The following is a 45,321-nucleotide window of genomic DNA, read 5'->3' on the forward strand; positions in this document are numbered from 1 at the left end:
TGTTTTCCTCCATGAGATAGGCGATGCACGGGTCGGAGTTGATCACGATCTCATAGGCCAGCCCCATCTGGCCGCGTGTGTAGGACTTTTCGGTACTGAGAAAGTGTTTGCCGTAGGACCAGTGGTGATAGCCCAGCGGCATGCCGACGGAGGCGTAGGCGTCCATCATCTGTTCAGCGGTGATCACTTCGATCTGGTTAGGGTACGTATCGAGCGCGTAGCGAGCTGCAATACGACTGATTTCACGGTCGTACGCCTGGATCAGCTCGAACGTCCACTCCGATCCGGTGGATATGGGTTGGCGCTTCAGCTCTTTGGCGGTCATGTCACTAACCTGCGCTGGAAGAGTTCACGGAAGACCGGATAGATATCCCCGGCCGAGACCAGTTGTTGCTGGGCAAAAGTGTCGGAAAAGGCTTCGGCGATACGCTCGTACTCGAACCACAGGGCCTGATGTTCCCGTGGAGTGATCTCAACGTAAGTGTAGTACTGCACGAATGGCATGATCTGGTTGATCAGGATGTCGCGGCAAATCGGCGAGTCGTCGTTCCAGTTGTCGCCGTCGGAGGCCTGGGCAGCGTAGATGTTCCATTCGTTGGCTGGATAGCGCTCGGCCATGATCTCTTGCATCAGTTTCAATGCGCTGGACACGATGGTCCCGCCGGTTTCCCGGGAGTAGAAGAACTCTTCCTCGTCCACTTCGCGGGCGCTGGTGTGGTGGCGGATGAACACCACGTCGATCTTGTCGTAGTTACGCTTGAGAAACAGGTACAGCAGGATGAAGAAGCGCTTGGCAATGTCCTTGGTCGCCTGGGTCATGGAGCCGGAAACGTCCATGAGGCAGAACATCACCGCCTTCGAGCTGGGGTTGGGTTGCTTGATCAGCAAGTTGTACTTGAGGTCGAAGGTGTCGAGAAACGGTACACGATGAATGCGTGCGCTGAGTTTTTCGATTTCTGCCTCAAGTTCCTGGATATCGCCGAAGTTGTCCGGTTCTTCCTGCTTGAGTCGCAGAAGTTCTTCCTTGGCTTCGCGCAGTTTCGCCCGGCTGCTGCCCGAGAGGGCGATTCGCCGTGCATGGGCCGAGCGCAAGGTGCGGATGATGTTGATCCGCGACGGGTTGCCCTCGTTGCTGATCCCGGCGCGCACAGTCTTGAAGGTGTCGGTGCCGGTCAGGTTGCGCTTGACCAGGTTCGGCAGCTCAAGGTCTTCGAACATGAATTCGAGGAATTCTTCCTGGGTGATCTGGAAGACGAATTCGTCCATCCCTTCGCCCGAGTTACCGGCCTTGCCAGGCCCTCTGCCGCCGCCACCCCCCGGTGGGCGGGCAATGTGTTCGCCGCTGGTGAATTCCTTGTTGCCCGGGTGCACGACGGTCTGTTTGCCACCGCGACCGTGGTGAAGCACCGGTTCGTCGATATCGCGCCCCGGGATGCTGATTTGCTCGCCGTGTTCCATATCGGTAATGGAACGCCGGCTGACCGCCTCTTCGACAGCCTTTTTGATGTGATCACGGTAACGCCGCAGAAACCGTTGGCGGTTTACCGTGCTCTTGTTCTTGCCATTGAGACGTCGGTCGATCACATAGCTCATGACTGCTCCTTAGAAGCTGTCCTGAAAGGGGCGAGCGGTGATGCAGCATCGGGCCGAGAGCCAAGGGATATTCAACGCTCCCCCAAGCGCTTTGGATGCTGCCTGAACTCGCTACCGACTTTCGAACACCTTCCAGAGGCCTGTGTATCAGAAAAAGCACGCACAGGTCTCTGGCTGACGACAACCGGTCTGACCGGCAGCGGGTTATTGTGATTTTCTGACCCGCAGGTACCACTCGGACAGCAGCCGTACCTGTTTGTCGGTGTAACCCCGCTCGACCATCCGTGTGACGAAGTCGTTGTGTTTCTGCTGGTCCTCTTTGCTGGCCTTGGCGTTGAAGCTGATGACTGGCAGCAGGTCTTCGGTGTTGGAGAACATTTTCTTCTCGATGACCACCCGCAGTTTTTCGTAGCTGAGCCAGGTCGGGTTCTTGCCGTTGTTGTTGGCACGGGCGCGCAGCACGAAGTTGACGATTTCGTTGCGGAAATCCTTCGGATTGCTGATGCCGGCCGGTTTTTCGATTTTCTCCAGTTCTTCGTTCAGTGCTACGCGGTTGAGGATCTCGCCGGTTTCCGGGTCGCGGTATTCCTGGTCCTGAATCCAGAAATCGGCGTACAGCACGTAACGATCGAAGATGTTCTGGCCGTACTCGCTGTAGGACTCGAGGTAGGCGGTCTGGATCTCCTTGCCGATGAATTCGATGTACCGCGGTGCCAGGTACTCCTTGAGGAAGCGCAGGTAGCGTTCTCGGGTTTCGGCCTGGAACTGTTCCTGCTCGATCTGTTGTTCCAGCACGTAGAGCAGGTGTACCGGGTTGGCGGCGATTTCGTGAGGATCGAAGTTGAAGACCTTGGACAGGATCTTGAACGCGAAGCGGGTCGACAAACCGTTCATGCCTTCGTCGACACCGGCGTTGTCGCGATACTCCTGGATCGACTTCGCCTTCGGATCGGTGTCCTTGAGGTTTTCGCCGTCATACACGCGCATCTTGGAGTAGATGTTGGAGTTTTCGGGTTCCTTCAGGCGTGACAACACAGTGAACTGGGCGAGCATTTTCAAGGTGTCGGGGGCGCAATGGGCTTTGGCCAGCGAGCTGTTGAACAGCAACTTGTCGTAGATCTTCACTTCGTCGCTGACCCGCAGGCAGTACGGCACCTTGACGATGTAGATCCGGTCGATGAACGCTTCGTTGTTCTTGTTGTTGCGGAAGGTATGCCATTCCGATTCGTTGGAGTGGGCCAGCAGGATCCCGGTAAACGGAATCGCCCCGAGGCCTTCGGTACTGTTGTAGTTGCCTTCCTGGGTGGCCGTCAGCAAGGGGTGCAGTACCTTGATCGGCGCCTTGAACATTTCAACGAATTCCATCAGGCCCTGGTTGGCCCGGCACAGTGCACCCGAATAGCTGTAGGCGTCGGCGTCGTTCTGTGGGAATTCTTCCAGTTTGCGAATATCGACCTTGCCCACCAGTGCCGAGATGTCCTGGTTGTTTTCATCTCCCGGCTCGGTCTTGGCCACTGCGATCTGGTTGAGGATCGACGGATAGAGCTTGACCACGCGGAACTGGCTGATGTCGCCGCCGAATTCGGCCAGGCGCTTGGTGGCCCATGGCGACATGATGGTGTTGAGGTAGCGCCGCGGGATGCCGAAATCTTCCTCGAGGATCGCGCCATCTTCAGTGGCGTTGAACAGACCCAGTGGTGATTCGAATACCGGCGAGCCCTTGATCGCGTAGAAGGGCACTCTTTCCATCAGTTGTTTGAGTTTTTCGGCCAGGGACGACTTACCGCCGCCGACGGGGCCAAGCAGATAAAGGATCTGTTTCTTCTCTTCCAGGCCTTGGGCGGCATGGCGGAAATACGACACGATCTGGTCGATGCATTCTTCCATCCCGTGGAAGTCTTCAAAGGCCGGATAGCGACGGATTACCTTGTTGGAGAAGATTCGCGACAGCCTCGAGTTGGTCGAGGTGTCGAGCAGCTCCGGTTCACCGATGGCCAGCAACAGACGCTCGGCGGCGGAAACGTAGGCGCTACGGTCCTTTTTGCACAACTCCAGATACTCTTGCAGAGAGAGTTCTTCCTGGCGTGTGGACTCGAAACGTTGTTGGAAGTGGCTAAAGATACTCATGACGTCACCTCGCTCGATACGTGGAGCCGACGCCGGATCACTCAGTCGATGCTGGCAGCAACCGAACAGGCGGTCGCTGTTTACCCCCCAGAACTCTTTCGGAGCTGACTACCCCGAAAGCTACTCCCGATGACCCGTGCGCCGGTGTACCGGCTCTCCCCTGTTTTGGATGGCCTGCGCTTAAGGATAGTTGGGAATTCGGGAGGTAAAGGCGAGATACGTAATTAGTTGTGGCTGACCGTTCGTCTGCCAGCGCGCAAGCCCGCGGTGGCCGGGGCTTGCGCATGACAAAAAAATTATTCGCTGGTGCCTTGCGCGGTTTCCGCAGGATACGTCGTACGCCACAGCTCAAAACCGCCATCCATGCTGTAGACGTCGGAGAAGCCCTGGCTGATCAGGTAGGCAGCGGCACCCTGGCTGGAGTTGCCGTGATAGCAGACCACCACGGTTGGCGCGTCCAGGTCGGCACCCTGGATGAAGGCGTGCAGGGAGTGGTTGTCCAGATGCTTCGAGCCGCTGATGTGCAGGGCGGCAAAGGTCGCAGGATCGCGGACGTCGACCACCACTGCGCCTTGTTCGCGCAGGGCCTGGGCCTGTTCCGGGGGGATACGTTTGAATTCGCTCATGGCGGGCTCCTGTGGCTCGGCAGAAAGTGCAGTCTAGCGCGGGGCGCTGGCTGGCGATGGTTCGGAAATCTGTGGGGCGACTGGCGGCTCGGCGACATGGCCATTTTCGTCGCATTTGCAGGCCAGGCGCTCACCTGTGTCGACATTCATCAGGGTCAGGGCGCCGCCCCAGACGCAACCGGTGTCGAGGGCCGAGATGCCCGGCTCCTGGATCTTGCCTTCGAGCGCCGCCCAGTGGCCGAAGATGATCTTCAGGCCCCTGGTCTTGCGTTCCTTGTGCTGGAACCAGGGCTTGTAGCCTGCAGGGGCCGTGCCCAGGCCTTCCTTGCTCTTGAGGTCGAGCTTGCCCTCGGCGGTGCAGAAGCGCATGCGCGTGAAATAGTTGGTAATCACCCGCAGGCGCGTCACGCCCTTGAGGTCGCTGTCCCATTTCGCCGGATCGTTACCGTACATGCCATCGAGGTAGGGCGGCAGCAGGTTGTCATCGCGCAGGGCTGTCTCGACTTCGGCCGCGCATTTCAGCGCTTTGCGCAGTGACCATTGTGGCGGAATGCCGGCATGCACCATCGCCACGTTGCGCTGTTCGTCGTAGTGCATGAGTTTTTGCTGACGCAACCATTCCAGCAGCTCGGCGCTATCGGGGGCTTCGATGATCTCGCGCAGGGTGTCGGCTTTCTTCAGGCGCTCGATGTTCTTCCCGGCCGCCAGCAAGTGCAAGTCGTGGTTGCCCAGTACGCACACCAGCGAGTGACGGATGCTATAGAGGAAGCGCAGGGTTTCCAGCGACTGCGGGCCGCGGTTGACCAGGTCGCCTACCAGCCACAGGCGATCTTTGGCCGGGTCGAAGGCGACCTTCTTGAGCAGGCATTGCAATGCCTCGAGGCAGCCTTGCAGGTCGCCGACGGCATAGGTTGTCATCAGTGCAAGGCTCCGGGCACCGCCAGGCGGAATGGGGCGATGATGGCGTCGAAATGTTTGCCGTCGTCGGCGCGCATCTCGTAGGTGCCCTGCATGGTGCCGACCTTGGATGTCATGACAGTGCCGCTGCTGTAGGTATGGCTTTTACCGGGCTCGATCAGCGGTTGCTGGCCGACCACACCCGCACCGCGAACTTCCTCGACATGCCCATCGCCATCGGTGATGACCCAGTGCCGTGACAACAGTTGGGCCGGTAGCAGGCCATTGTTTTTCACGGTGATGGTGTACGCGAAGGCAAAGCGCTCTTGCTCGGGTTGCGATTGTTCTGCCAGATAGCGGGTGACGACGCTGACGTCGACCTGATAGCGAGGATCGGACATGCAAAGGGCCTTAAAAACGAAGCGGAACGCGGGGCGTAACTGACAGGTCAGTTTAGGCCAGGTATCGGATAGTAAACCAGACATGGGCGCTGGTGTCCTACCCGATAACGCTTCAGGTCTGTCAGGCGTCCGCGGCTTTCTGTAGGACTTGTTCGCTAAGCTTGTCGGCAAGGCGCACGAACGCCGCCAGATCGAGCTGCTCGGGACGCAAGCTGCCATCGACGCCGGCGGCTTCGATTTCGGCGTTGCTCAGCAACAGCTTGAGGGTGTTGCGCAGGGTTTTGCGGCGCTGGTTGAAGGCTTCGCGCACAACGCGCTCCAGCAAGCGGTGGTCCTTGGCCGGGTGCGGCAGCACCGCGTGGGGCACCAGGCGAACGATGGCCGAGTCGACCTTCGGTGGCGGATTGAATGCGCCGGGGCCTACGTTGAACAGGTGTTCGACCCGGCAGTGGTACTGGACCATGATCGACAGACGGCCCCAGTCACCGCCGCCAGGCCCTGCCGCCAAGCGCTCGACCACTTCCTTCTGCAGCATGAAGTGCATGTCGCGAATCAGGTGGGCGTTGTGCAGCAGGTGGAATATCAGCGGTGTAGAGATGTTGTACGGCAGGTTGCCGACTACGCGCAGGCTGCCAGGCGCAGCATTCAGGCTGGTGAAGTCGAACTTCAACGCATCACCCTGATGCAGGTTGAAGTTGCTCTTGCTGGCGAACTGCTGGTTGAGGATCGGGATCAGGTCCTTGTCCAGTTCTACAACGTCGAGCTGGGCACCGCTGCTGAGCAGGCCCTGGGTCAGTGCGCCCTGGCCAGGGCCGATTTCCAGGAGACGGTCTTCGGCCTTGGCATGGATGGAGCGCAGGATGCGGTCGATAACGCCGGCATCGTGCAGAAAGTTCTGGCCAAAACGCTTGCGCGCCTTGTGTTGATATTGCTCGGTCATAAACGGGTCTCGGCCATCTGGTAGGCGGTTTCCAGGGCGACTTGCAGGCTGCCGGTGTCGATCTTGCCACTGCCGGCCAGGTCCAGGGCGGTGCCGTGGTCGACCGATGTGCGGATGATCGGCAAGCCGAGGGTCACATTGACTGCTGCGCCGAAGCCTTTGTATTTCAGCACAGGCAGGCCCTGGTCGTGGTACATCGCCAGCACTGCATCGCAGTGCTCCAGATATTTGGGGGTAAACAGAGTGTCGGCGGGCAACGGGCCACGTAGGTCCATGCCTTCGCCGCGCAGGCGCTCTAGCGTGGGTTCGATGATATCGATTTCTTCATGGCCCAGGTGTCCGCCTTCACCGGCATGGGGGTTGAGCCCGCACACCAGGATGCGTGGCTGGGCGATGCCGAACTTTTCTTTCAGGTCGGTGTGCAGGATTCGCGTGACACGCTCCAGGCGCTCAGGCGTGATCGCATCGGCAATCTCGCGCAGGGGCAGGTGAGTGGTGACCAGCGCCACGCGCAGACCGCGGGTGGCGAGCATCATGACCACTTGCGCGGTATGGGTCAGGTCGGCGAGGAACTCCGTGTGCCCGGAAAACGCGATACCGGATTCATTGATCACGCCCTTGTGCACCGGGGCGGTGATCATGCCGGCAAAATGCCTATCCAGGCAGCCCTGGCCAGCGCGGGTCAGGGTCTCCAGGACGAACGCGGCGTTGGCCTTGTCCAGCTGCCCGGCGACCACCTTGGCGTTGAGCGGTGTATCCCAGACATACAGGCTGTTGGCGGGAGCGGGAGCATCCGGCCAGTTGTCCGGCGTGACGGGCAGCACATTAACGACCACGCCCAGCTGCGCGGCCCGCTCAAGGAGCAGGTCGCGGCTGGTAATGGCAATCAAGGGGTGTGGCTGGGCGTGCGCGGCGAGCAGCAGGCACAGGTCGGGACCTATGCCGGCCGGTTCGCCGGGTGTCAGCGCAAAACGCTTGGGTTTCACTGTGCTGCCTGGTCGGCGCCAGGGAGTTTGATTTCCACGTACGCTTCGTCACGGATCTGACGCAGCCAGGTTTGCAGCTCTTCATCGTACTTGCGGTTACGCAGTACGGTCATCGCTTGCTGCTCGCGAGCCTGGGTCGTGCTGTCGGTGGCGCGACGACCGAGGACTTCCAGGACGTGCCAGCCGTATTGAGTCTGGAATGGCTTGGACAGCTGACCTTGTGGGGTCTTGGCCATCACTTCGCGGAACTCTGGAACCAATACATTCGGGTCGATCCAGTTCAGGTCGCCGCCATTGAGGGCGGAACCCGGATCTTCCGAGTAGCTTTTTGCCAGTTCGCCGAAATCTTCGCCTGCTTCGATGCGGGTGTAGAGCGACTCGGCCAGAGCCTTGGTTTTTGCTTCGTCACGGATCGGACTTGGTTTGACCAGGATGTGACGGACGTGCACTTCGTCACGCACCTGCGCCCCACCGCCACGCTTGTCGGTGATCTTCAGGATGATGAAGCCCCCCGGCGTGCGCATGGGTTGGGTGATGTCGCCAACAGCCATGGTGCTCAACAGGCGATCGAAGGGTGGTGGCAATTGAGCGGCTTTACGCCAGCCCATGTCGCCACCTTCCAGTGCGGTTTCGCTGGCGGACTTGGCGATTGCCAACTGACCGAAGTCAGCGCCTTGCTTGAGCTGCTGGTAAACCGCGTCGGCCTGCTTGGCGGCATTCTGGATGGCGTCGGAGTTGGCGCTTTCCGGCGTAGGAATCAGGATGTTGGCCAGGCGAAACTCTTCGGACAGCTGCATTTTGCCAAGGTCCGACGCCAGGAAGTTCTTCACTTCCTGCTCGGAGACCTGGATGCGTTCGGCGACGCGGCGCTGACGCACGCGGCTGATGACCATTTCGCGACGAATCTGATCACGTGCGTCGTCGTAGGACAGACCATCACGCGTCAGGGCGGCGCGGAATTGATCGACCGACATGTTATTGCGCTGGGCAATAGTGCCGACAGCCTGGTTCAGTTCTTCATCGGTGATACGGATGCCGGAGCGTTCGCCGATCTGCAGTTGCAGGTTCTCGACGATCAGGCGCTCAAGCACCTGTTGCTCCAGTACGCTGGCCGGTGGCACGGCGGAGCCGCGCTTGGCGATGGTTTGCTGGACTTCATGGACCCGTTGATCCAGTTGGCTCTGCATGACCACGTCGTTGTCGACAATGGCCACCACTTTATCGATGGACTGTACCGCGGCGTTGGCCGCGGTACCCAGGAACAGCGCGCCCAGCAACAGCGGGCGCAGACAATCAGAAAGCTTGGTCTTCACGTTCACGATAACCTTGGATGCCTTTGTCGAGGAAACTCTCTACTTTGGAGCCAGTGAGGCCGCCGAGTCCCTTCAGAACAATTTGGAGGAAGACGCCATGGTCGCCTTTTTCGTTTTCCGGGGCGTCTTGACTGGTTTCGTCATAATCGACCCAGTAACGGTTGATCAGGCGCAGTTTCCAGCAGCAGTTGTCGTACTCGAAACCACCGAAGGCTTCCAGGGTACGGTTGCGGTTGTAGTCGTACTGCCAGCGGCTGATGACGTTCCATTGCGGCACGACCGGCCAGATCACCGAGAAGTCGTGCTGTTCGATCTTGTAGTAGTCCTTCACGTAGCCAGGCTGGCCCGGGGTGCCGTAATCGCCACCGCCCACCGACCATGTACCGCTGTTCTGGTCGTAACGAACCTGGTCATTACGATAGCGATAGCCGGCGTTGATGACCTTGTTCGGGTTGTCTTCAGGCTGGTAGTGGAACATTGCGCTGCCCGAACGGGGGCTGCGGCTGTCCGGATCCCAGTTGTAATCGGCAGTGGTGCGCCAATCGCGGTTCCAGCGATATTCGTATTCCAGCGCATAAGGTGAAACGCTCGATTGCGAGTCCTCGCGAGTCCGCGCATCGATGCCTGGCAGCTGGACCTTGCGGTCCTTGAAGTAAAAGGCCTGGCCGACGGCGATGCGTTGACGCTCGAAACCGTTCTCTTCGATCCAGCGACTGGTCACGCCCAGGGACAGTTTGTTCTCGTCGCCGACACGGTCGGAGCCAGAGAAACGGTTGTCGCGGAACAGCGATGCATAGTTGAAGGTGTATTCGCTGGTATCGAATACCGGAATGTCTTCCTGGTCCTTCTCGGGTACATAGAGGTAGAACAGGCGTGGCTCAAGGGTCTGGTTATAGTCTTTGCCAAACCAGTTGGTCTTGCGATCGAAATACAAGCCGCTGTCGATGCTTGCGATCGGCACGCCGCGGTTCTGGTTGCTGTCGAACGTACCGTTCAGGCGGTCCTGTTCAGCAGTTTGCGCGGCAACCTGGCTTTTCCCGATGCTGTCCAGATCCAGTTGGTACTGCGTGTACTGGTATTTGAGTTTTGGCGTCAGGAAGCCGTAGCTCGCCTCCATCGGGTAGCTGACGGCTGGCGCAAGGTTGAGGCGATCACCATTGGCGCGGGCCAGACCCTGGACGTTGGTGTCGAGGCGCGGCTCTACATTGCCGTCTTCATCGGTGAAGTTGCCGTTCTTCAAGTCCCGGTCGAACCGCACGAGCTCAGTGTCATAGGTGAAATTCAGGCCGCCTGGACGCTCCGGCAGCGCACCGTTGAAGGTGATCTGCGGTAAACGGTCGTACGGCGTGATGTTCGACACGGTCGCCAGTTGATAAGCCTGGGCATTCACGCGGGCAGTGTAGCTGTCGCCACGGTAGGTCACGGCGCCCTGCTGGTTGACGTAGTCGGCACTCTTCACGCCAATCTGGTCGGTCTGCAGATCCTGGAAGTAATAGGGGTCGCTGATCTTGGTGTAGTCGACCTGGGTCAGAACGCGGGAGTCGAGACCACCCTTGTGCTGCCAGTTGTACATGTAGCGAGTTTTTTCGTAGTCGGTCTGCAGCTTGCGATCGTCGTTCTCGTCGTTGAGGTACGCGGCGCCGAACTGACCTTCGCTGGACTTGGTCAGGTAGCGGAATTCGCCTTCCATCAACAGGCCGCGATCGCTCATGTAGCGTGGGTACAACGTGGCATCGTAGTTCGGTGCCAGGTTGAAGTAGTACGGCGTGACCAGCAGGAAGCCGGTATCGCTGCCGGTGCCGATGGTCGGCGGCAGGAAGCCGGATTGGCGACGGTCGTCGATCGGGAAGTAGATATACGGCGTATAAAGGACCGGAATGTCCTTCACCCGCAGTGTCACGTTGGTCGCCGTACCGAAGCCGGTCGCCGGGTTCAGGGTGATGTTGTTGCCCTTGAGCTGCCAGGCGTTGCTGTTCGGCTCACACGTGGTGTACGTACCGTCCTTGAGGCGGATGATCGCGTTCTCGGCTCGCTTGGCGTACAACGCGTTACCGCGGATGCGCGATTTGTGCATCACGTATTCGGCGTTGTCGACCTTGGCTTCACCGGTATCGAGCTGCACGTCGGCGTGGTCACCCACGATCAGTGCGCCGTTGTCGCGAATGCGCACGTTGCCGCTCAGCTCACCACGGCTCTCGGCCTGGTACAGGTTGGCTTCGTCGGCTTCGACCTGCATGCTGCCCTGGCGCATGACCACGTCGCCGGCCAGGGAGGCAACTTGTTCATCCTGCTTGTAGCGGGAAGCTTTGGCGCCGATAAAGGTTGGGGCGTCACTTTTATTCGTCTTGTCATTCATGCCAGGACGAATCGGTTCGATATAGGAACCAGAGCAATAAGGACCGGTTTCGGCCAATTGTGCTGCAGTGAGCTGCTCGCGCGGAACCCAGTCGAGGTGGCTGTAGTCTGCGCTACGCGACTTCAGGCCACGGCCTTTGGATTCGGTGACCAGTACAGGTTTGGCCCCCGTGTCTTCGCTGGTGCCCGTTTCGGCGGGTGCCTGGCCGGTGGCGGTGACTGCGCTGCCCTCATGGACTGGGCGCGGTGGCAATGCAGCCGCCTGCGATTTTGGCGCACAATTCCAGGCTCCCGAAGCGGAGACCGAGCAGTCATACTGTTCTGCGGCGACCACGAAAGGGGTGGCCAAGGGTTGCAGAGCCAGCAAACTGCCGGTCATCAACAACGGAAATTTTTTACGAAACGCGGGGGATTTCAATGCCATCTTAATAGTCCGGGCTTCCTGCGTGCCATCTGCCCGCGGTGTGGGCCGCACGCCTCTCGATGGTCTGAAAAAGATGCTGGATAATAAAGCATGCCCCGCTTGACGGCTAGCGCCGTCGGAGACCCTTGCAATGCCTGACCAAGATCTACGTTTGCAACACCTGAAAGTTTGGCTCGATGAACAATTGGCAATCCTTTTTGCACAACAGGGATGGGGTGCCGTACCCCCGTCCACGTTGACTGCGGCCAGCAGCGACGCGAGTTTTCGGCGCTATTTCCGTTGGGAAGGCGCCGGCAAAAGCTTGATCGTGATGGACGCGCCCCCGCCCCAGGAAAACTGCAAACCCTTCGTGGATATTGCTTTTCTGCTGGCGAAATCCGGAATAAATGTGCCGAAAATCTACGCCGAAGACCTTGAACGCGGATTTCTTTTGCTCAACGACCTGGGCAACAAGACGTATCTGGACGTGATCGACAGCGCAAACGCCGACGATTTATTCAAGGATGCCCTGCAAGCGCTACTGGCGTTCCAGCAGTTGCCGATGGTTGCGCCACTGCCAAGTTATGACGTGGCGTTGTTGCGACGCGAGCTGGAATTGTTCCCCGAGTGGTACGTCAAGCATGAGTTGGGCATCGAATTCGATGCGGCGCAGCAAGTCCTCTGGCAGCAGGTCAGCGATCTGCTTATCGACAGTGCCCTGGCCCAACCGAAGGTCCTGGTGCACCGCGACTACATGCCGCGCAACCTGATGCTCAGTGAACCCAATCCCGGCGTGCTGGATTTCCAGGACGCCGTTTATGGTCCAGTCACCTACGACGTGACCTGCCTGTTCAAGGATGCCTTCCTCAGTTGGCCCGAGGAGCGCGTGCGTGGCTGGCTGGAAAATTACTGGCAGCAAGCGGCTGCGCTGGACATACCGGTGCAGCCCGACTTCGAAGACTTCCTGCGCGCCAGCGACCTGATGGGTGTGCAGCGTCACCTGAAAGTGATCGGGATCTTCGCGCGTATTTGCCACCGTGACGGCAAGCCGCGCTACCTGGGTGATGTGCCACGCTTCTTTGCGTATATAGATGCAGTGATTGCGCGTCGTCCTGAACTGGCTGAACTGGATGTATTGCTGGCCAGCCTGCGTGCCGGAGTGCCGGCATGAAGGCGATGATCCTGGCGGCAGGCAAGGGCGAACGCATGCGCCCCTTGACCCTGACCACGCCCAAGCCGCTGGTTCGCGCCGGTGGCGTGCCGTTGATCGAGTATCACCTGCGAGCCCTGGCGGTGGCAGGGTTTACCGAGATCGTGATCAACCATGCCTGGCTGGGTCAGCAGATAGAAGACTATCTGGGCGATGGCTCGCGCTACGGTGTGAGCATTCGCTACTCGGCCGAAGGTGAACCCCTGGAGACAGGTGGCGGAATCTTCCGCGCGTTGCCATTACTGGGTGACGAGGCTTTCCTGGTCGTCAATGGTGATATCTGGACCGACTACGACTTCAGCGTGCTGCATCAACCCATCACCGGGCTGGCGCATCTGGTACTGGCCGATAACCCACCCCATCATCTCGCCGGAGACTTCAGCCTGAGCGGCGACCAGGTCCGGGACGGTCAGCCGGACACCGCAACCCTGACCTACAGCGGTATCGCCGTGCTCCACCCACAGTTGTTCGATGGCTGCTCGGCAGGGGCGTTCAAGCTCGCGCCGCTGTTGCGCAAGGCCATGGCAGACGGGCAGGTGACCGGCGAACGCTTGAAGGGACTTTGGGTCGATGTTGGCACCCACGAGCGCCTGGCCGAAGCTGAAACCCTGATCGAAGCGAGCCGCTGACATGCTGTGGCCAGGGACTCTGATCGGAGCCGGAGCGGGCTTTGCCATCGCCAGCATTCCCGGGGCCATGCTCGGGGCCTTGCTGGGGCAGGTGCTGGATCGGCACCTGCACCTGCAAAGCTGGGCGCATCTGCGCGAAAAGCTCGGGGGTCGACCTGTCCTGCGCAACGACGAGTTGTTGTTTGTGTTGCTGGGGCGCCTGGCCAAGTGTGATGGACGGGTAGTGGAGGGGCATATCCAGCAGGCCCGCGCGGAGATGCGTGCCTTGGAAATGTCCGAATCGGCACAGCGCCGGGCGATTGCCGCGTTCAATCGTGGCAAGTCAGGCAGTGACCGGTTAGGTGGCCATTTGCGCCGGCTGAGGGCTCAGCCTTTTGCCGCTGAAGGGGTATTGCGCGCTTGTTGGCGGATGGTTTGGGCTGATGGTCATGCGGGCATCCGCGAGCGTGAGCTGCTGCTTCAGTGGGGCGGTTGGCTGGGTTGGAGCGAGCGGCAGGTCAGGGCGTTGGCGGCCGATTACGAGCCACCGCAGCGTCCGTTGGCCAACAGTGTTACAACCTATCAGGACGCTTTGCGGTTGCTGGGTGTGTCTGCCACCAGTGAGCCCGCCCAGATCAAGCGCGCCTATCGACGCCTGCTCAGTCGTCATCACCCGGACAAGATTGCCGGCAGTGGTGCAACGGCGTCGCAGGTTCGCGAGGCGACCGACAAGACGCGCGAGCTGCACAACGCTTATACGTTGATTCGTCAGCGGCGGGATTTTCGCTAGCAGCAGAGTGTTGTGTCGTCAGTGATGCCGCCGAATGGGGCGACTCGGTCAATCAGTCCGCCGCATTCTGCGGATTCAGCCAGCCCCGCACCCGGCGCACCAGTTGTTCCTGTTGTGCCTTGTTATTGCCTGGCAAAGCCTTGAGCGAGACCTGGCTGAAGGCCGAAGCCTTCAACCGCTTGCTGGCCTGCAAGCGGGCCAGCGCCGCGTTGCGATCCAGCGGCTTGTCCATATAGAAGAGGTCGGCGGTGGGCAGCTTGAGGGTCGGCGCGAGTGCTTTCAGTTCAGGTGCCGCTTTGGCCGGCGTCTGCGCAGCGACCATGACAAAGCGCTCGACTTGCGCCGTCTGCTTCTCGCTCAGATACCGCGCGGCCCAGTAGGCGCCCGTGCCATGCCCCAGCACCACGATGCTGCGAGCGCTTTGCTCTTCGGCATAAGCGATGGCCGCGTCGATGCGGGCGAAGATTCGCTCGGCGTCGGCCTTGCTTTGCTCTTCGGCGGTTTCGGCGACGGCCTTGTCCGCCACCTCGGCTTCGCCGCCCGCCGCCTGTTCGATGGGGGCCGCCGTGGTTGAGTCTTTGCTGCCGACATCTGGCGCCTTGGCTGCTGGAGCGGCTTCCACCACGCGCGGCGCCATGGCATCACTTTGCAGATCAGGCAGGGTGATACTCAGGCTGCTCCATTGGGCATCCGGCAATTGGCGGCGCAGCGGGCCGATTGCTTGCGGCCAGTCAACGGTTTCGCCAGCGCCAGGGATGATAATGACAGCGCCTTTGGGGTCGGCGGAGTTGGCCGGCTTCCACAGGGCCAGGAACGTATCGCTGCCCGCTTGCAGTTGTTGCTGTTCCTGGCGCGCAATTGTTCGCTCCAGTGCAATCGCTTCTTCCTGACTACGCTCAGGCAACGGCTGGCGTTCGAGTGGTTTTTCTTCGACGGGTTTTTCTGCTGCGGCAGGCGTCGGGTCAGCCGCCTCAACGGAAAAAGCCCATGGCAGGATCAGCGACAGGCACAATGCTGGCAGTGCCAGGCGGTAGACAGGGAGCATTGGATATTCCAGGCCAGAAGTAATTCCGGCAGCCTAATGGGTTGGTCAGTTTTTGTCAGTGTGTGAGAGTTCGATGATGCGTTTTCGCTGCCTGTGGGTTATCGGCTGTTTGTGGTTGCCCTTGATGGGCTGGGCGGCGGTCGCGCCACCAGCGCATGTCGCTCCATTGTCGTCAGGCCAGCAACAATGGCTGGCGCAGCAGGGCGATCTGCGGGTGGGGCTGGTGTTGCAAGCGCCTTACGCCCAGTACGACCGCCGCTTGCAGCGCTTGTCGGGGGTCAATGTCGAGCTGATGAAGTGGCTGGCCAAGTCGCTCAAGGTCGAACTGAGCTGGCGCAACTTTCCCGATCTCGAGCAACTGGAAGCGGCCGCGCGCGCCGGCGAAATCGACCTCGCCCCGGGGCTGACCCAGACCCCTGGCGGCCTGCGCCTCTGGCAGTTTTCCGATCCGTACATGCGGGTGCCGCAACTGGTGGTCAGCGACCAGAAAAGCACCGGTGCGGTGGAGCTGGAAAAACTCGACAGCCAAACCCGCGTCGCCGTGCGCATGCCCAGTACCACCGCCGACTACCTGCGCGGCAACTATCCGCATTTGAACTTGCAGGGTGTACCGGTCGAACGCCAGGCGTTGCAACTGTTGCTGAGCCAGCAGGCCGCCTTTGCTGTGGTCGACGAGGCGCAATTGGGGCGCCTGTCCGTAGAACCTGAGTTCTCCGGGCTGGTGGTGGTCGGTGATATCGGCTTGCCACAGCTGCTGCGGGTGGCTACACGGCGCGACCTGCCGGAGTTGGCCGGTATTGTCGAAAGTGCGCTGCGGGCGATCCCGGCCAAGGACCTGGAGGCGCTGCACAACCAGTGGCTGCAACCCAAGTACCCACGGCTCAGCGAATCCCCGGGATTCTGGCAAAACCTCTGCCTGCTGTTGTTGGTGTTGGCGCTCAGCGCCATGGCCATCGTGTTCTGGCAACGGCGCCAGCAGCATAGCCTGGAGCAACGACTGGCGGCGGCGCAGGCAGACATTGCCTTGCGCGCCGCCAGCGAAGAGGCCCTGCGGCTCACGCAGTTTTCCATCGACCAGAGCACCGTCGGCATTCTCTGGGTGAACTGGGACAGTCATGTGCGCTATGCCAACCGCGCCGCCGAAACCATGCTGGGCTATCCGCCCGGTGGGATTATCGACCGGCCATTGATCGAGTTCGAGCCCGAGCTGCACATGGATCGCTGGTTGAACCTGTGGAAGCGCGCCAGGGCCAGTGACGACGCGCCGCAAAGTTTCGAAACCAATTGCCGGCGGGCCGATGGCAGCATCCTGCCGGCGGATGTCTCCCTGAGCTTTCTGCGCTTTCGCGAGGGCGAGTACCTGGTGGTCTACCTGACCGATGTCACCGAACGGCGCCGCGCCCTGGCGGCGTTGCAGGAGAGTGAAGCACGTTTGCAAGGGATCGCGGCGAATGTGCCGGGCCTGGTCTTTCGCCTGGAGCGGGCGCCGGTGACAGGCCAGATCGATTTTGCCTACATCAGTGAAGGCAGCGAGAGTCTGGTGGGTTACTCACCGGCAACCCTGGCCCATCGTGACAAAGGCCTGCGCAGCCTGGTACATCCCGACGACAAGGCCAGTTATCACCAGACCCAGGACCATGCGCTGGACACTGACAGCGACTGGTCCTGGCAAGGGAGGATTCTCACGCGCCAGGGGGAACAACGCTGGGCGGAAATCAAGGCGATTACCCGGCGACTCGAGGGCGGTGCCTACGTCTGGGATGGCATTGTCTGGGACATCAGCGAGAGCAAGCGCATCGAACTGGAACTGGCCAGCTCCCGTGAGCAATTGCGCGAATTGTCCGCGCACCTGGAGAGCGTGCGCGAAGAGGAAAAGGCGCGCATTGCCCGGGAAGTTCACGACGAACTGGGCCAGATGTTGACGGTGCTCAAGCTGGAAACGTCCATGTGCGAGCTGGCGTACGCGCAACTGGACCCTGGATTGAACGAACGCCTGAACAGCATGAAGCGTTTGATCGCCCAGTTGTTCCAGCTGGTGCGCGATGTGGCGACGGCGTTGCGACCACCGATTCTTGATGCCGGGATAGCTTCGGCCATCGAATGGCAGGCGCGCCGCTTCGAGGCGCGCACGCAGATTCCGTGCCTGGTGCAGGTGCCGGAAAATTTACCGGTGCTCAGTGATGCCAAGGCCATCGGCCTGTTTCGTATCCTTCAGGAAGCGCTGACCAATGTCATGCGCCACGCCCAGGCGCATACTGTCGAACTGACACTGGCCCTTGAAGGTGACGACCTGTGTCTGACCGTCAGCGATGATGGCGTAGGATTTGTCGCCGCGAGTGGCAGGCCAACATCTTTTGGGGTGGTCGGCATGCGCGAGCGGGTGTTGATCATGGGCGGGCAACTGTCCCTTGAGAGTGAACCGGGTGAGGGCACGACCCTGACTGTGCGAGTACCCCTGGATAAGGAGGCGTAAGTGATCCGTGTACTGGTTGCCGAAGACCACACCATCGTCCGCGAGGGCATCAAGCAATTGATCGGCCTGGCCAAGGACCTGCTGGTGGTGGGGGAGGCGAGCAATGGCGAACAGTTGCTCGAGACCTTGCGGCATGTGCCCTGCGAAGTCGTGCTGCTGGATATCTCCATGCCGGGCGTCAACGGCCTTGAGGCGATCCCGCGGATTCGTGCCTTGAACAACCCCCCTGTGATCCTGGTGTTGTCGATGCACGACGAGGCGCAGATGGCGGCACGGGCCTTGAAGGTCGGTGCGGCAGGTTATGCCACCAAGGACAGTGATCCGGCGCTGTTGTTGACGGCCATCCGCCGGGTAGCGGCGGGAGGGCGTTACATCGATCCGGACCTGGCCGACCGCATGGTCTTCGAAGTCGGCCTGACCGATTCGCGGCCGTTACACTCACTGCTCTCGGAACGTGAATTTTCCGTGTTCGAACGCCTGGCCCAGGGCGCCAACGTCAACGAGATCGCCCAGCAACTGGCATTGAGCAGCAAAACCATCAGCACCCACAAGGCGCGGTTGATGCAGAAACTCAACATCACCTCGCTGGCCGAGCTGGTGAAATACGCGATGGAGCACAAGCTCCTCTGAAAACACCGAACCCTTGTAGGAGCCCGGCTTGCCGGCGAAGGCGTCCTCGAAATCGCCTTCGCCGGCAAGCCGGGCTCCTACAAGGGATCATCCCATATCCATTTGCGACATCTCGACGACGCGCTTTTGACGATTCTTGCCGCTTGCAGCTGACCGCTCACCCCTGCGGTTGCCAAAACGCGCCATCCTTGTAGGGCAATCCCTACCCCCAGCCTTCCATATGACTGAGGCGATTCTCTCTTGCCCCCCGATTTGCGCAGGTCCCAGCGTCCACTAGGCTTAGTCCACAGCAGTCATCAACAACAAAGGTGTGGGTATGAGCCAGGTCGATTCAAGCGCAGGGGCCAATGATGTTCTGGTCAGCTTTCGTGGAGTGCAGAAGAGCTACGATGGCGAGAACCTGATCGTCAAGGACCTCAACCTGGACATTCGCAAAGGCGAATTCCTCACCTTGCTCGGGCCGTCCGGCTCCGGCAAGACCACCAGCCTGATGATGCTCGCCGGTTTCGAAACACCGACAGCGGGCGAAATCCTGCTGGCCGGACGCGCCATCAACAACGTGCCGCCGCACAAGCGTGACATCGGCATGGTGTTCCAGAACTACGCGTTGTTCCCGCATATGACGGTTGCCGAGAACCTGGCGTTCCCGCTGACCGTGCGCGGTTTGAACAAGAGCGACGTCAGCGACAAAGTCAAAAAAGTCCTGAGCATGGTGCAGCTCGATGCGTTCGCCCAGCGTTATCCGGCACAGCTGTCCGGTGGCCAGCAGCAGCGTGTGGCACTGGCCCGCGCACTGGTGTTCGAGCCGCAACTGGTGCTGATGGACGAACCCCTCGGCGCACTGGATAAGCAGCTGCGTGAACACATGCAGATGGAAATCAAGCACCTGCACCAGCGTCTGGGCGTGACCGTGGTCTACGTAACCCACGACCAGGGCGAAGCCCTGACCATGTCCGACCGCGTGGCCGTTTTCCATCAGGGCGAAATCCAGCAGATCGCACCGCCGCGCACCCTTTATGAAGAGCCGAAAAATACCTTCGTCGCCAACTTCATCGGCGAAAACAACCGTCTCAACGGACGTCTGCACAGCCAGACCGGCGACCGCTGCGTGGTCGAGTTGGGCCGTGGTGAAAAAGTTGAAGCCCTGGCGGTGAACGTCGGCAAGACCGGCGAACCCGTCACCCTGTCGATTCGTCCGGAACGCGTGAGCCTCAATGGCTCCAGCGAGTCCTGCATCAACCGCTTCTCGGGACGGGTAGCGGAATTCATCTATCTGGGCGACCACGTCCGGGTTCGCCTGGAAGTCTGTGGCAAGACCGACTTCTTCGTGAAACAACCGATTGCCGAGCTCGATCCTGCGCTCGCTGTCGGCGACGTGGTTCCGCTTGGCTGGCAGGTCGAACACGTTCGCGCGCTCGATCCAATTCTAGAGGCGAACTGATCGCCCCGGCTTCAACAACACAAACCCTGCACGTGGAGAGAACAATAAATGTTGAGATCCCTGAAATTCACCGCTCTGGCACTGGGCATGATGGGGGCGGCAAGCGCAATGGCGGCTGGCCCGGACCTGACCGTGGTGTCCTTTGGCGGGGCGAACAAGGCGGCGCAGGTCAAGGCCTTCTACGCACCGTGGGAAGCGGCAGGCAACGGCAAGATCGTCGCAGGCGAATACAACGGTGAGATGGCCAAGGTCAAGGCCATGGTCGACACCAAGAGCGTGTCCTGGGATCTGGTAGAAGTGGAATCGCCAGAACTGTCCCGTGGTTGCGACGAAGACATGTTCGAGCAACTCGACCCAGCCCTGTTCGGCAAGACCGAAGACTACGTCAAGGGCGCTATCCAGCCATGTGGCGTGGGTTTCTTCGTGTGGTCGACCGTGTTGGCCTACAACGCCGACAAGCTGAAAACCGCACCGACCAGTTGGGCGGATTTCTGGGACACCAAGCAATTCCCGGGCAAGCGCGGCCTGCGTAAAGGCGCCAAGTACACCCTGGAATTCGCACTGATGGCTGACGGCGTAGCGCCAAAAGACGTCTACAAAGTGCTGGCCGGCAAGGACGGTCAGGACCGCGCATTCAAGAAACTCGACGAACTCAAGCCGAACATCCAGTGGTGGGAAGCTGGCGCACAACCGCCGCAATATCTCGCTTCCGGTGACGTGGTCATGAGCTCGGCCTACAACGGCCGCATCGCAGCCGTGCAGAAAGAAAGCAACCTGAAAGTGGTGTGGAACGGCGGCATCTACGACTTCGACGCATGGGCCATTCCAAAAGGCCTGGATAAAGCACGCGCTGACGCGGCGAAGAAATTCATCGCCTTCTCGGTGCAGCCGCAACAGCAGAAGACCTACTCGGAAAACATCGCCTACGGCCCGGCCAACACCCAAGCCGTACCGCTGCTGGCCAAGGATGTCCTGAAAGACATGCCGACCACCCCGGAAAACATCGCCAACCAGGTGCAGATCGACGTCAGCTTCTGGGCTGACAACGGCGAACAACTGGAACAGCGCTTCAATTCCTGGGCTGCCAAATAAACGCACGACCCTGTGGGAGCGAGCCTGCTCGCGAAAGCGGTAGATCTGACGGCAATGATTTCGGATGTGCCGACGCCTTCGCGAGCAGGCTCGCTCCCACACTAAAAGTTCGAGGTGATATGTCACCTCTGTAACGATCAAAAGATTTCCGGAGTACGCCATGGCTATCGCCGTTCCCGTGAACGCGGGCACTGACCCCACCTTGAAGCAACGGCTCAAGCATGCCGAGCGGGTCAACCGCTGGAAGGCCCAGGCGTTGATCGCGCCGCTGGTGCTGTTCCTGTTGCTGGTGTTCCTGGTGCCAATCGTGGCGCTGCTCTATAAAAGCGTGGGTAACCCGGAAGTGGTCGGCGGCATGCCGCGCACCGTGGCGGCCATTGCCAGCTGGGACGGCCGAGGCCTGCCTGCGGAACCTGTCTACAAGGCGGCCAGCGAAGACCTCGCCGAAGCGCGCAAGAATCAGACCCTGGGCGATTTGTCCAAACGCCTGAACATGGAGTTGGCCGGCTATCGCAGCCTGCTGACCAAAACCGCCCGCGCCTTGCCGTTTGCCACTGAACCGGCCTCCTATAAAGAAGCGCTGGAAGGACTCGACGAGCGCTGGGGCGACCCGGCCTACTGGCAAGCCGTACGCCGCAACACCAGCAGCATTACGCCGTACTATTTGCTGGCCGCGGTTGATCACCGTATCGACGACCTCGGTGAAATCGCCCCGGCCACCCCGGATCAGGCGATCTACCTCGACATCTTTGCCCGCACCTTCTGGATGGGCCTGATCATCACCGTGATCTGCCTGGTGCTCGCGTATCCCCTGGCTTACCTGCTGGCGAACCTGCCGTCGCGCCAGAGCAACCTGCTGATGATTCTCGTGCTGCTGCCGTTCTGGACTTCGATCCTGGTACGTGTCGCCGCGTGGATCGTGTTGCTGCAATCGGGTGGCCTGATCAACAGCGGCCTGATGGCCATGGGCATCATCGATAAGCCGATAGAACTGGTGTTCAATCGCATCGGTGTCTACATCTCCATGGTGCACATCCTGCTGCCGTTCATGATCCTGCCGATCTACAGCGTGATGAAAGGCATCTCGCCGACCTACATGCGTGCGGCGATTTCCCTGGGCTGCCACCCATTCGCCAGCTTCTGGCGGGTGTACTTCCCGCAAACCTATGCCGGTGTCGGCGCCGGTTGCCTGTTGGTGTTCATCCTCGCCATCGGCTACTACATCACCCCGGCGTTGCTGGGCAGCCCGAACGATCAGATGGTCAGCTACTTCGTCGCCTTCTACACCAACACCAGCATCAACTGGGGCATGGCGACCGCACTCGGCGGCCTGTTGCTCCTGGCGACCGTGGTGCTTTATCTGATTTACAGCTGGCTGGTGGGCGCGAGCCGCCTGCGCCTGAGCTAAGGGGAGAATGAAATGCTGAGTCCTTATATGTCGCCCATCGAGCGGGTGTGGTTCTACAGCTTGCGGATTCTCTGCGGCTTGATCCTGTTGTTCCTGATCCTGCCGGTGCTGGTGATCATCCCGTTGTCGTTCAACTCCGGCAGTTTCCTGGTGTACCCGCTGCAAGGTTTCTCGCTGCAGTGGTACCACGACTTTTTCGCCTCGGCGGAATGGATGCGCGCCCTGAAGAACAGCATCATCGTCGCCCCTGCCGCTACGGTGCTGGCCATGGTGTTCGGCACGCTGGCGGCCATCGGCCTGACCCGTGGCGACTTCCCCGGCAAGCCCCTGGTGATGGCGCTGGTCATTTCGCCGATGGTGGTGCCCGTGGTGATCATCGGTGTGGCCAGCTATCTGTTCTTTGCGCCGTTGGGACTGGGCAACAGCTTCTTCTCGCTGATCGTGGTGCATGCGGTACTGGGCGTGCCATTCGTGATCATCACCGTGTCGGCGACATTGCAGGGGTTCAACCAGAACCTGGTGCGCGCCGCGGCCAGCCTCGGTGCTTCGCCGCTGACAGCGTTCCGTCGGGTGACCTTGCCGTTGATTGCGCCAGGCGTAATTTCCGGTGCCTTGTTCGCCTTCGCCACGTCGTTCGATGAGGTGGTGGTGACGCTGTTCCTCGCCGGCCCCGAGCAAGCGACTTTGCCACGCCAGATGTTCAGCGGCATCCGCGAAAACCTCAGCCCGACCATCGCCGCCGCCGCGACGCTGCTGATCGCCTTCTCGGTGATCCTGCTGCTGACCCTGGAATGGCTGCGTGGGCGTAGCGAGAAACTGCGTACCGCGCAGGTCTGACGGATCACACCAAAACTACGATCGTTCCCACGCTCCGCGTGGGAATGCCTCATCGGACGCTCCGCGTCCGCTCTTGGGACGCAGAGCGTCCCTGGCTGCATTCCCACGCAGAGCGTGGGAACGATCGGCGCAGAGCACGCGGGTCATTCACCACCTGAATGCCAGCCAACCCCCAATCCCCAGCTACTCTTGTGCCCAGCTCCCACATCCATAAGAGGCTGCGCACATGGGTCTTTCCTCCTTCAAAATCGCTCACAAACTGATCACCGGTGCTGAGGCCATCGAGCAGCTATCGGCGGAATTGACGCGCCTGGACATCGACAATCCGCTGATCGTCACCGACGCCGCACTGGTCAAGTCCGGCACGGTAGAGCTGGCGCTGGCCCAGCTTGGCGGGCGCACCTACGAGATCTTCGACCGGGTGCTGCCAGACCCGGAAATCGCCATCGTCGAAGACTGCATGCGGGTTTATCGCGACGGTGGGCATGACGGCTTGATCGGGCTGGGCGGCGGCAGTGCCATCGACATCGCCAAAAGCGTGGCGGCCTACGCCGGATACCACGGCGCACTCGAAGATTTGTTCGGGGTCGACCAGGTGCCGCGCAAAGGCCCTCCGCTGATCGCGATTCCAACCACCGCTGGCACCGGCTCGGAAGTCACCAACGTGGCGATCCTTTCCGACAAGGTCGCGCAGTTGAAGAAAGGCATCGTCAGTGACTACTTGTTGCCGGACGTGGCATTGGTAAGCCCGCAGATGACCCTGACCTGTCCTCGCGGTGTCACGGCCGCCAGTGGTGTCGATGCGCTAGTGCATGCCATCGAATCCTATCTTTCTGTCAATGCCTCGCCGATTACTGACGCCCTGGCCATCGGCGCCATCAAAATGATAGCAAAGGCGCTGCCCAAAGCCTACGCCAACCCGTCCAACCTGCAGGCCCGTGAAGACATGGCCACCGCCAGCCTGATGGCCGGTATGGCGTTCGGCAATGCCGGGGTAGGTGCAGTGCATGCACTGGCGTATCCGCTGGGCGGGCGCTTCAACATTGCCCATGGCGTGAGCAATGCCTTGCTGTTGCCCCATGTCATGACCTGGAACAAGATGGCCTGCGTTGAACGCATGCAGGATATCGCTGAAGCCATGGGGGTGAGGACGGCTCATCTGAGCGCCAATGAAGCGGCCGACAAAGCCGTGGAGGCCATGACCGCGTTGTGCGCGGCGGTGGAAATCCCCCAAGGGCTGCGCAGTTTCGAGATTCCGGAGGATGCCATTGCGGCGATGGCCGTGGAGGCGGCGGGGATCGAGCGCCTGATGCGCAACAATCCGCGCCGACTGAGTGCTGTCGATATCGAGAAAATCTACCGGGCGGCCTACTGATCATCGCGCTTTCGGTGCGCCGGCCAAAGCAGGCGGTATACAATGCGCGCCATCGTGATTCTGCTCAGAAAAGGTGCGTCATGCAGCCCTTCGTAATTGCTCCGTCGATTCTTTCCGCCGACTTCGCCCGCCTGGGCGAAGAAGTGGACAACGTCCTGGCCGCTGGCGCCGACTTCGTGCACTTCGATGTCATGGACAACCACTACGTACCGAACCTGACCATCGGCCCGATGGTCTGCTCGGCGCTGCGCAAGTACGGCGTGACCGCGCCGATCGACGCGCACCTGATGGTCAGCCCGGTGGATCGCATCGTCGGTGACTTCATCGAAGCCGGCGCGACCTACATCACCTTCCACCCGGAAGCCACCCAGCACGTCGACCGCTCCCTGCAACTGATCCGTGAAGGCGGCTGCAAGTCGGGCCTGGTGTTCAACCCGGCGACGCCGCTGGACGTGCTCAAGTACGTGATGGACAAGGTCGACATGATCCTGCTGATGAGCGTCAACCCGGGCTTCGGCGGGCAGAAGTTCATCCCTGGCACCCTCGACAAGCTGCGTGAGGCGCGGGCGCTGATCGACGCGTCGGGTCGTGACATTCGCCTGGAAATCGACGGCGGCGTCAACGTGAACAACATTCGTGAAATCGCTGCGGCGGGCGCCGACACCTTCGTTGCTGGTTCGGCGATCTTCAATGCACCGAACTATCAGGAAGTGATTGAAAAAATGCGTTCCGAACTGGCGTTGGCTCGCCCATGAGTGGCTTTGAGCAGCTGTTCCCGGGGCGCTTGCCACGGCTGGTGATGTTCGATCTGGATGGCACCTTGGTCGACTCGGTCCCGGACCTGGCGGTGGCTGTGGACAAGATGCTGCTCAAGCTCGGTCGCGCACCGGCAGGTATCGAGGCGGTGCGTGAATGGGTGGGTAATGGCGCGCCGGTGCTGGTGCGCCGAGCCCTGGCCGGCGGTATCGACCATTCGACGGTCGATGACGCCGAGGCCGACAGTGCGCTGGAGATTTTCATGCAGGCCTATGCCGATAGCCATGGCTTGACCGTGGTCTACCCCGGTGTGCGCGATACCCTGAAATGGCTGCAAAAGCAGGGTGTCGAGATGGCGCTGATCACCAACAAGCCGGAGCGCTTCGTCGCGCCGCTGCTGGATCAGATGAAGATCGGCCGATATTTCAAGTGGATCATCGGTGGCGACACCCTGCCACAGAAAAAGCCCGACCCGGCTGCGCTGTTTTTCGTGATGAAGATGGCCAATATCCCGGCCTCGCAATCCTTGTTCGTCGGCGACTCGCGCAGCGATGTGCAGGCGGCGAAAGCGGCGGGGGTCAAGTGTGTGGCCTTGAGCTACGGCTATAACCACGGGCGTCCGATCGCCGAAGAATTGCCGGCCCTGGTGATCGACGACCTGCGTAAGCTAATTCCCGGTTGCCTGGACCCGGCCGCTGAGATAACGTTGGCCGACGCTGTTCAACCCCCTTCTGGAAACGCCATCGTGGTGGTCACTCGCAAACTCTGGATGAAAGTCATCAAGGCCCTGGCCCGCTGGCGTTGGCGCGCCTGACTGATCCTGGCCGGTTGTCCGGCGCGTTTGCATACCTGACTGTTTGACCCTCAAGCCACGAGGCACCTCATGATCCGCGAAGAATTCCTGCGTTTGGCCGCTGCCGGCTATAACCGCATCCCGCTTGCCTGCGAAACCCTGGCCGACTTCGACACGCCGCTGTCGATCTACCTGAAACTGGCCGACGAGCCCAATTCCTATTTGCTGGAGTCGGTGCAGGGCGGTGAGAAGTGGGGCCGATACTCGATCATCGGCCTGCCGTGCCGCACCGTGCTGCGGGTGCATGACCATCACGTCAGCGTGACCATCGACGGTGTCGAGACTGAAAGCCACGATGTAGAAGACCCACTGGCCTTCGTCGAAGCCTTCAAGGCGCGTTACAACGTGCCGACCATCGCCGGCCTTCCGCGCTTCAACGGCGGCTTGGTGGGCTATTTCGGTTATGACTGCGTACGTTATGTGGAAAAGCGTTTGGGCAAATGCCCGAACCCGGACCCGCTGGGCGTACCGGACATCCTGCTGATGGTGTCCGACGCCGTGGTGGTGTTCGACAACCTCGCCGGCAAGATGCACGCCATCGTCCTGGCCGACCCGGCGCAGGCAGACGCCTTCGAACAAGGTCGCGCGCGCCTGGAAGCGTTGCTGGAAAAACTCCGTCAGCCAATCACCCCGCGCCGCGGCCTGGATTTCAGCAAGCAGCAGGCGGCTGACCCGGTGTTCCGCTCCAGCTTCACCCAGAACGATTACGAAAAAGCCGTCGACACCATCAAGGAGTACATCCTGGCCGGTGACTGCATGCAGGTCGTGCCGTCCCAGCGCATGTCGATCGATTTCAAGGCAGCACCCATCGATCTGTACCGGGCGTTGCGTTGCTTCAACCCGACGCCTTACATGTACTTCTTCAACTTCGGCGACTTCCACGTTGTCGGCAGTTCGCCGGAAGTGCTGGTGCGGGTCGAAGACAACCTGATCACCGTACGCCCGATCGCCGGCACCCGCCCACGCGGGGCCAACGAAGAGGCCGATGTGGCACTGGAAAAAGACCTGCTGTCGGACGACAAGGAAATCGCCGAGCACCTGATGCTGATCGACCTGGGCCGCAACGACACCGGTCGGGTCTCGGAGATCGGTTCGGTGAAACTCACCGAGAAAATGGTCATCGAGCGTTACTCCAACGTGATGCACATCGTGTCCAACGTCACCGGTCAACTGAAGGCCGGCCTGACGGCGATGGACGCACTGCGTGCGATCCTGCCGGCGGGCACCCTGTCCGGCGCACCGAAGATCCGCGCGATGGAAATCATCGACGAACTGGAACCGGTCAAGCGCGGTGTCTACGGCGGCGCCGTCGGCTACTTCGCCTGGAACGGCAACATGGACACCGCCATCGCGATCCGTACGGCGGTGATCAAGAACGGCGAACTGCATGTGCAGGCCGGTGGTGGCATCGTCGCCGACTCGGTGCCGGCGCTGGAATGGGAAGAAACCCTGAACAAACGCCGCGCGATGTTCCGCGCCGTTGCCCTGGCGGAACAAACCCCAGACCTGTAGGAGCGAGCTTGCTCGCGAAGAGGCCGGCACAGCCAACATTGATTTAGCCTGATCCACCGCTATCGCGAGCAGGCTCGCTCCCACAATGGCTTCACCCGCATAAAAAAATCGCGGCGCCCGTAAAGGCGCCGCGTTTTTATATATTTGCTGTTTGCTTGATCAGAAGTCCAGTGCGACCCCAACGGAAATCCCTTGCTGGGTAAAGTCATCATCCTTGCGAAAGGTGTACCCGCCACGTAACGCAAGATCGGTCGTCAGCTTGTGGCTGACCCCCAGGCTAACCCGATTCAAATGGCTCTGTGGTGTATAGCCAGCAAGTGTGAAGTCGAGGGACGGCAAGCTATTGAGGGCGATGTTCACCTTCTGCACGTCATCTTCATACTCTCGCTCGTAGGCGTATTCGCCAAACACCTGGGTCTGCGAGGTGATCTGGTACTTACCCTGCAGCCCGGCACCGAGACGTTTCGAATCGCGCTTCTGATCATCAAAGGTCAGCGCCGTGGAGCGACTGGTATTTTCCGAGTAACCGTCGACTTCCACTTTGGCGTAATCGGCGCTGATGAACGGCGACAGGTGCCACTCACTGCCCGGCTGCGCAATGTCATAGCCCAGGCGTGTGCTGAAGGCCCAGAGATAGCCGTCGGTGTCACCTTTCTCCGCACCTTCACCGGCGCCTAGATCGAATTTGCGTTTGAGATCGTCGTAATCCAGCTTGCCGCCGGTCAATGCGGCATCGGCCCACCACCGGTTCTGCTGGAACTGGGCGAATGCCGTGGCCAGGTAGCTGTTGAGCTTGTAGTCCGAATCGTTGTTGCCTGCCTCCAGATTCTGGCGGTAGAAGCCTGCCGCCACACCCACGCGCCAGGCTTCGTTGAGGCGATAGCTGCCGCCGATGTTCAAGCTGTAGCCGTTGCCATCGGCATCGGCACCGCTGCTTTGGTGGTCCACATCGAGATGCTGGCCACCCCCGGCCACGATGGCCCGCCATTGGCCGACCGCCTGCCAGCTCTCCCAGTCGGATTGCCATTGGCTGCGCAGTTCATCCTGATGCGCGCGTAGCGTGGCGTGGGCCATTTCTGGCAGCAGCGTCAGCTCCCAGGGCGCAGCGAGCAAGGAATAGGCGTAGTCGGACACCAGCTTTTGCCCGGCTTCGGTCGGATGAACCCCATCGTTATAGACCAGCTGGCTGGGGTCCGGGGTGGCGCTGTTGATGCCAAAGGTGGCGTTTTCGGTGCAGCCGTCACCGCTGAAGCAAGTCGCCGTCAGGTTCTGGACGGTAGCAAAACCGAATCTTGCTGGGTCGGCGAAGGTTTCCTGCAGCAACAGCGGAATGTTCAACGGAATGATTTGGGCATCGATGCCCGCCAGCCGAGTGACCAGTTGCCGATTGAAGGCCGCGCTCAATTGCGAGGTAGGTCCCTGTAGAGGAGTGCCATTGATGGCAGGTGTCAGGCCCAGGTCAGGCAACAGCCAGACCATGATGTACCGGGCGCCGGCCGATTGCAGAACCTGAACGCTGTTGGCCAGTCGGTCCGCCGCGGCATTCGCCTGGGCGCCACTTTGCACACGTCCCTGAAGAAAGTCGTTACCGCCGCCGGAGAGGTAATACAGCGCGTTCGGATCGGCGCGGAAATTGTTGGTTGGCAAATAGCCCGCTCGTGCACGTTCGCCCGTGGCGGATAACGTAGTGATTGAATCGAGGATCTGATCGGTGCGGTAGCCGCCGACGGCCCAGTTGTTACCATCGGGCAGGCCCTGGGCGGCGCGTGCGGCTGAAGTCGAAGCGGCGGTCTGGTCATCCGAGAAGCCAAGCCTGCCCCCAAGCAGCTGGGTTGAGTTGGCGGAATAGACTTCGCCGCTGCCGTCCTGATAGGTCGGTCCGGTCCGATTGGTGAAGCGCAGGGTCGAGCCGGGAGGGCCGCCCGCGTCGGTAAACTGCCCCGCATCGTTGAGGCTGTCACCGAAGACGATGAAGCTCGAATAAGGATTGGGCGCCGCGATCGCCTGTGCGCAGGCCATGGCGAGCAAGCAACCGGCAAGCGGTGCAAACAGCGTCTGTCTGATCATTAGCAAGTCCGTTTGTTTATTGTTTTAGTGGGTGAAACGACAGTGCCAAAAAACTATAGAGCCTGATGCCATTCGGCGCGAACCTGGCGAATGTTTCACTCGCTTCGATCGCCCCATATTGCACGCTCTGCCCAGCTAAGTTACTGTGCCAAGACGTATAAATGAGACCTTCCCCGTGTTGATCGTCAGCAAACTCCTGGATCAAGTCATCAAGGCACACGCCCGCTGGCGTTGGCGCGCCTGAATCCTTCTGCCGGCCCGGCCGGATCTTTACCGCTTCGCCTTCTTTACTCGCAAGACATTGCCCTTTGCTTCGCGATTCCAGCGATCGCCAAAGTGCAGGACGCTGCGGGTAAATCATTCGAAGGCTGTATCAAGTCAGTGAATTCAAGAGGTTCCTAACGCCATGTTGCTGATGATCGATAACTACGACTCTTTTACCTACAACGTTGTGCAATACCTTGGTGAGCTGGGCTCCCAGGTCAAAGTCGTGCGCAACGATGAACTCACGGTTGCCCAAATCGAAGCCCTCAATCCTGAGCGCATCGTCGTCTCTCCCGGTCCTTGCACCCCGACCGAAGCGGGCGTATCGATTGATGTCATCAAGCACTTCGCCGGCAAACTGCCGATTCTCGGCGTCTGCCTGGGCCATCAGTCCATCGGCCAGGCCTTTGGTGGCGATGTGGTTCGTGCACGCCAGGTCATGCACGGCAAGACCAGCCCGGTATTCCACGAAGACAAAGGAGTCTTCGAAGGCCTGAACATGCCGCTGACGGTCACCCGCTATCATTCATTGATCGTCAAGCGCGAAACCTTGCCTGATTGCCTCGAGCTGACCGCCTGGACCCAATTGGAAGACGGCTCGGTCGACGAAATCATGGGCCTGCGCCACAAGACCCTGAACATCGAAGGCGTGCAGTTCCACCCTGAGTCGATCCTTACCGAACAGGGTCACGAGCTGTTTGCCAACTTCCTCAAACAAACCGGCGGCACGCGCTAAGGACTTATCATGAATATCAAGACAGCCCTGGGCCGGATCGTCGAGCAGCTCGACCTCAGCACCGATGAAATGCGCGACGTGATGCGCGAAATCATGACCGGCCAATGCACGGACGCGCAGATCGGCGCGTTCATGATGGCCATGCGCATGAAGAGCGAAAGCATCGACGAAATCGTCGGTGCGGTGTCGGTCATGCGAGAGCTGGCGGACAAGGTCGAACTCAAGACCCTCGACGGTGTAGTCGATGTGGTCGGCACTGGCGGTGACGGTGCCAACATCTTCAACGTGTCAACCGCGTCCTCCTTCGTGGTCGCGGCAGCCGGTTGCACAGTGGCCAAGCACGGCAACCGCGCGGTCTCGGGCAAAAGCGGCAGTGCCGATTTGCTGGAAGCGGCCGGTATCTACCTGAACCTGAGCCCGGTCCAGGTGGCGCGCTGCATCGATAACGTCGGCATTGGTTTCATGTTTGCCCAGACTCATCACAGTGCCATGAAATACGCCGCCGGCCCGCGCAAGGAGCTTGGCTTGCGTACTCTGTTCAACATGCTTGGCCCGCTTACGAATCCGGCCGGCGTGAAACATCAGGTAGTGGGTGTCTTCACCCAGGCGTTGTGCCGACCGCTTGCTGAAGTGTTGCAACGTTTGGGCAGCAAACATGTACTGGTGGTGCATTCGAAGGATGGCCTGGACGAGTTCAGCTTGGCCGCGCCGACCTTTGTCGCGGAACTGAAAAACGACCAGATCACCGAGTATTGGGTCGAGCCGGAAGATCTAGGCATGAAGAGCCAGAGCCTGCATGGCCTGGCGGTGGAAAGCCCGGCGGCGTCCCTGGAGCTGATCCGCGACGCCTTGGGTAAGCGCAAGACCGAAAACGGTCAGAAAGCTGCCGAAATGATCATGCTCAATGCCGGTGCCGCGCTGTATGCGGCCGACCATGCCAGCAGCCTGAAAGAAGGCGTCGCCCTGGCGCACGATGCGCTGCACACCGGCCTCGCTCGGGAAAAACTCGAGGAGCTGGGTGCATTTACCGCGGTATTCAAAGTGGAGAATGAGGGATGAGTGTACCGACGGTTCTGGAAAACATTCTGGCCCGCAAAGTTCAGGAAGTCGCCGAGCGTAGCGCCCGTGTGAGCCTGAGCGAGCTGGAAAGTCTGGCCAAGGCGGCCGATGCACCCCGTGGTTTTGCCAAGGCTTTGCTGGCTCAGGCCAAGCTGAAAGAGCCGGCAGTCATTGCTGAAATCAAGAAAGCTTCGCCGAGCAAAGGCGTGATCCGCGAGAACTTCGTTCCCGCCGATATCGCCAAGAGCTACGAGAAGGGCGGTGCGACCTGCCTGTCGGTACTCACCGATATCGATTACTTCCAGGGTGCCGACCTGTACCTGCAGCAGGCCCGCGCGGCGTGCAAGCTGCCGGTGATCCGCAAGGACTTCATGATCGATCCGTACCAGATCGTCGAAGCTCGTGCCCTCGGCGCCGACTGCGTGCTGTTGATCGTCTCCGCCCTGGACGACGTGAAAATGGCCGAGCTGGCGGCCGTGGCCAAAAGCGTCAACCTCGATGTGCTGGTGGAAGTCCACGATGGCGATGAGCTGGAGCGGGCCTTGAAAACCCTCGACACGCCGCTGGTTGGCATCAACAACCGCAACCTGCACACCTTCGAAGTCAGCCTGGAAACCACCCTCGACCTGTTGCCGCGTATCCCTCGCGATCGTCTGGTGATCACTGAAAGCGGCATCCTCAATCGCGCCGATGTCGAGTTGATGGAAATCAGCGACGTCTACGCGTTCCTGGTTGGCGAGGCGTTCATGCGCGCCGAAAATCCGGGCACTGAACTGCAACGTCTGTTCTTCCCTGAGCGCGGTATTCCTGTTAGCGGTTCTACGCTCGACTAAAAAAGCATCGCGAGCAAGCTCGCTCCTACAGGGTTTGAGGGTGTCCATGTGCTGCCGAAATCAACTGTAGGAGCGAGCCTGCTCGCGATAGCGGCATAAGAAACACCACAGACTTATTGTCTTACGGAGTAACTTGTGACCTCAGCTATTTCTCTGACCATCGAAGCCGGCCTGCAGGCCGAACAGGATCTGTTGGCATCGGTCTGTGCCGGCGACGCGGAGTTCGGCCTGTTGTTCTGGCAGCCGAGCGATCGGGCGTTGGTCATGCCACGCCGTTTGAATCGCTTACCGGGTTTCGAACACGCCTGCGAAGTCTCCGCTGCTGCCGGCTGGCCGGTGCTATTGCGCGAAACTGGTGGTGAACCGGTGCCGCAATCCGCTTCGACGATCAACATCGCCCTGGTTTACGCGCCGCCGCGCAGTGAAGGGGATCTGAACCGCATCGAGACCGGCTACCGACGTCTGTGCGATCCGATCTGCCAGTTGCTGGATGAGCTGGGGGGCACTTCGTCCCTGGGCGAAATCGACGGTGCGTTCTGTGATGGCCGCTTCAACGTCAATCTGGATGGTCGCAAGATGGTCGGGACTGCCCAGCGCTGGCGCCAGAGCCAGGGTGGTCAGCGTCCGGTCGGGCTGGTGCATGGTGCGATGTTGCTGGATAACGAGCGCGAGTCGATGGTCGCAGCGGTCAATCGCTTCAATGAGGCCTGCGGTCTGGAGCAGCGGGTGCGCGCTGAAAGCCACATCGCCTTGCATGAGAAGTTCACCGCGCCGGATGCGCTGGAACGTCTTGATGGGCTCTACCGGCAAATGCTCGCGCAGATGTTCAACGGCTAAGTTGACGAGCTTAGCGCGTACCGAAGACCACCATGGTCTTGCCTTTGACATCCACCAGGTTGCGCTCTTCCAGGTCCTTGAGTACACGTCCGACCATCTCCCGGGAACAGCCGACGATCCGTCCGATTTCCTGACGGGTCACCTTGATCTGCATGCCGTCGGGATGGGTCATGGCGTCTGGCTGCTTGCACAGTTCAAGCAGGCAGCGGGCGACGCGACCGGTGACGTCGAAAAACGCCAGGTCACCGACCTTGCGGGTGGTGTTGCGCAGGCGTTGTGCGATTTGTCCGCTTAGTACGTAAAGAATGTCCGGGTCCTGCTGCGACAATTCGCGGAATTTCGCGTAGCTGATTTCCGCCACTTCGCATTCGACCTTGGCCCGCACCCAGGCGCTGCGTTCCTGTTCGTGGCCGGCCTGCTCAAACAGACCCAACTCACCGAAAAAGTCCCCGGCGTTCAGGTAGGCGATGATCATTTCCCGGCCATCGTCGTCTTCGATCAGGATCGTGACCGAACCCTTGATGATGAAGAACAGCGTCTCCGAGCGGTCACCGGCACAAATGATGTTGCTCTTGGCCTGATAGCGACGGCGCTGGCAATGCATCAACAGCTTGTCGAGGTTTTTCATCTTGGGGGTGGGGGCAATAGCAACCATGGTTGTATCCCGAAAAGACTGCACGGTGTGTTGGGTTTGTTATGAATTGCGGAAATCGCGGCACAGCTGGCCAGGCGCCAGCGAATTGGCGCCAGCTTACCAGACACTTCTTGCAATATTCGAGATTTTACCTACAGCGCCGATGGTTATGTCCTAGGACGCCAATCACTGTCAATCACGGGGCCTGTGCTAAGCTGGCGACCCTTTTTTAGACAGTGGAGTCTTGGCGATGAAGGCACGCATCCAATGGGCTGGCGAAGCCATGTTCCTCGGCGAATCCGGCAGCGGTCATGTCGTGGTCATGGACGGTCCGCCCGATGCCGGCGGCCGTAACCTGGGTGTTCGGCCGATGGAAATGCTCCTGCTGGGTGTAGGCGGTTGCAGCAATTTCGATGTGGTCAGCATCCTCAAGAAGTCCCGTCAGGCGGTCGAGAGCTGCGAGGCGTTCCTGGAAGCCGAGCGCGCGACTGAAGATCCGAAGGTTTTCACCAAGATCCACATGCATTTTGTGGTCAAGGGGCGTGGCCTGAAGGAGGCGCAGGTCAAGCGCGCCATCGAACTGTCCGCTGAAAAGTATTGCTCGGCTTCGATCATGCTGGGTGCGGCAGGTGTAGAGATCACTCACGACTACGAGATCATCGAGCTGGGTTGAATCGACATCAAAAAAAAGGCGACTACCTCACGGTAGTCGCCTTTTTTTGTTTCTGGTGCAGCACCCGATGTGGGCGCTCGCCGGCTTGCGAAGACGTCAGATTCGATAAGTGCTCTTGGTCATGACCTTGGCCATCAAGCTCATGCCGAACTTCACCGGTGCCGGAAAGCGGAAACCGCCAGCCTCCAGTGCGCTTTCGGCATGCTGTTCTTCATCGATGCGCATCTGCTCGAGAATCGCCCGGGATTTTTCATCCTCGGCCGGCAATTGCTCCAGGTGTTCATTCAAGTGCTTGCACACCTGATCTTCCGTCGCTGCGACAAAACCCAGGCTGACTTTGTCGCTGATCAGGCCTGCAACAGCACCTATGCCAAACGACATGCCATAGAACAGCGGATTGAGAATGCTGGTGTGGCTGCCCAACTGATGGATGCGTTGCTCACACCACGCCAGATGATCGACTTCTTCTTCGGCGGCGTGCTCCATCGCGATGCGCACTTGCGGCAGCTTGGCAGTCAGGGCCTGCCCTTGGTACAGCGCCTGGGCGCAGACTTCACCGGTATGGTTGATGCGCATCAGCCCGGCAACGTGGCGGGTGTCTTCATCGCTCAATTTTGTATCGGGCTGCACGATGGCAGGCGACGGGCGGTAGGGCTGGCCGCTGAAGGGCAGCAGGGTCCGCATCGCGGCATCGGCTTGCAGCAGAAGGCGATCAATCGGCGAGTAGTGACGTTGGGTAGTCATGCTGACCTCCGGAGGAATCTCGGCGGCCAGTTTAACCCAATCGGCCGGGTAAGGTTTGCGTTGGGTCATTACGACGCAGGCTGCCCTTGTAGGAGCCAGGCTTGCCGGCGAAGAATGATAACGCGGTCTGCTTGAATGACCGTGTCGCCTCTTTCGCGGGCAAGCCTCGCTCCTACAAGGGATGATATGAATCAGCCCGGCGGCCAGTGCATCTGGCGCTGACCCAGCACATGCATATGAATGTGGTAGACAGTCTGCCCACCTTCTTCATTGCAGTTCATGACAACGCGGAAACCTTTTTCGCAACCCAGTTCCAGGGCCAGGCGCTGGGCGGTGAACAGGATGTGTCCAGCCAGGGCCTTGTCGTCCTCGGTCAGGTCGTTCAAGGTGCGTACCGGCTTCTTCGGAACCACCAGGAAGTGCACCGGTGCCTGTGGGGCGATGTCGTGGAAGGCCAGTACCTGGTCGTCCTCGTAAATGATCTTCGCCGGGATTTCCCGGTTGATGATCTTGGTGAACAGAGTATCCACAGCTGTTTTCTCCGTTGTTTGGGTTGGCCCGAGTGTACCCATGGAGGGTGTACCCGCCCAGTGTTTTACCGTAAGACGCTTCAGCGCGGGCAGTGAGCCTTGATGACCATGCCGGTGACTGTCCTGATCAGCCAGCGCGAGCCGAACCGGGGCAGGGTGGCGAACCAGCGGTTGCGCCGCCCGGGGATGATGATTGCGCGATTTTTCTCCAGGGCCCGCACGGTATAGAGCGCGACTTCCTCCGGACTCATCAGCATTTTACTGTTGGCCAGTTTGTCGTTGTTCAGTTGCGCGGTGCGGAAAAATGCCGTGCGAGTCGGGCCGGGGCAGAGCACCGAGACCTTGACCGCGCATTTTTTCAGCTCGACCCGCAGGGCTTCGGAAAAGTGCAGCACATAGGCCTTGCTGGCGTAGTAAGTACTCATCCATGGGCCGGGCTGGAATGCCGCGACCGAAGCAACGTTCAGAATTTGACCGCCACCCTGCAGCGCCATGCTGTTACCAATGGCATGGCACAGGCGAGTGAGTGCCAGGATGTTCACTTCGATCAGGTCCTGCTCGGTCATCCAGTCCTGGGCCAGGAACGGGCCGCAAGTGCCGATGCCGGCGCAGTTGACCAGCAGGTCGATCTGCCGGTCACCTTCCTCCAGCTCCAGCAGGAAGCCCGACAGGCGCAGCGGCTCGCCCAGATCGCAGGCACGGAACAACACTTCCACGCCAAAACGTTGGGTCAGTTCAATTGCAATGCTTTCCAGCTGATCACGCTGTCGAGCCACCAGAATCAGGCTGCGGCCGCGCCGGGCCAGCGCTTCGGCCATCGCCAGGCCGATGCCGCTGGAAGCGCCAGTGATCAGAGCGTAACGGGTCATGCCAATCTCCATCGCAACAGCTCCGCGCCGCGACGCAGGTGTCACGGGCGGGGAGCGCTGTTCATTCTTTCGCAGAGTCTACAGGGGGTGGGGCTTGTTCGGCTGCCTCGGTTGGCGAATTTGCTTGCGGTTGGACTTCGACATCGATTTCGTCGGTGGTCATCGAGCCGCTTTGGTAACTGCTCTCAAGGGAGTCTTCATACCCTTGCTGGATTGTCGAGATTCCACCCACCATCGCACCGACGGCAAATAACCCGATAAAGACAATCCACAATGCGCACAAAACCTTGACCGCCGTGCTGTTGGGCGGAGGAGGCGGGCCATAGCGGTTATCGCCGGCGTTGCCCGGCATGACCATGATCACCAGCGGGAAGAAACTGCCTACGAACGGAACCAGGTTGAGGAGCCAGAGCCAGCCGGACCAGCCTATATCGTGCAAGCGCTGGATGCTGAACAGAACACTGACCACCAGGAACGCCATGAACAGGAAGAAGGCGAAGATGCCGCCGATGATCAGCCCGTTGGTGGAATTGCCGCTGACCAGCCCCAGGCCGATGAGCGCAAATACGCCGACGATGGGCAGGGTCACCAGGCTCAGCACCATCGTCCACGCCAGAAAGCGCAGGCGTCCGATGCGCCCTTCGACGCCGAAGGGTTTGAGTGCGGCGAACTCAGGCAATTTTTCGCCGACGCGGGCCTGTGGCGGCGAATAAGGGGATTGTGGTTCTGCCACGGCGACAGGATCGTGGACATCCGCCAGGTCAAGCTCGATCGAAGGTTCCATCTCGATCCGGGCATCGATGCCAGTGTTTGTCAGGGCTTGGAGATAGGTCTGCGCATCAGCCTGAGACAGGTCGCGCTTGAGTGCTACCGGTCGACCATTGAACAAGCGCTCGATGGCGCTGACATCGCTCTTGAACAGCGCCGCGAGATTGAGTTTGGCGGTGTTGATATCAACACCCGGCAACAGTGTGCCGTCGAACACGATCTTGTAACGGTTTTCGCTCATCGCCCAGGCATCCTTGTCACGAGTCATCGATACGAATGGCCAGCCGCGGCTGGCCCGGTTGTTCAGCGCGGCCAGTGTTGGCGCAGTTGCGCTGCTTGTTCCTGTGCCTTGCGGTACTCGTCGTCGAGGCGTGCGACCAACTGCTCGACGCTCGGCAAGTCATCGATTTCACCGACGCCCTGGCCCGCGGACCACACGGTTTTCCAGGCTTTGGCTTCATCGCTGATGGGTTTTAGTTTGGAGCCGAAATTCACCTCTCCCTTGTTTTGTAGCGCTGCCATGTCGAATCCGGCGGCTTCCAGGCTCTGGCGCATGAAACTTGCCGGTACACCCGACACCGCTGGAGTATGGATGATGTCTGCGGCTCTGGATGTCAGCAGCATCTCTTTGTAGGCATCAGGCGCGTGACTTTCTGCGGTGCCGATAAAGCGTGTGCCGAAGTAGGCCAGGTCTGCACCGAGCAATTGCGCGGCGAGAATTTCGTGGCCGTGATTCAGGCACCCGGCCAGCAATAGCGTCTTGTCGAAGAACTGGCGGATCTCGGCGATCAGTGAGAACGGACTCCAAGTGCCGGCATGTCCACCCGCACCCGCCGCAACGGCAATCAGCCCGTCCACGCCCGCCTCGGCGGCTTTCTCGGCATGGCGACGGGTCGTCACATCATGGAACACCAGGCCACCATAGCCGTGGACCGCGTCGACGAGTTCCTTCACGGCGCCGAGGCTGGTGATCACGATCGGGACCTTGTGTTCAATGCAGATGTCCAGGTCCGCCTGCAGTCGCGGATTGCTGTTGTGAACGATCAGGTTCACTGCATAGGGAGCGGGATTCTCCAATGTCGCCAACCCGGCTTCGATTTCTTCCAGCCAGGCCTTGAAGCCACTGCTCTCGCGTTGATTCAGCGCCGGAAAACTGCCCACTACGCCATTGCGACAGCAGGCAAGCACCAGTTGCGGGTTGGAAATCAGGAACATCGGCGCAGCCACTACGGGCAAACGCAAGCGTTGTTCAAGCAGAGCGGGCAGCGACATTGGAAGTACCCCGGTGAGTAGTATCTATTGGGTTTAGAACGGCCGAACGACAACCAGAATTACGATCGCCAGCAATATCAGAACCGGCACTTCATTGAACCAGCGATAAAAGACATGGCTGCGGGTGTTTTCGCCACGGGCAAAGCGCTTTACCTGCGCACCACACATATGGTGGTAGCCGATCAGCAGCACGACCAGAGTCAATTTGGCGTGTATCCAGCCACCTTGGCTGAAGATGCCTGGATTGAGGTAGATGAGCCAGCCACCGAAGATGAGCGTGGCGATCATCGAGGGTCCCATGATGCCCCGGTACAGCTTGCGCTCCATGATGCTGAAGCGTTCCTTGCTGACGGTGTCTTCGCTTTGGGCATGGTAGACGAACAGGCGCGGCAGGTAGAACAGGCCGGCAAACCAGCAGACGACGCTGATGATGTGGAAAGCTTTGAGCCACAGATAAAGCATTTTTGGTTATTCCCAGGTTCACGGTGTAGCCGGATAGTAGAGGCTTGAGGCTCCGCACGTCACCTTGCCGGTTGTCGCAGGACGATACGGGCCCTATTATCGACGGCTTTCCAGTGGGTTCGTTGAGGGCAGGTTTATGGTAAAGGTCGGTATCGTCGGCGGCACGGGTTACACCGGTGTCGAACTGTTGCGTCTGTTGGCGCAGCATCCGCAAGCTGAAGTGGTGGTGATCACTTCCCGATCCGAGGCCGGCCTGGCCGTGGCCGACATGTACCCGAACCTGCGAGGCCACTACGACGGCCTGGCGTTCAGTGTTCCGGACATCAAGACTCTAGGTGCGTGCGACGTGGTGTTCTTCGCAACCCCTCACGGCGTTGCACATGCCCTGGCGGGTGAACTGCTGGCGGCCGGCACCAAGGTCATCGACCTGTCTGCGGATTTCCGCCTGCAGGATGCCGAGGAATGGGCCAAGTGGTACGGCCAGCCGCATGGCGCCCCGGAGTTGCTGGACGAAGCGGTCTACGGCTTGCCGGAAGTCAATCGCGAGCAGATCAAGAAAGCGCGTCTGATTGCAGTCCCTGGTTGCTACCCGACCGCCACGCAGTTGGGTTTCCTGCCATTGCTCGAAGCGGGCCTGGCCGATGCGTCGCGCCTGATCGCCGACTGCAAGTCCGGCGTCAGCGGCGCCGGTCGTGGTGCTGCCGTCGGTTCGCTGTACTCCGAGACATCGGAAAGCATGAAGGCTTACGCCGTCAAAGGGCACCGCCACCTGCCGGAAATTCGCCAGGGGCTGCGTCGTGCCGCGGGCAAGGACGTTGGCCTGACCTTCGTGCCGCACCTGACCCCGATGATCCGTGGTATTCACTCCACGCTCTACGCAACCGTCGTGGATCGCTCGGTGGATCTGCAGGCGCTGTTTGAAAAACGTTATGCCAACGAACCGTTCGTCGACGTCATGCCTGCCGGCAGCCACCCGGAAACCCGCAGCGTGCGCGGCGCCAACGTGTGCCGTATTGCCGTGCACCGCCCTCAGGACGGTGACCTGGTGGTCGTGTTGTCGGTGATCGACAACCTGGTCAAAGGTGCGTCGGGTCAGGCCGTGCAGAACATGAACATCCTGTTTGGCCTGGATGAACGCCTGGGTCTGTCCCACGCGGGCATGTTGCCGTAAGGCTGCATCGCACACAGCAAAAAGGCCCGTTGAACGGGCCTTTTTGCATTCAGGGCGGGCGACTGGATTGGTTGATATACCATAACAATAGTTGACCGCTTTTCTAGGAGAAGCGGATAATGCGCGTCATCACGCAATATGACGGCGTAACGCCGGGAGATAGTCAGCATGAGCGTCGAATCCTTCACCCCCACGGCTTTGCAATTCACCCACGGTGCCGCGCACAAGGTGAAGAGCCTGGTCGATGAAGAGGGGAATGATCGCTTGAAGCTGCGCGTATTCGTTACGGGCGGCGGTTGTTCAGGTTTTCAGTACGGCTTCACTTTCGATGAGGAAGTGGCCGATGACGACACCATCGTCGAGCGCGAAGGTGTGAGTCTGGTTGTCGATCCGATGAGCTTTCAGTACCTGGCAGGAGCCGAGGTGGATTACCAGGAAGGTCTGGAAGGCTCGCGTTTCGTCATCAAGAACCCGAACGCGACCACCACCTGTGGTTGTGGCTCTTCGTTCTCGATCTGATCAGCGCGTCTGTATCATCAAAACGCCGCATGGTCCCAGGGCCCTGCGGCGTTTTGCTGTCCGGCATTCAGGCGGGGTAGATGGCGCCGAGTACGCGCAGCCCGCGGGCGCCGGTGACGCTCGGGCGATTGGCCGCGATCCCTTCCAGGCAGCAATGGGCCAGCCAGGCGAAGGCCATGGCTTCGACCCAGTCCGGGTCTACACCGTGAGTGGCGGTACTGCTGACCGTCGCATTCGGTAGCAGGCAGGCCAGGCGCTTCATCAATGCGCCGTTGTGCGCGCCACCGCCGCAGACCAGCAGCTCCCGAGTATCTGCCTGGGCACTGCGCAGCGATTCGACGATGGTCAATGCCGTCAGTTCCAGCAGCGTTGCCTGAACATCCTCGGCGGCGAAGGCCGGCAGCGCTGCCAGATGCCGGGTCAGCCATGGCAGGTTGAAGACTTCCCGGCCGGTACTCTTCGGGCCCTTTGTCACAAAGAACGGGTCGCTGAGCAGTGCCTTCAACAGTACCGGTTCAATCTTGCCGCTGGCAGCCCATTGGCCATCACGATCATAGTTGTCACCGCGCTGTTGGTGGATCCAGGCATCCAGCAATACGTTGCCCGGGCCGCAGTCGAAACCTGCGACAGGCTTGCCGGGTTCAATCAGGCTGAGGTTGCTGAAGCCACCTACGTTCAGCACGGCGCGGTTGCCGGACTGTTCTTCAAAAAGCGCTTCATGGAAGGCTGGAACCAGTGGCGCGCCTTGCCCGCCAGCGGCGACGTCGCGGCTGCGGAAATCACTGACTACCGTGATGCCGGTGAGCTCGGTCAGCAAGGCCGGATTACCGATTTGCACCGTGAAGCCACGCGCGGGTTCATGGCGAATAGTCTGGCCATGGCTGCCAATCGCGCGAATGTCTTCAGGCTTGAGGTGCTGTTGGGCAAGGAGGGCATTAACCCCCTGCGCCGCCAGCTTCACCCAGTTCTGTTGGGCGATGGCGGAGCGGGCAATTTCGTCCGGACCGCTGGCGCACAAGCCAAGCAACTCGGCGCGCAGGGAGTCGGGCATCGGGATGTAGTGGGTGGCGATCAGCCTGATCGCCGGTGCTTGCTCGATCAGCGCTATGTCCAAGCCATCAAGGCTGGTCCCGGACATCACACCTATATAGAGCGCCATGGCCTAGCGCTTGGCCGAAGCCAGCTGGGTGGCTTTTTCCTGGTCCATGCGGGCCATCAGTGGCTGGCTCTGCGCCAGGAAGCGGGCGCGTTCGGCTTTGGAAATCGGGTCGGCCATTGCTACTTTCTGGCCCAGCGGATCGACGTGTACGCCATTGACCTGGAACTCGTAATGCAAGTGCGGACCGGTGGAAAGGCCGGTAGTGCCGATGTAGCCGATGACCTGGCCTTGTTTGACAGTGCCTCCAGTCTTGACGCCTTTGGCGAAGCCTTGCATGTGGCCGTACAGGGTGCGGTAGGTATTGCCGTGCTGCAGGATTACGGTGTTGCCGTAACCGCCGCGGCGGCCTGCCAGCAATACTTTGCCGTCACCGGCCGCCTTGATTGGCGTGCCGCGCGGCGCTGCGTAGTCCACGCCTTTGTGGGCGCGAATCTTGTTCAGGATCGGGTGCTTGCGGCCCATGGAGAATTTCGAGCTGATGCGGGCGAAGTCCACCGGGGTACGGATGAATGCCTTGCGCATGCTGTTGCCATCAGCCGTGTAATAGCTGCTGTTGCCTTGCTTGTCGGTATAGCGCACGGCGGTGTAGGTCTTGCCGCGGTTGGTGAAGCGCGCGGACAGGATCGGGCCGTCGCCGACCGCTTTGCCGTTGACCACTTTCTGTTCATAGATCACATCGAACTGGTCGCCCTGGCGAATATCCTGGGCAAAGTCGACGTCGTAGCCAAACACGCTGGCCATGTCCATGGTCATACGATGCGACAGGCCTGCACGTGCAGCGGACTGTGACAGCGAGCTGTTGATCACGCCATGCACGTAGGCAGAGCGCACGGTGGGCTTGGCGGTAACGCGGTTGAAGCTGTAACCCTTGACGTTCTTGGTCAGGGTGATGGTTTCGAGGTCGCTGACCTTGCTGTGCAGGCTGGTCAGCTGGCCGTCCGGACCCAGTTCGAATTCGAGTTTCTGTCCATGCTTGAGTTGGCTGAATTGCTTGGCCTGTTTGTCGCTGGCCAGCAAGTCATGCACGGAAGTGGCTGGAAGGCCTACTTTTTCGAACAGCGTGGAGAGCGTATCGCCTTTGCTGACGATCACTTCCCTGTGATTTGGCGCCTTCTTTTCTTCGGCAACAGGTACAGGTACTGCTGCAGGAACTGGTGCGGCTTGAGCTGTTTCCTGGGGCTCTGGTGCGCTGTCCTCGATCTGTGCAAAAGGAGACTCGACCGGCTCATTTGTGGCTTGGACGGCGTTAGTAGCGTCTTGTTCTTGTGTCAGTTGTTCAGCAGGGCTTTCCAGTTCAAGACTCAGGGTTGTCTTTTTGGCTTCGACATCACTGGAAGGAAATACCAGAAGCGCCAGGCTCAGCAGGGCGGCAATGCCGCTCGCTGCGAGCAGGTGGGTTTTCGGGTAAAGCGGTGGCGCTTTAGACGATTCTTTGGTCATAAGTAGTGTTTTGACTTTGAAAAAGATGAATTGGAAAAGATGAATGACATGATGAAGATGAAATAACTGTATAAAATATAACCAAATCATCCCTGAAGCAAGTCCGTGGACACCCTAGTCAGCGGATTGGCGTCATTGTGCCGGCCAAACTTTGTATTTGGCGCGCGATCTTGTATGGTTGGTCCCCTTTGAATTCGAGCCTTGCGGGTCTGTTATGAAGTCGGTTGAAGAGCAGCTAGCGCTGATTAAACGTGGTGCGGAAGAACTGTTGGTCGAGTCCGAGCTGATCGAAAAGCTCAAGCGTGGCCAGCCGCTGCGTATCAAGGCCGGCTTCGACCCGACCGCCCCGGATTTGCACCTGGGCCACACCGTGCTCATCAACAAGCTGCGCCAGTTCCAGGAGCTGGGTCACCAGGTGATCTTCCTGATTGGCGACTTCACCGGGATGATCGGCGATCCGAGCGGCAAGAGTGCAACGCGTCCTCCGCTGACCCGTGAGCAGGTGCTCGACAACGCCGAGACCTACAAGACCCAGGTGTTCAAGATTCTCGATCCGGCCAAAACCGAAGTGGCATTCAACTCCACCTGGATGGATCAGATGGGGCCGGCCGACTTCATCCGCCTGACTTCGCAGTACACCGTGGCTCGCATGCTTGAGCGCGATGACTTCGACAAGCGCTACACGACCAATCAGCCGATCGCCATTCACGAGTTCCTGTATCCGCTGGTCCAGGGTTACGACTCGGTCGCCTTGCGCGCGGATGTCGAGCTGGGCGGCACCGACCAGAAGTTCAACCTGTTGATGGGGCGTGAGCTGCAGCGTGGTTACGGCCAGGAAGCCCAGTGCATTCTGACCATGCCATTGCTCGAAGGTCTGGATGGCGTGAAGAAGATGTCCAAGTCCTTGGGCAACTACGTGGGTATCCAGGAAGCGCCGGGCGTGATGTACAGCAAGCTGGTCTCCATTCCGGATGCGCTGATGTGGCGTTACTTCGAGCTGCTCAGCTTCCGTTCCATGGATGAGATCAATGCGTTCCGCGCCGATGTCGAGGCGGGTGCCAATCCGCGTGACATCAAGATCAAGCTGGCTGAAGAGATCGTTGCCCGTTTCCATGGTGAGGAGGCTGCGGCCAATGCCCATCGTGCGGCCGGTAACCGTATGAAGGATGGCGAACTGCCGGATGATCTGCCTGAGATCGAATTGACTGCTGCCGAGGATATGCCGATCGCTGCCGTCCTTAATAAAGCTGGCCTGGTGAAGAACTCGGCTGTGGCGCGTGATCTGCTCGGTTCCGGTGGCGTGCGCATCGATGGCGAGGTGGTTGATCGCTCCTTTATATACGTACTGGGTGCGACCCACGTTTGCCAGGCTGGCAAGAAGGCATTTGCGCGCATTACGCTCAAATCGGAATAAAGCTGAAAGAAAGGGTTGACGGCGAATTTTAGAAGCCTATAATTCGCCCCACTTCCGGCGCAGTCGAAACGGAAAACTCCTTGGTAAACAATGAGTTACGCAGTTTTCGGCGGCAGGTTGCTTCAGTTCATCGAAGCCAAAAGGAAGTTGAAAAAGAGGTGTTGACAGCAGCGTGTAACGCTGTAGAATTCGCCTCCCG

General features: G+C 60.0%; 42 protein-coding genes (1 of these 42 running past the window's edge). 21 read left to right on the forward strand and 21 right to left on the reverse strand.

Features of this window, described 5'->3' with window-relative positions:
• The 10 genes from HFK74_RS04040 to HFK74_RS04085 all read right to left on the reverse strand — a co-directional run.
• Nucleotides 1–325: the 5' end (the start) of a SpoVR family protein gene (locus HFK74_RS04040; RefSeq protein WP_020798817.1), read on the reverse strand. 1,238 nt of this gene lie to the left of the window's left edge; the window shows 325 of its 1,563 coding nt (coding positions 1–325); it begins with the start codon at nucleotides 323–325; the stop codon falls past the left edge of the window.
• Nucleotides 322–1,593, reverse strand: a complete 1,272-nt coding sequence (locus tag HFK74_RS04045; protein ID WP_008061553.1) for a YeaH/YhbH family protein — start codon at nucleotides 1,591–1,593, stop codon at nucleotides 322–324. The genes HFK74_RS04040 and HFK74_RS04045 overlap by 4 nt, the downstream gene beginning before the upstream one ends.
• Nucleotides 1,594–1,797: 204 nt before the next feature.
• Nucleotides 1,798–3,720, reverse strand: a complete 1,923-nt coding sequence (locus HFK74_RS04050; RefSeq protein ID WP_008061555.1) for a PrkA family serine protein kinase — start codon at nucleotides 3,718–3,720, stop codon at nucleotides 1,798–1,800.
• A 296-nt stretch (nucleotides 3,721–4,016) separates the two neighbouring features.
• Nucleotides 4,017–4,346, reverse strand: a complete 330-nt coding sequence (glpE, locus tag HFK74_RS04055; RefSeq protein ID WP_008061556.1) for a thiosulfate sulfurtransferase GlpE — start codon at nucleotides 4,344–4,346, stop codon at nucleotides 4,017–4,019.
• 33 nt (nucleotides 4,347–4,379) lie between these two features.
• The gene (locus tag HFK74_RS04060; RefSeq protein ID WP_180202439.1) at nucleotides 4,380–5,264 is read right to left on the reverse strand and encodes a symmetrical bis(5'-nucleosyl)-tetraphosphatase; all 885 of its coding nucleotides are present in this window, start codon (nucleotides 5,262–5,264) and stop codon (nucleotides 4,380–4,382) included.
• Nucleotides 5,264–5,644, reverse strand: a complete 381-nt coding sequence (gene apaG / locus HFK74_RS04065) for a Co2+/Mg2+ efflux protein ApaG (RefSeq protein ID WP_180202440.1) — start codon at nucleotides 5,642–5,644, stop codon at nucleotides 5,264–5,266. The genes HFK74_RS04060 and apaG overlap by 1 nt, the downstream gene beginning before the upstream one ends.
• A 121-nt stretch (nucleotides 5,645–5,765) precedes the next feature.
• A complete protein-coding gene (gene rsmA, locus HFK74_RS04070) occupies nucleotides 5,766–6,584 on the reverse strand; it encodes a 16S rRNA (adenine(1518)-N(6)/adenine(1519)-N(6))-dimethyltransferase RsmA (protein WP_180202441.1) in 819 nt (272 codons plus the stop codon).
• Nucleotides 6,581–7,570 (reverse strand): 4-hydroxythreonine-4-phosphate dehydrogenase PdxA, encoded by a 990-nt coding sequence (gene pdxA, locus HFK74_RS04075; RefSeq protein WP_180202442.1) that lies wholly within the window; start codon nucleotides 7,568–7,570, stop codon nucleotides 6,581–6,583. The genes rsmA and pdxA overlap by 4 nt, the downstream gene beginning before the upstream one ends.
• The gene (gene surA / locus HFK74_RS04080; protein WP_180202443.1) at nucleotides 7,567–8,889 is read right to left on the reverse strand and encodes a peptidylprolyl isomerase SurA; all 1,323 of its coding nucleotides are present in this window, start codon (nucleotides 8,887–8,889) and stop codon (nucleotides 7,567–7,569) included. Before surA ends, pdxA begins: the two co-directional genes overlap by 4 nt.
• Entirely contained in the window at nucleotides 8,864–11,662 is a 2,799-nt protein-coding gene (locus HFK74_RS04085; protein WP_180202444.1) for an LPS-assembly protein LptD, read from the reverse strand. Before HFK74_RS04085 ends, surA begins: the two co-directional genes overlap by 26 nt.
• 130 nt (nucleotides 11,663–11,792) lie before the next feature.
• On the opposite strand from HFK74_RS04085, the gene HFK74_RS04090 reads away from it, so the two are divergent.
• The 3 genes from HFK74_RS04090 to HFK74_RS04100 are packed head-to-tail and all read left to right on the forward strand — an operon-like array spanning nucleotide 11,793 to nucleotide 14,249.
• Complete coding sequence (locus tag HFK74_RS04090; protein ID WP_180202445.1) at nucleotides 11,793–12,812, forward strand: aminoglycoside phosphotransferase family protein; 1,020 nt, start codon at nucleotides 11,793–11,795, stop codon at nucleotides 12,810–12,812.
• A complete protein-coding gene (gene murU / locus HFK74_RS04095; protein WP_180202446.1) occupies nucleotides 12,809–13,480 on the forward strand; it encodes an N-acetylmuramate alpha-1-phosphate uridylyltransferase MurU in 672 nt (223 codons plus the stop codon). Before HFK74_RS04090 ends, murU begins: the two co-directional genes overlap by 4 nt.
• Nucleotide 13,481: 1 nt before the next feature.
• Entirely contained in the window at nucleotides 13,482–14,249 is a 768-nt protein-coding gene (locus tag HFK74_RS04100; RefSeq protein WP_180202447.1) for a DnaJ domain-containing protein, read from the forward strand.
• Nucleotides 14,250–14,301: 52 nt separating this feature from the next.
• Here HFK74_RS04100 and HFK74_RS04105 read toward each other — a convergent pair whose 3' ends face one another.
• Entirely contained in the window at nucleotides 14,302–15,294 is a 993-nt protein-coding gene (locus HFK74_RS04105; RefSeq protein ID WP_180202448.1) for an alpha/beta hydrolase family protein, read from the reverse strand.
• A gap of 73 nt (nucleotides 15,295–15,367) precedes the next feature.
• Here HFK74_RS04105 and HFK74_RS04110 point away from each other — a divergent pair, with 73 nt between their 5' ends.
• The 10 genes from HFK74_RS04110 to trpE all read left to right on the forward strand — a co-directional run bounded on the left by HFK74_RS04110 (nucleotide 15,368) and on the right by trpE (nucleotide 27,671).
• Nucleotides 15,368–17,767 carry a transporter substrate-binding domain-containing protein gene (locus HFK74_RS04110; RefSeq protein ID WP_180202449.1) on the forward strand — a complete coding sequence of 800 codons (2,400 nt, stop codon included), beginning with the start codon at nucleotides 15,368–15,370 and terminating at the stop codon, nucleotides 17,765–17,767.
• Nucleotides 17,768–18,397: a response regulator transcription factor gene (locus HFK74_RS04115; RefSeq protein ID WP_008061576.1), complete on the forward strand. Its 630-nt coding sequence runs from the start codon at nucleotides 17,768–17,770 to the stop codon at nucleotides 18,395–18,397.
• A 316-nt stretch (nucleotides 18,398–18,713) separates the two neighbouring features.
• Entirely contained in the window at nucleotides 18,714–19,838 is a 1,125-nt protein-coding gene (locus HFK74_RS04120) for an ABC transporter ATP-binding protein (protein WP_008061578.1), read from the forward strand.
• Nucleotides 19,839–19,886: 48 nt separating this feature from the next.
• A complete protein-coding gene (locus HFK74_RS04125; RefSeq protein WP_008061579.1) occupies nucleotides 19,887–20,930 on the forward strand; it encodes an ABC transporter substrate-binding protein in 1,044 nt (347 codons plus the stop codon).
• A 160-nt stretch (nucleotides 20,931–21,090) separates the two neighbouring features.
• Nucleotides 21,091–22,338, forward strand: a complete 1,248-nt coding sequence (locus HFK74_RS04130; protein ID WP_180202450.1) for an ABC transporter permease — start codon at nucleotides 21,091–21,093, stop codon at nucleotides 22,336–22,338.
• Nucleotides 22,339–22,350: 12 nt separating this feature from the next.
• Nucleotides 22,351–23,175 carry an ABC transporter permease gene (locus HFK74_RS04135; RefSeq protein ID WP_008061581.1) on the forward strand — a complete coding sequence of 275 codons (825 nt, stop codon included), beginning with the start codon at nucleotides 22,351–22,353 and terminating at the stop codon, nucleotides 23,173–23,175.
• Between the two features lie 226 nt (nucleotides 23,176–23,401).
• The gene (locus tag HFK74_RS04140; protein ID WP_180202451.1) at nucleotides 23,402–24,550 is read left to right on the forward strand and encodes an iron-containing alcohol dehydrogenase; all 1,149 of its coding nucleotides are present in this window, start codon (nucleotides 23,402–23,404) and stop codon (nucleotides 24,548–24,550) included.
• A gap of 80 nt (nucleotides 24,551–24,630) precedes the next feature.
• Nucleotides 24,631–25,305, forward strand: coding sequence for a ribulose-phosphate 3-epimerase (rpe, locus tag HFK74_RS04145; protein ID WP_008061583.1), 675 nt, complete (start codon nucleotides 24,631–24,633; stop codon nucleotides 25,303–25,305).
• Nucleotides 25,302–26,120, forward strand: coding sequence for a phosphoglycolate phosphatase (locus HFK74_RS04150; protein ID WP_180202452.1), 819 nt, complete (start codon nucleotides 25,302–25,304; stop codon nucleotides 26,118–26,120). Before rpe ends, HFK74_RS04150 begins: the two co-directional genes overlap by 4 nt.
• A gap of 69 nt (nucleotides 26,121–26,189) precedes the next feature.
• Complete coding sequence (gene trpE / locus HFK74_RS04155; protein ID WP_180202453.1) at nucleotides 26,190–27,671, forward strand: anthranilate synthase component I; 1,482 nt, start codon at nucleotides 26,190–26,192, stop codon at nucleotides 27,669–27,671.
• 159 nt (nucleotides 27,672–27,830) lie between these two features.
• On the opposite strand, the gene estP is transcribed toward trpE, so the two are convergent.
• Nucleotides 27,831–29,738, reverse strand: coding sequence for an esterase EstP (estP, locus tag HFK74_RS04160; protein ID WP_180202454.1), 1,908 nt, complete (start codon nucleotides 29,736–29,738; stop codon nucleotides 27,831–27,833).
• A 406-nt stretch (nucleotides 29,739–30,144) separates the two neighbouring features.
• On the opposite strand from estP, the gene HFK74_RS04165 reads away from it, so the two are divergent.
• From HFK74_RS04165 to HFK74_RS04180, 4 genes are all read left to right on the forward strand, one after another.
• Nucleotides 30,145–30,738: an aminodeoxychorismate/anthranilate synthase component II gene (locus HFK74_RS04165; protein ID WP_008061592.1), complete on the forward strand. Its 594-nt coding sequence runs from the start codon at nucleotides 30,145–30,147 to the stop codon at nucleotides 30,736–30,738.
• A gap of 9 nt (nucleotides 30,739–30,747) precedes the next feature.
• Nucleotides 30,748–31,797: an anthranilate phosphoribosyltransferase gene (gene trpD / locus HFK74_RS04170; RefSeq protein ID WP_180202455.1), complete on the forward strand. Its 1,050-nt coding sequence runs from the start codon at nucleotides 30,748–30,750 to the stop codon at nucleotides 31,795–31,797.
• A complete protein-coding gene (gene trpC, locus HFK74_RS04175) occupies nucleotides 31,794–32,630 on the forward strand; it encodes an indole-3-glycerol phosphate synthase TrpC (protein WP_180202456.1) in 837 nt (278 codons plus the stop codon). The genes trpD and trpC overlap by 4 nt, the downstream gene beginning before the upstream one ends.
• A gap of 135 nt (nucleotides 32,631–32,765) precedes the next feature.
• A complete protein-coding gene (locus HFK74_RS04180; protein WP_180202457.1) occupies nucleotides 32,766–33,467 on the forward strand; it encodes a lipoate--protein ligase family protein in 702 nt (233 codons plus the stop codon).
• Between the two features lie 10 nt (nucleotides 33,468–33,477).
• Here HFK74_RS04180 and crp read toward each other — a convergent pair whose 3' ends face one another.
• Nucleotides 33,478–34,122 carry a cAMP-activated global transcriptional regulator CRP gene (gene crp, locus HFK74_RS04185; protein WP_008061599.1) on the reverse strand — a complete coding sequence of 215 codons (645 nt, stop codon included), beginning with the start codon at nucleotides 34,120–34,122 and terminating at the stop codon, nucleotides 33,478–33,480.
• A 229-nt stretch (nucleotides 34,123–34,351) separates the two neighbouring features.
• Between crp and HFK74_RS04190 the strand changes: the two genes are divergently transcribed.
• A complete protein-coding gene (locus tag HFK74_RS04190; RefSeq protein ID WP_008061600.1) occupies nucleotides 34,352–34,774 on the forward strand; it encodes an OsmC family protein in 423 nt (140 codons plus the stop codon).
• A 96-nt stretch (nucleotides 34,775–34,870) separates the two neighbouring features.
• Here the strand turns inward: HFK74_RS04190 and coq7 are convergent, their stop codons facing one another.
• The 6 genes from coq7 to hemJ all read right to left on the reverse strand — a co-directional run bounded on the left by coq7 (nucleotide 34,871) and on the right by hemJ (nucleotide 39,419).
• Complete coding sequence (gene coq7 / locus HFK74_RS04195) at nucleotides 34,871–35,518, reverse strand: 2-polyprenyl-3-methyl-6-methoxy-1,4-benzoquinone monooxygenase (RefSeq protein ID WP_180202458.1); 648 nt, start codon at nucleotides 35,516–35,518, stop codon at nucleotides 34,871–34,873.
• Between the two features lie 191 nt (nucleotides 35,519–35,709).
• Nucleotides 35,710–36,048, reverse strand: coding sequence for a histidine triad nucleotide-binding protein (locus HFK74_RS04200; protein ID WP_007986008.1), 339 nt, complete (start codon nucleotides 36,046–36,048; stop codon nucleotides 35,710–35,712).
• Nucleotides 36,049–36,128: 80 nt separating this feature from the next.
• Complete coding sequence (locus HFK74_RS04205) at nucleotides 36,129–36,917, reverse strand: SDR family oxidoreductase (protein ID WP_180202459.1); 789 nt, start codon at nucleotides 36,915–36,917, stop codon at nucleotides 36,129–36,131.
• A 61-nt stretch (nucleotides 36,918–36,978) separates the two neighbouring features.
• Nucleotides 36,979–37,926 carry a DUF805 domain-containing protein gene (locus HFK74_RS04210; protein WP_180202460.1) on the reverse strand — a complete coding sequence of 316 codons (948 nt, stop codon included), beginning with the start codon at nucleotides 37,924–37,926 and terminating at the stop codon, nucleotides 36,979–36,981.
• 62 nt (nucleotides 37,927–37,988) lie between these two features.
• Complete coding sequence (locus tag HFK74_RS04215) at nucleotides 37,989–38,957, reverse strand: nitronate monooxygenase family protein (RefSeq protein WP_180202461.1); 969 nt, start codon at nucleotides 38,955–38,957, stop codon at nucleotides 37,989–37,991.
• A gap of 33 nt (nucleotides 38,958–38,990) precedes the next feature.
• Complete coding sequence (gene hemJ / locus HFK74_RS04220) at nucleotides 38,991–39,419, reverse strand: protoporphyrinogen oxidase HemJ (RefSeq protein ID WP_180202462.1); 429 nt, start codon at nucleotides 39,417–39,419, stop codon at nucleotides 38,991–38,993.
• Nucleotides 39,420–39,555: 136 nt separating this feature from the next.
• On the opposite strand from hemJ, the gene argC reads away from it, so the two are divergent.
• Both argC and erpA read left to right on the forward strand, forming a co-directional pair.
• A complete protein-coding gene (gene argC, locus HFK74_RS04225) occupies nucleotides 39,556–40,590 on the forward strand; it encodes an N-acetyl-gamma-glutamyl-phosphate reductase (RefSeq protein ID WP_180202463.1) in 1,035 nt (344 codons plus the stop codon).
• Between the two features lie 168 nt (nucleotides 40,591–40,758).
• Complete coding sequence (gene erpA / locus HFK74_RS04230; protein ID WP_007906865.1) at nucleotides 40,759–41,109, forward strand: iron-sulfur cluster insertion protein ErpA; 351 nt, start codon at nucleotides 40,759–40,761, stop codon at nucleotides 41,107–41,109.
• Between the two features lie 67 nt (nucleotides 41,110–41,176).
• On the opposite strand, the gene HFK74_RS04235 is transcribed toward erpA, so the two are convergent.
• Nucleotides 41,177–42,268: an anhydro-N-acetylmuramic acid kinase gene (locus HFK74_RS04235; protein ID WP_180202464.1), complete on the reverse strand. Its 1,092-nt coding sequence runs from the start codon at nucleotides 42,266–42,268 to the stop codon at nucleotides 41,177–41,179.
• Nucleotides 42,269–42,271: 3 nt separating this feature from the next.
• A complete protein-coding gene (locus tag HFK74_RS04240; RefSeq protein ID WP_180202465.1) occupies nucleotides 42,272–43,708 on the reverse strand; it encodes a peptidoglycan DD-metalloendopeptidase family protein in 1,437 nt (478 codons plus the stop codon).
• Between the two features lie 214 nt (nucleotides 43,709–43,922).
• Here HFK74_RS04240 and tyrS point away from each other — a divergent pair, with 214 nt between their 5' ends.
• Nucleotides 43,923–45,122, forward strand: a complete 1,200-nt coding sequence (tyrS, locus tag HFK74_RS04245) for a tyrosine--tRNA ligase (protein WP_180202466.1) — start codon at nucleotides 43,923–43,925, stop codon at nucleotides 45,120–45,122.
• The last annotated feature ends 199 nt before the right edge of the window (nucleotides 45,123–45,321 follow it).

This window comes from Pseudomonas sp. SbOxS1, from assembly GCF_013416725.1.
Lineage (GTDB): Bacteria > Pseudomonadota > Gammaproteobacteria > Pseudomonadales > Pseudomonadaceae > Aquipseudomonas.

Bases quoted from the DNA above. Each gene is read 5' to 3' on its own strand.
- HFK74_RS04100 (WP_180202447.1), top strand. From the start codon at position 13,482: ATGCTGTGGCCAGGGACTCTGATCGGAGCCGGAGCGGGCTTTGCCATC.
- HFK74_RS04190 (WP_008061600.1), top strand. From the start codon at position 34,352: ATGAAGGCACGCATCCAATGGGCTGGCGAAGCCATGTTCCTCGGCGAA.
- HFK74_RS04060 (WP_180202439.1), bottom strand. From the start codon at position 5,264: ATGACAACCTATGCCGTCGGCGACCTGCAAGGCTGCCTCGAGGCATTG.
- HFK74_RS04085 (WP_180202444.1), bottom strand. From the start codon at position 11,662: ATGGCATTGAAATCCCCCGCGTTTCGTAAAAAATTTCCGTTGTTGATG.
- glpE (WP_008061556.1), bottom strand. From the start codon at position 4,346: ATGAGCGAATTCAAACGTATCCCCCCGGAACAGGCCCAGGCCCTGCGC.
- HFK74_RS04210 (WP_180202460.1), bottom strand. From the start codon at position 37,926: ATGAGCGAAAACCGTTACAAGATCGTGTTCGACGGCACACTGTTGCCG.
- hemJ (WP_180202462.1), bottom strand. From the start codon at position 39,419: ATGCTTTATCTGTGGCTCAAAGCTTTCCACATCATCAGCGTCGTCTGC.
- argC (WP_180202463.1), top strand. From the start codon at position 39,556: ATGGTAAAGGTCGGTATCGTCGGCGGCACGGGTTACACCGGTGTCGAA.
- HFK74_RS04110 (WP_180202449.1), top strand. From the start codon at position 15,368: ATGATGCGTTTTCGCTGCCTGTGGGTTATCGGCTGTTTGTGGTTGCCC.
- apaG (WP_180202440.1), bottom strand. From the start codon at position 5,644: ATGTCCGATCCTCGCTATCAGGTCGACGTCAGCGTCGTCACCCGCTAT.
- coq7 (WP_180202458.1), bottom strand. From the start codon at position 35,518: ATGACTACCCAACGTCACTACTCGCCGATTGATCGCCTTCTGCTGCAA.
- trpD (WP_180202455.1), top strand. From the start codon at position 30,748: ATGAATATCAAGACAGCCCTGGGCCGGATCGTCGAGCAGCTCGACCTC.
- HFK74_RS04045 (WP_008061553.1), bottom strand. From the start codon at position 1,593: ATGAGCTATGTGATCGACCGACGTCTCAATGGCAAGAACAAGAGCACG.
- trpC (WP_180202456.1), top strand. From the start codon at position 31,794: ATGAGTGTACCGACGGTTCTGGAAAACATTCTGGCCCGCAAAGTTCAG.
- estP (WP_180202454.1), bottom strand. From the start codon at position 29,738: ATGATCAGACAGACGCTGTTTGCACCGCTTGCCGGTTGCTTGCTCGCC.
- HFK74_RS04105 (WP_180202448.1), bottom strand. From the start codon at position 15,294: ATGCTCCCTGTCTACCGCCTGGCACTGCCAGCATTGTGCCTGTCGCTG.
- murU (WP_180202446.1), top strand. From the start codon at position 12,809: ATGAAGGCGATGATCCTGGCGGCAGGCAAGGGCGAACGCATGCGCCCC.
- HFK74_RS04240 (WP_180202465.1), bottom strand. From the start codon at position 43,708: ATGACCAAAGAATCGTCTAAAGCGCCACCGCTTTACCCGAAAACCCAC.
- HFK74_RS04130 (WP_180202450.1), top strand. From the start codon at position 21,091: ATGGCTATCGCCGTTCCCGTGAACGCGGGCACTGACCCCACCTTGAAG.
- rsmA (WP_180202441.1), bottom strand. From the start codon at position 6,584: ATGACCGAGCAATATCAACACAAGGCGCGCAAGCGTTTTGGCCAGAAC.
- HFK74_RS04235 (WP_180202464.1), bottom strand. From the start codon at position 42,268: ATGGCGCTCTATATAGGTGTGATGTCCGGGACCAGCCTTGATGGCTTG.
- HFK74_RS04140 (WP_180202451.1), top strand. From the start codon at position 23,402: ATGGGTCTTTCCTCCTTCAAAATCGCTCACAAACTGATCACCGGTGCT.
- HFK74_RS04205 (WP_180202459.1), bottom strand. From the start codon at position 36,917: ATGACCCGTTACGCTCTGATCACTGGCGCTTCCAGCGGCATCGGCCTG.
- HFK74_RS04165 (WP_008061592.1), top strand. From the start codon at position 30,145: ATGTTGCTGATGATCGATAACTACGACTCTTTTACCTACAACGTTGTG.
- HFK74_RS04050 (WP_008061555.1), bottom strand. From the start codon at position 3,720: ATGAGTATCTTTAGCCACTTCCAACAACGTTTCGAGTCCACACGCCAG.
- rpe (WP_008061583.1), top strand. From the start codon at position 24,631: ATGCAGCCCTTCGTAATTGCTCCGTCGATTCTTTCCGCCGACTTCGCC.
- HFK74_RS04150 (WP_180202452.1), top strand. From the start codon at position 25,302: ATGAGTGGCTTTGAGCAGCTGTTCCCGGGGCGCTTGCCACGGCTGGTG.
- HFK74_RS04090 (WP_180202445.1), top strand. From the start codon at position 11,793: ATGCCTGACCAAGATCTACGTTTGCAACACCTGAAAGTTTGGCTCGAT.
- trpE (WP_180202453.1), top strand. From the start codon at position 26,190: ATGATCCGCGAAGAATTCCTGCGTTTGGCCGCTGCCGGCTATAACCGC.
- HFK74_RS04135 (WP_008061581.1), top strand. From the start codon at position 22,351: ATGCTGAGTCCTTATATGTCGCCCATCGAGCGGGTGTGGTTCTACAGC.
- erpA (WP_007906865.1), top strand. From the start codon at position 40,759: ATGAGCGTCGAATCCTTCACCCCCACGGCTTTGCAATTCACCCACGGT.
- crp (WP_008061599.1), bottom strand. From the start codon at position 34,122: ATGGTTGCTATTGCCCCCACCCCCAAGATGAAAAACCTCGACAAGCTG.
- HFK74_RS04215 (WP_180202461.1), bottom strand. From the start codon at position 38,957: ATGTCGCTGCCCGCTCTGCTTGAACAACGCTTGCGTTTGCCCGTAGTG.
- HFK74_RS04120 (WP_008061578.1), top strand. From the start codon at position 18,714: ATGAGCCAGGTCGATTCAAGCGCAGGGGCCAATGATGTTCTGGTCAGC.
- tyrS (WP_180202466.1), top strand. From the start codon at position 43,923: ATGAAGTCGGTTGAAGAGCAGCTAGCGCTGATTAAACGTGGTGCGGAA.
- HFK74_RS04125 (WP_008061579.1), top strand. From the start codon at position 19,887: ATGTTGAGATCCCTGAAATTCACCGCTCTGGCACTGGGCATGATGGGG.